Source organism: Pararhodobacter zhoushanensis, from assembly GCF_003990445.1.
Lineage (GTDB): Bacteria > Pseudomonadota > Alphaproteobacteria > Rhodobacterales > Rhodobacteraceae > Pararhodobacter > Pararhodobacter zhoushanensis.
Genome location: NZ_REEZ01000014.1, coordinates 55107 through 109310, shown reverse-complemented (window position 1 = coordinate 109310; position 54204 = coordinate 55107). Strand labels below are relative to the sequence as shown.

Here is a 54204-nt window from a genome sequence, read left to right as displayed (position 1 = left end):
CTTGTCGAAATCATGCACCTCAAGCACGCCCTTGGACCAGGTGGCGATCTTTTGTTGGCGCAGTTCGGCCAGCGTCTTGTTGGTGTGGACCAGCGACAGACCCAGCGCATCCGCCATGTCTTGCTGTCGGAACGGCAGTGGCACTGACTTGCGCGTCCCCAGCCCGACAGCGCGCAGCCGCATGAAAAGGCGTGTCAACGCCCAGGAAACGCGCTGTAACCCGTCGCGCTGGCCCAGCGTCGCAATCGTCTCACCCAGAAAATGCTCCTCGACCGCGCTGATCCAGGTCAGGTCAAAGGCGCGCGAGGGATGGGAGCGAAACACGTCCCACAACGCCTCGCGACGGAAGACACACAATGTCATATCTGAAGCCGCTTCGACGCTGTGCTGCATCTCACCCATGACGCCCGCCTGAAGCCCGAGAAAGTCGCCGGGCATGGCGAAATTGATCACTTGACGACTGCCGTCCTCAAGCAATTTATACCGGATTGCCATACCTTTCAGAATGGTGAAAAGCTGTCCGCTATTCGAGCCTTCCATCAAGATTGTTGTGCCTTTGGTGACCGTCAGCTCGCCACTTTTGAAGTGAGCCATGAAGTCGAGCTCGTCATCACTGAAGGGAGTAAAGAGGTCGCACTGGCGTAAAGGGCACGCTGCACAATCGGTCATGTCCATCCGCAGATCTTCCTCTGTATGTCGCAGTTTAATGCACGACCCGGTGAAAAGTTCCATTGTCCCGCCTTCAACTGTGAAAGAGAGACATGACCACTTCCCCCTCGCGACGCCCCCGGACCCTTTGTCTGCTGGTTTTGACTGACTGGATGATGATGGAAGACGTGGCCGAGGGGTTGGCCGAAATCGCCCCGAACACAGATATCCAGCGCGCCACGTCCCCGGACGCGGCTCTTGAGTTGTTGGCGACCTTGCCGAGAGTGGATTACGCCATCATCGACGCGCCGGGCGAATCCACGGGTGGGCAACGGCTGTGTGCGCAGCTGGTCGAACAGGGCACCAGTCTTGCCCTGGTTGCGCATGACGGCGTGAGCGTGTCCCGCGCGCATTTCCCGGTGCTGGATCGGCCTTTTGGGTATTCGGAGCTGCAAAGCTTTCTGATCGAAATGCTCAAGAAGCGCCAACCGGTTAGACCACCCCAGCACGACTGCGCCTTGCAACGGCCCAGCGAACCGCCTGAATCCTGACACCCGCTTGAGGCCGCTCAGTCGCGCTCGATCAGGCCAAGACCGCGCAGATAGATGCCGATCCCGGCTTCGAGCAATTCCTCGGGCGTGAACGGGGCGCGGCCGCCGGGTTTTCCGCGGGTGTAAAGCTCGACAATGCCATGGCTCATCGCGGTGATATGCGCCGCGAACATTGCCGATGGCGGGCGTCGATCGGCCGGAATGCGCGCCGAGAGCGCGTCGGCAGCGCGGGTCAGCACCTTGTTGGCGCGCTCGGAGGCGCGCGACAATTCCGGCGTCTGTCCGGGTGATACACCTGATTCGAACATCGCTACATAGTGGCCGGGATATTTGCGCGCGAAGGCCAGATAGGCCCGGCCCACCGCCTCGAAGGACGCAAGCGGCGAGGGTTTTCCGCCGTTATAGGCGAAATCCAGTACATCCGCGAACAGCTCGAACCCCTGCGTCGCGATCTCGGCAATGAGATCATCGCGGCCCGAGAAATGCCGGTAGGGCGCTGCCGCCGAAACCTCGGCGCGCTTGGCCGCTTCGGCCATGGTGAAGCCGGTCGGTCCCTTCTCGGTGATCAGGTCCAGCGCTGCCTCAACCAAGGCCTGCCGCAGATTGCCGTGATGATAGCCGCGTTTGCTCATGATGCTCTGTTCGGACGGATCAGCGCGCAGTATCGCAGATCGCGCCCCGCTGGCAACTCAGGCCCCGCGCGCCGACAATGCACCCTTGCAATAGCGTCAGCGCTTGAATATGTGATCCGCGAGAGATCGGCGCGGGCAGGCGTTTCGCCAACCCGGTCAGGTCCGGAAGGAAGCAGCCGCAACGAATCCCGCTTGGGTCGTGTCCGGTCTCTCACCCTGCGCCTTAGCGCTTGCCTTTTCCGCCCTTGCCCGCCGGTTTGCCACCGCTGCCCATCGAGCGCGCCGCTTCAGCGGCCGACCGCAGTTCTTCGGCGATTTCATCGGCTTCATCGGGATCGAAATCGAGCGGCAGATCGATACCACCACCTTCGACATAGATGCGCACCATGCCCAGCGTGGTCGGGCCGATTTGCAGATTGGCGGCGAGATCGCTCTCTTTGTTAATGCTCATGACAGCCTCGTGTTTTGCGTTTGGTGTGCGTACCCCGCCGGTCTGCGCAGCGCAAGCGCCGGGCACTTGACGCAGCCCGTGCCCACCTTGACACTCTCACGATGGAAATATCCCTGCACCCTGTCGCGGCAAGTGATGCCGCTTGGCTGATCGAGCGGCATGATACGCTCTATGCGCAGGATGAAGGCTTTGATGGCAGCTTCGCCGCGCTGGTCACGCAGATCGTCACCGAGTTTCTTGCAACCCGAATCGACGGGCGCGAACAGGGCTGGATCGCGTGGCGCGACGGGCGGCGGCTGGGGTCGATTTTTGTGGTGCAGCGTGACGCACAGGTGGCCAAGTTGCGGCTGTTCCTGCTGGAGCCCGAGGCGCGCGGCACAGGGCTTGCCCAGCGGATGCTGGAACACGCTCTCAGCTTCGCGCGTGCAGCGGGTTATACGGAAATCGTGCTGTGGACGCATGAAAGCCACCGCGCCGCCGGGCGGCTCTACGCGCGCAATGGATTCGCTTTGGTCGAATCGGAAGCCCAGCAGTCGTTCGGCCAAGATGTCGTTGCACAGACATGGCATCGAAATCTCTGACCGATTGCCCCCTTGCAATTGGTTCAGAGCAGGGCTAAACGCCCACCGTGTGCCGCCTTAGCTCAGTTGGTTAGAGCGCTAGATTGTGGATCTAGAGGTCTCCCGTTCAAGCCGGGAAGGCGGTACCACCTCCCCCCTTTTGTGATCAGGCGTATCGGTGCTGCGTCTTGCCAAGGCGCAGGGTGATCCCCACGATACGCACAGCGCGGGAGACGAACATGGCAGGCCCAGAACGCAAACACGATGACGCGGCGCGGGCGGCCTGGCTGGCCTATATCGGCGGCTGCAAGCAGGATGAGATCGCGCAAATCCTTGGAATTTCGCGCCAATCCGCGCAACGACTCGTCTCGCAAGCGCTGGCAGCCGGGCTGGTGAAGGTCCGCATCGACCACCCCATCGCCCGCTGCATGGAACTGGCCCGCGCCTTGCAGGACCGCTTCGGGCTGGAAATCTGCGAGGTCGTGCCCTCGCTCGATTCGGTGCAGAACTCGGGTCAGGCTGTGGCACAGGCGACCGGCGATCTGCTGGAGCGGTGGCTGGTGCGTGAAGAGCCGCTGGTTGTCGGGCTGGGCACCGGGCGCACCCTGCGCGCGGCGGTCGAGCATCTGCCGCATCTCGACTGCGCCCAGCACAAGATCGTCTCGCTGACCGGGAACATTTCCCCTGATGGCTCGACCGCGTATTACAACGTGCTGTTTACCATCGCCGACAAGATCAGCGCGCGGACCTTTCCCGTGCCGCTGCCGGTGATCACTGCCTCGGCCGAGGAACGCACGGCGCTGTTGGGCCAGAAGACCCTGATCGGCACCCGCGCGCTGTCAGCGCGGACGAATGTGCGGTTTCTGGGTGTCGGCACGATGCATGAGCGCGCGCCGCTGGTCATTGACGGGTTCATCACGCTGGCCGATCAGCAGCGGCTGCGTGACAAGGGCGCCGTGGGCGAGATCATCGGCTATGTTTTTGACGCCGAGGGGCAGTTGCTGGACGATGAGATCAACAGCCGGGTCAGCTCGGCCCTGTTGTCCCCTGCCCCTCCGGGGCCGACGATTGCCGCCGCCCACGGACCCGACAAAGTCCCCGCGATTCGAGCGGCACTGTTAGGTAAACTGGTGAACGGGCTGGTCACCGACGAAAACACGGCGATTGCGCTAACAGCGTAAACACCCGCTGACCCCTCATTTTTTCTGAACAGTCTCAGTGCCTTGCTGCGTCCCAACCGGGCGCGGCCAAGAATTCTGTTGACCTGTGACAAATTGTCGTGAGAAATTGCCCATGAGCTTAGCATTTGCTCACCTTGGGAGGATACCATGACAAAGACCCTGCGCGCCCTGATGGGTGCGACGGCGCTGACGGCTGCGGGTTTCGGCCTTGCAGCACAGGCCGAAACGATCACCATCGCAACCGTGAACAACGGCGACATGATCCGCATGCAGCGTCTGGCCAGCCATTTCACCGAGATGCACCCCGACGTCACCGTCGAGTGGGTCACGCTTGAAGAGAACGTGCTGCGTCAGAACGTGACGACCGACATCGCCACCGGCGGCGGTCAGTATGACGTCATCACCATCGGCACCTATGAAGTCCCGATCTGGGGCGAGCTGGGCTGGCTGCAATCGCTCAATGATCTGGGCGACGATTACAATATCGACGACCTGCTGCCCGCTGTGCGCGGCGGTCTGACGGTGGACGGCAATCTCTATGCCTCGCCCTTCTACGGCGAAAGCTCGATGGTGATGTACCGCACCGACCTGATGGAAGCGGCCGGGCTGGAAATGCCCGAGGCCCCGACCTGGGACTTCATCCGTGACGCGGCAGCGGCGATGACCGACCGCGACAACGAGATCTACGGCATCTGCCTGCGCGGCAAGGCAGGCTGGGGCGAGAACATGGCGTTCCTGACCGCCATGGGCAACTCGTTCGGCGCGCGTTGGTTCGACATGGACTGGCGTCCGCAGTTCGATACCGAAGCCTGGTCGAACACGCTGAACTTCTACATCGACATGATGACCCAGTCGGGCCCTCCGGGTGCGTCGAACAACGGCTTCAACGAGAACCTCGCGCTGTTCCAGACCGGCCATTGCGGCATGTGGATCGACGCGACGGTTGCCGCCTCCTTCGTGACCAACCCGACCGACAGCCAGGTGGCCGACAGCGTCGGGTTCGCGCTGGCACCGGACAATGGTCTGGGCAAGCGCGGCAACTGGCTCTGGGCCTGGTCGCTGGCGATCCCGTCCTCGTCTGATGCGCCTGAGGCTGCGCGCCAGTTCATCGCTTGGGCAACCGGCCCGGATTATGCCGCGCTGGTCGCCAGTGAAGAGGGCTGGGCCAACGTCCCGCCGGGCACCCGCACCTCGCTTTACGAGAACCAGGAGTACCTCGACGCGGCGCCGTTCGCAGCGATGACCCTGCGCTCGATGGAAGCAGCGGATCCCACCAACCCGACCGTGGACCCGGTGCCCTATACCGGCGTGCAGTTCGTCGCGATCCCCGAGTTCGCAGGCCTTGCAACCGAGGTCGGTCAGTTCTTCTCGGCAGCGCTTGCCGGGCAGACCACGGCGGCCGCAGCGCTTGAGCAAGCGCAAGAGTTGGCCACCGAAGAGATGGAGGCCGCGGGGTACTGATCCCCACGGCACCCATAGGGCGAGGCGCGCCCAACCCGCGCTTCGCCCTGCTTTTCCCTCCTCCTTGATGACATCGCGCGCGGCCTTCGGGCCGCGTGCCCCCTCTCCCCCCTTTTTTCCTGACGAGGGTCCGACATGGCCACCCAGCATTCTCGTTCCGCTGCCCGCGTGATGATGGCACCGGCGGTGTTCCTGCTCCTCGTCTGGATGCTGGTGCCGCTGATCCTGACGCTCTGGTTCTCGACCCTCGACTACCGCCCGATGCGCGGCACGTTCGATTGCTGCGAGGGCTTGGGCAACTACACCCGTTTCGTCACCTCGTCGGCCTTCCTGTCCAGCGTTGTCACCACGTTGCAACTGGTCGGCGGTGTGCTCTTGATCACCGTGATCGGGGGCATCCTGCTGGCCAATCTGCTGGATCAGCCGATCTGGGGTCAGGGCGTTGTGCGCATTCTGGTCATAGCCCCCTTCTTCGTGATGCCCACGGTGTCGGCGCTGGTCTGGAAGAACATGTTCATGAACCCGGTGAACGGGCTTTTCGCGCATCTGTTCAAGGCTTTGGGGCTGCAACCGATTGACTGGCTCAGCCAGGCGCCGCTGTTTTCCATCATCCTGATCGTGTCCTGGCAGTGGCTGCCCTTCGCCACGCTGATCCTGCTGACCGCGATCCAGTCGCTCGACAGCGAGCAGATGGAAGCCGCCGAGATGGACGGTGCCGGGCCGATCTCGCGCTTTTACCACATGACGCTGCCGCATCTGGCCCGCTCGATCACCGTAGTCGTGCTGATCCAGACGATTTTCCTGCTGTCGATCTTCGCCGAGATCTACGTCACCACCGGCGGAGCCTTTGGCACCAGAACGCTGACCTACCTCGTCTATCAGCGCGTGATTGAAAGCCAGAACGTCGGCCTCGGCTCGGCCGGTGGCATCATCGCCGTGATCCTCGCCAATATCGTCGCCCTCGTGCTGATGCGCGTCGTCGGCAAGAACCTCGACGCGTAAGGAGACCGCCATGGCCCGCGCCGTCACCACCCGCCGCAAGATCGCCTATACCGCTTTGGCCTGGATCATTGGCCTGACGATCTTTTTCCCGATCCTCTGGACCATCCTGACCAGCTTCAAGACCGAAGCCGCCGCCATCGCCGACCCGCCCGTGTTCTTCAACTTTGACTGGACGCTGGAGAATTACGCGGTCGTGCAGGAGCGCTCCGACTACATGCGATACCTGTGGAATTCGGTCGCGCTGGCGGTTGGCTCTACCGTCTTTGGCATCATCATCGCCGTGCCCGCCGCGTGGTCGATGGCCTTTGTGCCCGCCAAACGGACCAAGGACATCCTGATGTGGATGCTGTCGACCAAGATGCTGCCTGCGGTAGGCGTGCTGTACCCGATCCGGCTGATCCTGATCGAGACCGGGCTTCTGGACAGCAAGGCGGCACTCATCTTCATCCTGATGATGATCAACCTGCCGATCATCATCTGGATGCTCTACACCTATTTCCGCGAAATCCCGGGCGAGATTCTGGAAGCCGCGCGGATGGACGGTGCCGGGCTCAAGGCCGAGATCCTCTACGTGCTCACGCCCATGGCGATCCCCGGCATCGCGTCGACGGTCCTTTTGAACATCATTCTGGCCTGGAACGAGGCCTTCTGGACCCTCACCCTGACCACCATCGACGCCGCCCCCCTGACCGCCTTCATCGCCAGCTATTCCAGCCCTGAGGGTCTGTTTTACGCCAAGCTCAGCGCCGCCTCGACCATGGCGATCGCGCCGATCCTGATCATGGGCTGGTTCAGCCAGAAACAACTCGTGCGCGGCCTCACCTTCGGCGCCGTCAAGTAAGGAAGAACGACATGGGACGCATCACGCTGGACAAGGTTCGCAAGGCTTTCGGCGATGTCGAGGTCATTCCCCCGCTGGATCTGCGGATCGAGGATGGAGAGTTCGTGGTTTTCGTCGGCCCCTCGGGCTGCGGGAAATCCACCCTGCTGCGGCTGATCGCCGGGCTTGAGGATGTCACCGACGGCGAAATCCGCATCGACGGCACCGACGCGACGCGGCTGTCGCCGTCCAAGCGCGGGCTGGCGATGGTGTTTCAAAGCTATGCGCTCTACCCGCATATGTCGGTGCGCAAGAACATCGCCTTTCCGCTGAAAATGGCAGGCCTGTCGCAGGACCAGATCGACGCCAAGGTCGACGGCGCGGCCAAGGTGCTCAACCTTGACAGCTATCTGGACCGTCGCCCCGGCCAGCTGTCCGGCGGTCAGCGCCAGCGGGTGGCCATTGGCCGCGCGATTGTGCGCGAGCCCTCGGCGTTTCTGTTCGACGAGCCGCTCTCCAACCTCGATGCCGCGCTGCGCGTCGGCATGCGGCTGGAAATCAGCGAGCTGCACAAGCGGCTGGCGACGACGATGATCTACGTGACCCACGATCAGGTCGAGGCGATGACGATGGCCGACAAGATCGTCGTCCTCAACGCCGGTCGCATCGAGCAGGTCGGCAGCCCGCTGGACCTGTACCGCGCTCCGCGCAACGTCTTCGTCGCGGGCTTCATCGGCTCGCCCAAGATGAACCTGATCACCGGTCCTGAAGCCGCCAAGCACAATGCCCAGACCATCGGCATCCGGCCCGAGCATCTGGCCGTCACCGACGGCTCGGGCACCTGGACCGGCAAGGTGGGGGTATCGGAACACCTCGGCTCGGACACGTTCTTTCATGTCACGGTCGAGGGCTTCGAGACCCCGCTGACCGTGCGCGCCGGGGGTGAGGTCTCGTTGCACTATGGCGACACGATCCACCTGACGCCCGATCCCGCGCAGCTGCACCGCTTTGACGCACAGGGGCTGCGGATCGCATGACACGGCTGAGTGGAAAGACCGCGCTGATCACCGGCGCAGCCCGGGGCATCGGGCTGGCCTTCGCGCGCGCCTATGTCGCCGAGGGCGCGCAGGTGATGATCGCCGACATCGATCTGCCCCGCGCGCAGGCCGCCGCCGACGGGATCGGCGCGCAGGCGGTGCATCTGGACGTGACGCGGCAAGACAGCATCGACACGGCGGTGGCCGATACGGTGGCGCGGCTGGGGCGCATCGACATCCTGATCAACAACGCCGCCCTCTTCACCGCCGCCCCCATCGTCGAGATCACACGGGCCGACTATGACCGCCTGTTCTCGGTCAATGTGGCGGGGACGCTGTTCACCTTGCAAGCCGTGGCCAAGCACATGATCGCGCGCGGTGGCGGCGGCAAGATCATCAATATGGCCAGTCAGGCCGGTCGGCGTGGTGAGGGTCTGGTCGCCGTCTATTGCGCCACCAAGGCCGCCACCATCAGCCTGACGCAAAGCGCCGGTCTGGATCTGATCAAGCACGGCATCAACGTCAACGCCATCGCGCCGGGTGTGGTGGATGGCGAGCATTGGGACGGGGTGGATGCGTTCTTCGCCAAGCACGAAGGCAAGGCGCCGGGCCAGAAAAAGGCCGAAGTCGGCGCCGCTGTCCCCGTTGGCCGCATGGGCCGTGCCGAGGATCTGACCGGCATGGCCGTCTTTCTGGCCTCGCCCGAGGCCGACTACATCGTCGCCCAGACGTATAACGTCGACGGCGGGAACTGGATGAGCTGACATGACCGTCCCCCTCTCACAAGCCAACCTGACCGCCCTGCCCGAGAGCGTCGCCGCACCCGGCTATGACCGCGCGGCCCTCACGCCCGGCATCCTGCATTTCGGCGTCGGCAATTTTCACCGCGCGCATCAGGCGATGTATCTGGACCGGCTGTTTGCGCAGGGCCAGTCGCTGGACTGGGCGCTGGTCGGCGCCGGTGTGTTCGAAGGCGAGAAAAAGGGCCGTGCCGTGCTGCAGGCGCAGGACTGGCTGACCACGCTGGTCGAGCAAGAGGCCGATCACTCGACCGCCCGCGTGCTGGGCTCGATGATCGACTACCTCGAACCCGCCGACGCCCCGGCAATCATCGCCCGCATGACGCAGGCCGATATCCGCATCGTCTCGCTGACGATCACCGAGGGCGGGTATTTTCTGGATTCGAAAGACCGCTTCGATCCGACCCACCCCGCGATTGTCGCGGATGCCGTCAGCCCCGCATCCCCCAAGACCGCCTTCGGCATGATGATTGCCGCGCTCAAGGCCCGGCGCGCGGCGGGCACGCCTCCGTTTACCGTCATGTGCTGCGATAACATCCCGCATAACGGCGTGGTGACGCGCAACGCGCTTTGCGGGCTGGCCCGGCTCAGCGATCCGGGTTTCGCGGACTGGATCGCCGCCAATGTCGCCTTCCCCAACGCCATGGTTGATCGCATCACCCCCGCCACCGGCGATCGCGAGCGGGCCATTCTGGCGCAGGACTTCGGTGTCCAAGACGGCTGGCCGGTCTTCTGCGAGGGCTTCACGCAATGGGTGCTCGAGGACAACTTCCCCCTCGGCCGCCCCCAGCTGGAAGCCGTCGGCGCGCAATTCGTCGACGACGTTGCCCCGTTTGAGCTGATGAAGTTGCGCATCCTGAACGGCGGGCACGCGGTCATCGCCTATCCCGCCGGGCTGATGGACATACACTTTGTCCACGAGGCCATGGAACACCCCCTGATCCGCGCCTTCCTGCATAAGATCGAGCAAACCGAGATCGTCCCGCAGGTGCCCCCGGTCCCCGACACCAACCTGCCCGCCTATGTCTCGCTGATCGAACGGCGGTTCTCGAACCCCAAGATCGGCGATACGGTGCGCCGCTTGTGTCTGGACGGCTCGAACCGGCAGCCGAAATTCATCATCCCCACCCTGCGCGACGCGCTCAAGAACGGCGGCGCGTATAGCGGTCTGGCGCTGGAATGCGCGCTCTGGGCGCGCTACTGTGCCGGGGTGACGGATTCAGGTGCCACCATCGACCCCAATGACCCCAACTGGGACCGTCTGGTTCCGGTGGCGCAGCAGGCGCGCCGTCGCCCGCAGGCATGGCTGGAACAGGACGCGATCTATGGCGATCTGGCCGAACACGCGGGCTTTGCCGCACAGTTTGCCCATTGGCTGCATAGGCTCTGGCAGGATGGCACCGCGAAAACCCTGACCCGCTACGTCGAGTCCGGCTGAGATGCCCCCGGGGCTGGTGATCTTCGATTGCGACGGGGTTCTGGTCGACAGCGAGACGATCTCGCTGTCGGTGATGCTGTCTGTGCTGGCCGAAGCGGGGTGCATCCTGACCCCGCAGGAAGGCTACGCGCATTTTCTGGGCAAATCGCTGGGCAGCGTCGGCGAATGGCTCAAGCGCGAGCGCGGTGTAACGCTGACCGACACGCTGCTGGCCGAGATGCGCCACCGCCTGCTGTCGCGGTTCGAGGCCGAGCTGCAGCCGATCCCCGGCGTGGCTGAAGCAATCACGGCGCTGGACCTGCCCGTCTGCGTCGCCTCCAGCAGCCAGCCCGACCGCATCCGCCTGTCGCTGCGCGTGACCGGCCTGCTGCCGCTGTTCGAGCCGCAGATTTTCAGCGCGACCATGGTCGCCAACGGTAAACCTGCGCCCGATCTGTTCCTGCTCGCCGCCCGCACCCTGGGCGTCGATCCTGCCGATTGCGTGGTGATCGAGGACAGCCCTGCCGGCCTGACCGCCGCCCGCGCTGCCGGCATGCGCGCGGTCGGTTTTGTCGGGGGCGCGCATGCGGAACCCGCAAACCTGCGACTTGAGGTTGAAAAACTCGCGCCAGAGTCCATCATCAGCACCATGGCCGACCTGCCCGCGGTGATCCGGGGATTCGGCTAAGGGTGGAGACAATGACAGCCTATCTGTGCGCCGTGGATGTCGGGACGCTGAGCGCCCGCGCGGGTGTTTTTGACACCGCGGGACGGATGCTGTCGCGCGCGGTGGCCGAGATCATCGTCCACGACGCGCCGGGCCAGCGGGCCGAGTATGCCTCGGACCAGATCTGGCAAGCGGTCTGCGCGGCGACCCGCGACGCGGTGGCCCAAGCGGGCGTGGACCCGACAACGATTCGCGCGCTGGGGTTTGATGCGACCTGTTCGCTGGTGCTGCGCGACCGTGACGGCGCGCCGCTGGCGCTGGGGCCGGACGGGCGCGACACGATCGCATGGTACGACCACCGCGCTCATGACGAAGCGCTGATCTGCACCGCAACCGGCCACCGGCTCATCGACCATCTTGGCGGCGCGATGTCGCCCGAAATGCAGACGCCCAAGCTGCTCTGGCTCAAACGCCACCGGCCCGATCTGTGGTCGCAGCTTGGGTCCGCCCGCGATCTGGCGGATCATCTGACCAGCCGCGCGACGGGCAGTCCGGCGGCCTCGGCCTGCTCCTTGGCGACGAAATGGCCGTATCTGCCTGAGCACGGCGGCTGGCAGCGCGATTTTCTGGCGCAGATCGGGCTTGACGACCTGACCGACCGCGCCGCCCTGCCCGACCATGCCATCGCCGTTGGCCAAGCCATCGGCGGGCTGACCGCTCAAGCCGCCGCCGATCTGGGCCTTGCCCCCGGCACGCCCGTCGCCGCCGGGATGATCGACGCCTATGCCGGCGCGCTGGGTACACTGGGCCTGAAGCCTGACACCGCGCCCGAACAGCGCCTGACCCTGATCGCCGGCACCTCGAACTGCATCATGGCGATCACCACCCGCCCGCTCTTTGCGCGCGGCATCTGGGGGCCGTCGCTGGGCACCGTCCTGCCCGGCCACTGGACCAGCGAAGGCGGGCAATCGGCGGCGGGGGCTGCGCTGGACTATGTGCTCGACAGCTGGCCTTTGACGGAACTGGATGCCCGCCCCGACCACAACGAGGTGCTCGGGCGGATCGGGGTCCTGCTCGCTGAGCACGGCCCCGCTCTGGGCCGCGAGATCGACGTTCTGCCCGATTTCAACGGCAACCGCTCGCCGCTTTCAGATGCCACCGCGCGCGCGGTGATCAGCGGGCTGGGGCTGGAGCGCAGCTTTGACGCGCTGTGCACGCTTTACTGGCGCACCGCTGTGGCGCTGGCCTTGGGCGTGCGTCAGATCATCGAGCACCTGAACGGCCCCGACCCGGCGGGCAATCGCCCGGCCGAAACGCTGGCCATCGCGGGCGGGCTGGCGCGCACGACGATCCTGAAGCAACTTTTCGCCGATGTGACCGGCCTGAAAATCCTGCGGTCCGAAGCCGAGGATACCGTCCTGCTGGGCACCGCCATCGCAGCCAGCGTCGCGGGCGGGGTACAGCCGGACCTTGCCAGCGCAGCGCGCGCGATGACCGAACTGGCCACCGTGCTCAGCCCCGACCCCGCGCGGCGCGCAGCCTTTGACCGCGATTATGCGGTGATGCTGCGTCTGCAAGCGCAGCGGGCCGAGCTGGCCGCGCTCAAGGCACAGCGCTGACCCTTGCCCGCACTGCCCGGCGTGGCTAAATTGCCCCCTTGGACCCCGCAGGAGGCCGCCGAATGCCCAGCCAGCGCAAAACCCGCGGCCCCGGCCGCACCACGCGCGACGACTGGATGCAGGCGGCGCTGGCGCTGCTGATTGCCGAGGGTGTCGAAAGCGTCAAGGTTCTGAGACTGGCAGACCAGCTCGACTGCGCGCGCTCCAGTTTTTACTGGTTTTTCAAGGACCGGGGCGAGCTGCTTGAGGCGCTTCTGGAGTATTGGGAAGCCACCAACACCAGCGCCCTGATCGCCGCCACACGCCGCCCCTCGGACACCATCACCCAGGCGCTGGGGCATCTTTATGCGACATGGGAAGCCCCCGGCGGGTTCGATAGCCGCCTCGATTTCGCCATCCGGGGCTGGGCCAGTCGCGATCCTGACGTGCGCGCGCGCCTGTCAGCCTGCGACGATGCGCGGATCGCGGCGCTGGCAGGCATGTTCGAGCGTCACGGCTTTGCAGCCACCGAAGCCGATGTGCGGGGCCGGATCGTGTATTTCACCCAGATCGGCTATGCGACTGTCGATCAACACGAAAGTGCCGCGCTGCGCGCCTCGCGCGGGCGCGACTACGTGACCTGTCTGACGGGGCACGAGCCGCGCGAGGGTGATCTGGCGCTGGCCTATGCCGCAATCCGCGACGCCCCCAAGGCCTGAAACGAATAGGGCGGGCCCGAAGGCCCGCCAGCGTCGACCATTGGGCATCGACAATCAGAAGTGGAAGGAAACGCGCAGGCGGACCGACTGGTCATCCACCGAGAGCTGGTCACCGATGCCGACACTGCCGCCGTCCAGATTGCGCACGACATATTCAAGGCCGAGCACAACCGAGTCGGTCGCCGCATAGTCAACGCCGAGTCCGTAGGTAACGCCCGTCAGGTCATAGGAAGCGCCGCTGTAGGTCTGCGATGCGTAGCCCAGCGATGCCGAGACCAACACACGGTCAAACGCATAGCCGACACGGGCGCGCGCTTCGGCGATATTGCCGATGAAAAAGCCGGGGAAATTGACGAACTCGCCGTCAAAGCGGGTGTAGCCCAGCTCGCCGCCAAATACCAAGCCGCCATGCTGCCACTGATAGCCACCAAAGACGCCAAAGCCGGACGATGAATCGAACGGGTCATCATTGGCCGAACCGGCCGTGGATGAGCCGCGCGGCGACATTGAGCCGACCTGAAGGCCTACATACGCGCCCGACCAGTCATAGGCCGCTGGTGCCGTGTAAACGGTGACCGGGGGCGGCGGCGTGTAGGGCACCGGTCCGGTGGCCAGCGCGGCGCCCGCCGACAGAGCGAGAATTGCAAACGGGGCCGTGAACTGGATGAGACGCATGTGATATCTCCTTGAGCTTGGACGGTCAGCAAGAAATGAAGAAAATTGAGGGATTGTATCGTCAGAGTGTGCCTCTGAGTCGTCCCCGGCTCAAATCACGTTCAATTAGTCGCCAAAATTAGCGTATCTTCCGCCCTGCTGTCGGCAAAAATGCCGCAGCCCTTTCTCAGGGTGCTCACATTCCCGAGCAACCTCTGGCGATCGACCTTGCCGCTAAAGGTTTCTCTCCGCTGAATTTCCCGGCTTGCTGTCTGTGGTCAGCATCGTAGTCTTTGCCCATCCGCGCGGCTCAGTCAGGAGACCTCATGACCCATCTTGCCCCCCGCCCCTGGGTTCCCGCCCTTGCTGAAACCCGCGTACAAGCGCTTGCCACCACCACGGCAACCTCGGAAAGCGGGACAATCGATGCGCGGATCGAAGCGCTGATTCAGCGAAACCAGCAGATCCACGAACGCGATTGCTTCAACTTGAACCCCGCCACCAACGTGATGAACCCGCGCGCCGAGGCGGCGCTGGCGCGGGGTCTGGGATCGCGCCCGTCGCTGGGCTATCCGGGCGACAAATACGAGATGGGCTTGCAGGCCATCGAGGAAATCGAGGTGATCGCCGCCGAACTGGCCGCCGAGATCTTCAACGCCAGCCATGTCGAAATCCGCGTCGCGTCGGGCGCGCTGGCCAACCTCTATGGCTTCATGGCGCTGGCCAAACCGGGCGATGCGATCATCGCCCCGCCGGGCAGCATCGGCGGGCATGTCACCCATCACGCCGACGGTTGCGCAGGGCTTTACGGGCTGATCACCCACCCCGCCCCGGTCAACGCCGACGGCTATACCGTCGATCTGGACGCCCTGCGCGATCTGGCACTGCGGGTGCGGCCCAAGATCATCACCATTGGCGGCTCGCTGAACCTGTTCGCGCATCCCGTGGCCGAGATCCGCGCGATTGCAGATGAGGTGGGCGCGAAAGTCCTGTTCGACGCCGCCCACCAATGCGGAATCATCGCCGGCGGGGCCTGGGCCAACCCGTTGGATCAGGGCGCGCATCTGATGACGATGAGCACCTATAAATCGCTGGGTGGCCCCGCAGGCGGATTGATCGTCACCCGCGACGCCGCAATTGCCGAGCGGCTGGATGCCATCGCCTTCCCCGGCCTGACCGCCAATTTTGACGCCGGAAAATCAGCGGCGCTGGCGATCTCGCTTCTGGACTGGCGGGACCATGGCCGGGCCTATGCGCAGAGGATGATCGACACGGCGCAGGCCTTCGCAACGGCGCTGGCAAAGGCCGGGCTGCCGGTCTTCGCCGCCGAGCGGGGCTTCACCACCTCGCACCAGTTCGCGGTCGAGGCGGCAGCGTTTGGCGGCGGTCAGGCGGCCTCCAAAACGTTGGAAAAGGCCGGGTTTCTGGCCTGCGGCATCGGTCTGCCAATTGATCCGGTGGCGGGCGACATGAACGGGCTTCGCATCGGCACGCCCGAGCTGGTGCGCTGGGGCGTAACGGTGGATGACATCCCCGAAATCGCGGCGCTGGTCGCCGAGGCGCTGCGCTCGAACGATCCGGCATCGCTGGCCCCCCGGACGAAGGCGCTGCGCGCGCGCTTCGACCGGCTGCACTTTATCCGCTGATCACGGGTTGGCGGGCGCCTCCTGCCTGCCACCCAGCAGCCGCAACAACCCGTCACGCGCCTGATCGCGGAGCGCATCTTCCGGCGTCTGCGCCTCGCCCTCGGGCGTGGTGCCACCGCCCAGACGGTCGGCCAGTTCCTGCTCGACGCGCGACCGGGCCTGATCCTGCAGACGCTGAATCTCTTCCTGCGCGCGGGCCTCCAGACGGGCACGCTCTTCGGCCAGACGCTGCTCGGCCAGCCCCTCAAGATCGAGCCGGTAGCGCGGGGCCGACCACGGGCCGGTGATCAACAGCGGGACACGCAGCGCCTCGCCGGTCTCGGCGTTGCGCATCGCTTCGGGGGTGACGCGGTAGTTCAGCGTCTGGTTGCCCAGATCGACCGTGCCATTGCCGCCAACGCCCAGAAGCGGCGCTTCCAGCCGCAGGTCATTGTTGGTCAGCACGCCATTGGCCATGGTGAAGCTGGCGCCGATGCTCTCATAGATCGTCGAATTGCCCGCCCCCAGAGCCGAGGCATCGAGGTTACGCAGCATCGCCGACAGATCAAACCCAAGGATCTCGCCCGCGCCGAAGGCAATCGTGCCCTGCCCTTCAAGCGAGCGCATGATCGCGTCCACTGACTGCCCGGACCCGAGGAACCGCAGATCCGCCGACGCGGTGCCGCTCAGCCGCTCGAACCCGACAGCCTGATGCAACGCCGCCAGCAGGCTCACCCCGCGCAACGCGACCGTGCCGCCAACAGACAAGCCGTTGCGGTTGTTGGCGACCAGGTCGCCCGACAGGGTGCCGTCAAAGGCGCGGATCTCGTTGATGCCCAGCACCGCGCGGGCGCGGTCGATGGTCAGCGACCCACGGGTCGAATCGATCATGCCGAACCCGGTGTTCACCGGCCCCAGCGTCAGGCCGATCTGCGCGTTGGCCAGCGCCAGCGCCGAGGCGTCGATGCGCGACGTCGGCCAGCCCGCAGCGCCGCCGCTGCCGCCCGAACCGCCGCTCTCGCCGCCGGTGAAACCGGTCAGATCCAGCGTATCGGCGCTGATCTGCCCCGCGATATTCGGGCGGTCCCCGTCAAACGTCGTGTCCAGCGCCAGCCGCAGCCGGTTCGAGCCGATGCCGAGCACGCCTTCGCGCAGATGCAGGCTGCCCGCCGGGGCCAGCGTCAGCTGACCGCCCAGCGTCAGCGGCCGCGCGGCGCCGGGAATCGGCTCGCCGCCCTCGGCCCCTGCCAGTTGCAGCGCCGGTCCCAGACGGCTGATGTCGATGCTCAGACGCCCCTCGGCCGCGACAGGTTCCAGCCCCAGACGCCCCTCGAACGAGCCCTGCGCGCCATCGGCGGAAATCGAGGCGCTGACCGCGACCACATCGCCCGCCAGCAGCGCCGAAACCGAGCCGAGGCGCGCGTTGATCTCTCCCTCTTGCCCGTTGCGGTCCACCGAAATGCGCAGCGTCGCGGCACCGCCGCTTTCGGGCATGGTCAGGTCGATGCTGACGCCCTGCACCGTCACATCCGTGCCCGCCGCGCGGTCGATATAGCGCAGCGATGCCCCCTCGATCTGCGCGCGGTCCAAGGAGATCGGGGGCAACGAGGCGCGGGTGCCGGTCTCTGTCGTAGCGGCGGACTGGTCGCCGATTCCGGCAAACATCCAGTTGCCAACGCCCGAAGCATCACGTTCCAGCACGATCTGCGGTGAGCGGGCCTCGAACCGACGCACGACCAGATTGCCCTGAATCAGTGCCGACAGGTCAACGCCCAGATCGACCGAGTCCGCCACCAGCATCGGCCCTGCATCCGAGCCCGCGATATTGGCCAGCGTCACACCCTCAACCCGCGCGCCCAGCACCGGCCAGAAGGTTGGCGTCACGTCACCCGAGATGGTCAGCGAGCGGCCCGTCGCCGCCTCGAACTGCCGCGCCGCAAGGTTGGCGATGCGCTCGGCGGGCAGCAGAAACAGTGCCGCCACGGCCATCACGACCAGCACAACCACAACCCCCAGAAGCCTGATGATCAAGCGCATTTTTACTCTCCGGGCAAACATGTACAGGGCCATGATAGCAGCCGCTGTTCGCGGCACAAGCCGCGCTGTCTCACAGGTGCGGGACTTTGCCAGCCCCCTTTCCAGCGGCGCAAAGCCGTCGCATGATGGGGCATGACGTCAACCCATCCCCTGCGCCGCTTTGCCGCCCGCGTGACCGGGCAAGCCATCGTGCTTTTCGCCCGCGCGATCACCGCCGTTCATGCCGACTGGCGGGGCGTCGGCCCCTCGCCCCGCCAGCGGGTCTATTTCGCCAACCATGTATCCAACGCCGATATGCCGATGATCTGGTCGGTCCTGCCGCATCACATGCGCCTGCAGACCCGCCCGGTCGCGGCGGCGGATTACTGGCTCAAGAGCAAGCTGCGCGCCTTTGCCGGGGGTGACGTGTTCCGCGCCGTGCTGATCGACCGGCGGCCCGATCAGCGCACCGATGACCCGATGGCGGCGATCAATCAGGCGCTGAGCGACGGCGACTCGCTGATCATCTTCCCCGAAGGCCTGCGCAACCAGACGGCCGAGCCCCTGCTGCCGTTCAAATCCGGCCTCTATAACATGGCCAAAGCGCATCCCGGCGTCGAACTGGTGCCGACGTGGATCGCCAATCTCAATTCAGTCATGCCCAAGGGCGAGGTGATCCCCCTCCCCCTGATGTGCAAGGTGATCTTCGGTGAGCCGGTCGCGCTGGCCGCCGATGAGGAACGGGCAGCCTTTTTGAGCCGCGCTGCCGCCGCCCTGCTGGCGCTGAAACCCGAGGAGCGCGCATGAGCCCGATCCTGCGCGATATTTTCCTGCTCGGCCTTTGTGTGGGGCTGGTTCTACTGGCGCTGACCATCATCGGCGAGCGCATGCGCGCCCGCTTCCCCAAACCCGACCCGGCGGTCGAGGTCTTCATGACCCGCATCGACAGCTGGTGGGCGATGGTGGTGCTGTTCACGCTGACCATGCTTGCCGGACGCTGGGCGATGGTCCTTCTGTTCGCCGTCGCCTCGTTTGCCGCGCTGCGCGAGTTCTACACGTACTCGTCGCGCACACGCGCCGATCACCTGTCGCTGGCCCTGGCCTTCTACCTTATCCTGCCCGCGCAATTCCTCTTTGTTTTCTTTGACATACAGCGCCTTTTTGCGGTGTTTATCCCGGTCTACATCTTCCTGTTGCTGCCCTTCGTGTCGGTCCTGCGCGGTTCGACCGAAAGGTTCCTCAGCCGGGTTTCCGAAACCCAATGGGGCCTGATGATCGCGGTCTATTGCCTCAGCCACATCCCGGCGCTGATGTGGCTGGAGCTGCCGGGTTACGACGGGCGCGGCATGCTGCTGATCGCCTTTCTGGTGCTGGTGGTGCAGACCGGCGATCTGGTCGATTTCTATATGGGCCGGCGCTCGGGCTGGCGGCGGATCGTGCCGGATCTGTCACCCAAGACCTGGGGCGGCGCGATCTGGGGGATCGTGGCGGCGGCGGTTCTGGGGCTGGCGCTGTTCTGGATCACCCCCTTTGGTCCGTTGGCCGCCGCTGCCATGGCCGCGCTCGCCTCGGCCTCGGGTCAGGTCGGCAATCTGGTGCTGCGCGCCATCAAGCGCGACCGGGGCCTGCGCGACTGGTCGCATCTGATCCCCGGTCAGGGCGGGTTTCTTGATCAGCTCGACAGCGTGATCTTTGCCGCGCCCGCGTTCTTCCACCTGACGCGGCTGTGGTGGCTGGCGACGTGACCCGCCTGCCGCCACGTTGCGCTTGCCCTGCGCGCACGGCCCTGCCAGCCTGAGCCCGCATGAGGGAGGAAACCATGTCCGAAGACCGCGTTACCATCGCCATCGAGGACGGCATCGCCGAAGTCACCCTGAACCGCCCCGACAAGCTGAACGCTTTCGATGCGGCGATGTTCGCGGCGGTCAGTGCGGCGGGCGACCGGCTGATGACAGAGCCGGGCCTGCGCGCGGTGATCCTGACCGGCGCGGGCCGCGGGTTCTGCGCCGGGATCGACACCTCGATGCTGATGGAGTTCGCCCAGGATCTCGACGCGCTCAGGGCCGAGATCGTCTCGCCCCCCGGTGGCCGCGCCGCCAACCGTTTCCAGCACCCCTGCACGGTCTGGGCTGATCTGCCCGTCCCGGTGATCGCCGCGCTGCACGGTGTGACTTACGGCGCGGGGATGCAGCTGGCACTGGGGGCCGACATCCGCATCGCCGCGCCCGACACCCAGCTGAGCATCATGGAAACCCGCTGGGGCCTGATCCCCGACATGGGCCTGACCAAGCTGCTGCCCGGCCTGATGCGCGCCGATCAGGCGCTGGAACTGATCCTGAGCGCCCGCGTCGTTGTGGCCTCCGAGGCACAGGCGCTGGGACTGATCACGCGTCTGGCCGACGACCCGCTCGCCGCCGCCCGCGACGCCGCCCGCGCCATCGCCGCCCGCAGTCCTGAAGCCACGCGCGGTGCCAAGGCACTGGTCCGCGCCTCTTGGCCCGGCAGCGACGAGCAACTGGCGCTGGAAGCGCGCCTGCAAGCGGCGATCATCGGCTCGCCCAACCAGATGGAAGCCGTGATGGCCGGCATGCAAAAACGTGCCGCGAAATTTACCTGATCGACACCAAAGCCGCGATAGACATCGGATCAGCAGACGCGGGGTGGTCGGTTTAGCAAGATCTGCTAGGCTGGCCCTCCCACTCCCTAATGCCAGAGGACCGGCATGATCTCGTCGTTGATGCGGTATTCGACCTTCATTCTGTGCGCCGTGCTGACCGTTGTGTCGGCGCTGCTGTTGATCTGGTCCTGGTGGTTCGCAATTCCGCTGGCGATCTTCGGGGCGCTGACCGCCATCGGCGTGCAGGACATGATGCAGGTCCACCACGCCATTCTGCGCAACTACCCGGTGCTCGGGCACATGCGCTACCTGTTCGAGATGATCCGCCCCGAGATCCGCCAGTACCTGCTGGAAGACGACGATGCCGAGGTTCCCTTCTCGCGCGAAGACCGCAACATCGTCTACCAGCGCGCCAAGAACGTCGAAGACAAACGCCCCTTCGGCACCAAGGAAAAGGTGTATGGCGCGGGCTATCAGTGGCTGACGCACTCGATCCGCCCAAAGAAGATCACCAACCACGATTTTCGCGTGCATGTTGGCGGGCCGGACTGCAAGCAACCTTATGATTTGTCGCTGTATAACATCTCGGCGATGAGCTTTGGCGCGCTCAGCGCCAACGCGATCCTGGCACTGAACAAAGGCGCCAAGATACAGGGATTCGCCCATGACACCGGCGAAGGCGGCATCAGCCGCTATCACCGTGAAGGCGGCGGCGACCTGATTTATGAGATTGGCACCGGCTATTTCGGTTGCCGCTCGGCCGAGGGACGCTTTGACCCGGAAAAATTCCGTCAGGTCGCGGCGGATCCGCAGGTAAAGATGATCGAAATCAAGATGAGTCAGGGTGCCAAGCCCGGTCAGGGCGGCATCCTGCCCGCCGCCAAGATCACCGCCGAAATCGCCGAGGCGCGCGGCGTGCCGATGGGCGTCGACTGCCACTCGCCCGACGCCCATTCGGCGTTTGAGACCCCGATCGAGATGATGGAGTTCATCGCCCGCCTGCGCGACCTGAGCGGCGGCAAGCCGATCGGCTTCAAGTTGTGCCTTGGCCACCGGCGCGAATTCATGTGCATTGTCAAAGCCATGCTGAAAACTGGCGTCACCCCGGACTTTATCGTGGTGGATGGGAAGGAAGGCGGCACCGGCGCGGCTCCGCTGGAATTCGCCAACCACATGGGCATGCCGCTGGTTGAGGGGCTGACCTTTGTCCACAACGCCCTGCGCGGCGCGGGACTGCGCGAGAAGGTCAAGATCGGGGCGTCGGCCAAGCTGATCCACGCTTTCGATATTGCCAAGGCACTGGCGCTGGGGGCCGACTGGGCCAACTCGGCGCGCGGCTTCATGTTCTCGATTGGGTGCATTCAGGCGCAAGCCTGTCACACCAACCACTGCCCCACCGGCGTCGCCACCCAGGACCCGGCCCGCCAACGCGCGCTGGTGGTTGTCGACAAGGCCGAGCGGGTGGCGAATTTCCACCGCAACACGATGAAGGCGCTGGGGGATATGGCCGGTGCGGCGGGGCTGTCGCACCCGTCCGACTTTCTGCCCTGGCACCTGCTGATGCGCGAAAACGACCGTGACATGGTCACGGGTGAAGACGTCTATCCCTATATGCCCGTTGGCTTTTTGCTGCGCGAGGATGACGAGCGTTTCGGCTATATGAAGCGCTGGCGCCGCGCCAGCGCCGACAGTTTCGAGCCGTTTGACGAAGGCGTCTGAGCCTCAGAACCTCTCGCCCGGGACCACGACCTTTTGGAGCAACGTGACCAAAAGGTCGCGTTCATCTGGTGCCAACGGCGCAAGAAGCCGCGCGTTAACCGCCTGACCGACCCCGCGCAACGCGGATGCCAGTGCGCGCGCAGCGTCCGTCGGCACGATACGGTGCGTCCGGCGCGAGGCTGGGTCGGGCTGCCTGATCACCAGTCCCGACGCTTCCAGCCCATCCAGATGACGGCTGATCTTCCACGCAGGCATGGCAAAGATCGTCCCCAGCTCGGTTTGCGTCAGGCCTTCAGCCTCAAGCGTGGCCATCAGCAAGGCGAATTGTCCCAGCGTCACACCATGCGATGCCAGATCCGCCTCCATCTCGGCCTCGAACCGGCGAGACAAGCGCTGGATAAGCCAGCCGGGGCTGGCGTGACGGACGGCTTTGGAGGCGTTTTCATTCATGCCGACGATCTACGTCAAATCGTTTGCTTGCGCAACATTTGCAATTGCAAATGTTGCGTAATTGAGTCATCCTGATCTGACCCCAGATCTGGAGAACCTTATGCCCGCCCGTTATCATCCTGTCCTCGTCACCCTGCATTGGCTGATTGCCCTGCTGCTCCTGATGGCCCTGATCGCTGGCACGCTGGTGCTGGACGACATGCCCAATACGGCACCCGGCAAAACGGACGCACTGCGCATCCACGCGATCATGGGTGTCGGCATCGGCGTCCTGATGCTGATCCGTCTGGCCGTCCGCCTGACCACCCGCCACCCGGCCCCTGCAAAGTCCGGCATCGCGCTGGCCGACCGGCTCGCCCCGCTGGCGCATTGGGCGCTTTATGCGCTGGTGCTCGGGATGGTTGGCTCGGGTATTGCCATGGCGGTTCAGTCGGGTTTGGGCGACGCGCTGTTTGGCGATGGCACCCTGCCCGAGACGTTTCACACGCTCTTTGCGCGCGGCGTGCATGGTCTGCTGGCAACGCTGCTGATCCTCACCATCGCCCTTCATATTCTGGCGGCGCTCTACCACGTGAGCGTGCGCCGCGACGGGCTGCTACGCCGGATGTGGTTCGGCGCGCGCTAAGAGGCGGGGGGCCAGCCCCCCGCGCCCCCCGCCTAAGGGGGGAGCACGCTCCCCCCTTAGGAAACCCCCCGTGGATACTTAGCGACAGATGATGGGGGCTTTGCGGCGCGCGGTCGGCGGCGTATAGGGCGTTTATGAGTCAGAACCCGCCCAGCCTCCGCCCCGACCTTGCCCCGCGTGCCCTGATCAAGGACGCGCCGCGCGCAGGCCAGCCCACCATCGGCATGGTCAGCCTTGGCTGCCCCAAGGCGCTGGTCGATTCCGAGCGCATCCTGACCCGGCTGCGGGCCGAAGGCTATGCGATCAGCCCCGATTATCAGGGCGCGGATGCGGTCATCGTCAACACCTGCGGTTTTCTGGACAGCGCCAAGGCCGAGAGCCTTGATGCCATCGGCGAGGCCCTGCGCGAGAACGGCAAGGTGATCGTCACCGGCTGTCTGGGCGCCGAGCCCGAGTACATCACCGGCGCGCATCCCAAGGTGATGGCCGTCACCGGCCCGCATCAATACGAGCAGGTTTTGGACGCCGTGCACGATGCCGTGCCGCCGTCGCCCGATCCGTTCATCGACCTGCTGCCGGCCAGCGGGGTCAGTCTGACTCCAAGACATTTCAGCTATCTTAAGATTTCCGAGGGCTGTAACCACAAGTGCAAGTTCTGCATCATCCCCGACATGCGTGGCCGTCTGGTCAGCCGTCCGGCGCATGCGGTGATCCGTGAGGCGGAAAAGCTGGTGGCAGCAGGCGTCAAGGAACTGCTGGTGATCAGTCAGGACACCTCGGCTTACGGCGTCGATATCAAGCACGCCGAAGATCGCGGACACCGGGCGCATATCACCGATCTGGCGCGTGATCTGGGATCGCTGGGCGCCTGGGTCCGTTTGCATTACGTCTATCCCTATCCGCATGTGCGCGACCTGATCCCGCTGATGGCCGAAGGCTTGGTGCTGCCCTATCTGGACATCCCGTTCCAGCACGCCCACCCCGAGACCCTGAAGCGCATGGCGCGACCGGCGGCGGCGGCCAAGACGCTGGACGAGATCGCCCGCTGGCGTGCCGATTGCCCGGACATCACCCTGCGCTCGACCTTCATCGTCGGCTATCCCGGTGAAACGGAAGAAGAATTCCAGACACTGCTTGACTGGATGGACGAAGCGCAGCTCGACCGGGTAGGCTGCTTTCAGTACGAGGACGTCAAGGGCGCGCGCTCGAACGCGCTGCCCGATCACGTGCCCGCCGAGGTCAAGCAGGAACGCTGGGACCGCTTCATGGAGAAAGCTCAGGCGATTTCCGAGGCCAAGCTGGAGGCCAAGGTCGGCCGGGTGCTGCCTGTGATCGTGGACGAGGTCGACGACGAGGGCGCGACCTGCCGCACACAGGCCGATGCGCCCGAGATCGACGGCAACCTCTTCATTGACGAAGGGTTCGAAGGCCTCGCCCCCGGCGATATCGTCAATGTGGAAGTGGAAGAGGCATCGGACTATGATCTCTGGGGCCGGATTGTTGAGTAAGTGACAAAACGCGGGAGATCCGCCCAAATGTCTGGCCATTAACCGCTCCATCCATGGCGTCAGACCGGAGACACCCATGATCCACGCCGCAACGCCAGAAGACCTCGACCGCCTTTTGCCGATGGTTCACGCGCTCTCGGCGCATCACGGTGACCCTGAGGCCTGCACCCGCGAGGCGCTGGAGCGCGATCTGTTCGGGCCGGACGCCTTTGTGACCGTGCTGCTGGCCGAGGCGGGTTACACCGCCCTCTACCCCACCGCGCAACTGCATTGGGGCGTGCGCGGCATGGAGATGCATCATCTCTTCGTCCAGCCCCATCAGCGCGGCACCGGTTTGGGCAAGGCACTGGTGCAGGCTGCTGTCGACCACGCCAAGGCGCACGGCGCGCGCTATCTCAGTCTGGGCACCCACCCCGACAACGCAAAAGCGCGGGACTTTTACGCAGCACTGAGGTTCGAGAGCATTGATCCCGGTCCAAGGCTGCGCCTCAAGTTCTGACTTGCACCTCCGCCGTGACAAAGCCAGTCTGCCGCAAAATCACGGAGGACTCCCATGCCCAAGGCCTATTGGATCGCCCATGTCGATGTCACCGACCCCGACATCTATGCCAAATACCGCGAGGCCAATGCCGTGGCCTTCGCGAAATACGGCGCGCGCTTCATCGTGCGGGGTGCGCCGCAGATCGTGCGTGAAGGGCAGAGCCGCGCGCGGACCGTGGTGATCGAGTTCGCGGATCTGGCCACGGCAACGGCCTGTTTCGACTCGCCCGAGTATCAAGCGGCCAAGGCGATCCGCGATCCGATTTCAACGGCGGATCTGGTGATCGTTGAGGGGTATGAGGGCTAGCCAAGCCCCGCGCCCCGGCCTATACCGGCGCCGTTCCAGCGACGGATAAAGCCCATGCGCAGCGCGACCATTTCCCGCAAGACCGCCGAGACCGAAATCAAGGTCACGCTCACTCTGGATGGCTCTGGCCAGTACGACAACCAGACGGGGGTGGGCTTTTTCGACCATATGCTCGACCAGTTGGCGCGCCACGCGCTGTTTGACATGACTGTGCAGGCCGATGGCGATCTGCACATCGACGACCACCACACGGTCGAGGATACCGGCATCGCCATCGGTCAGGCACTGGCCAAGGCGCTGGCCGACAAGCGCGGCATCCGGCGCTATGGTGAATGCAGTCTGGCGATGGACGACGCGCAGGTACGCTGTGCGCTGGACCTGTCGGGCCGCCCGTTTCTGGTGTGGAACGTCGACATCCCGACGCAGAAGATCGGCACTTTCGATACAGAGCTGGTGCGCGAGTTCTTTCAGGCGCTCAGCACCCATGGCGGCATCACGCTGCATCTGGATCAGGTGCACGGCTTCAACAGCCACCACATCGCCGAGGCCACCTTCAAAGCCGTCGCCCGCGCCCTGCGCGACGCCTGCGAGATCGACCCGCGCAAGGCCGACGCCGTGCCTTCGACCAAGGGCACGCTGTAACCCATGCTGACGGTTCTGGTGGATTATGAGAGCGGCAACCTGCACTCGGCGCAAAAGGCGTTCGAGCGGATGGCGCGTGAGGTGGATGGCGGCGAGGTGATCGTCACCGCGCGGCCCGAGGACGTGCTGCGCGCTGACCGCATTGTGCTGCCCGGTGACGGCGCGTTCCCGGCCTGTCGGCGCGAACTGGATGCCGTCACAGGTATGACCGAGGCGCTGACCGAGGCTGTGATCACAAAAGGACGCCCATTTCTGGGCATATGCGTCGGCATGCAACTGCTGGCGACGCGAGGCCTGGAATATTCCGAGACACCGGGGCTGGACTGGATCGGCGGCGACGTGGTGCGTATCACGCCCGATAAGCCCGGCATGAAAGTGCCGCATATGGGCTGGAACGATATGGTGCTGGACCGCCCGCATGCGGTGCTCGACGGCATCGCCACCGGCGATCACGCCTATTTCGTGCACTCCTACCGCTTTGCGGTCGCCGATCCGGCGCATCTGCTGGCGCATGTCGACTATGGCGGGCAGGTCACCGCGATTGTCGGGCGCGACAACATTCTGGGCACGCAGTTCCACCCTGAGAAGAGCCAGTCGGCGGGGCTTCGCCTGATTGGCAATTTCCTGCGCTGGAAGCCCTGAGGCTCACCGGAAAGTCGGTTTCCGTGAGCGCCCGGATTTGCTAGGTCTGGGGCAAAACACGAGGGCATAGGCAGCATGGCACAGGCACAACCGCACGAGCGCATCCAGTATATCGTCGAAGGCGGCCACCGGCTGTCGGGCACGATCGAGCCCTCGGGCAACAAGAACGCAGCGCTGCCCATCGTGGCGGCAGCGTTGTTGACCGATCAGCGGGTGGAGCTGACCAACGTCCCGCGTATCCGCGACATCGAGGTGCTGGTCGAGTTGATCCAGTCCGTCGGGGCCGAGGCGACATGGCTGGGCCGCAACCATCTGGAAATCCGCGCGGCCAACCTGCGCCCCGCCGATCTGGACCCCGATCTGTGCGCCCGCGTGCGTGCCTCGATCCTGCTGGCCGGGCCGATGCTGGCGCGCTGTGGCGAGGTCATTTTGCCACCGCCGGGCGGCGACGTGATCGGCCGCCGCCGCGTGGACACGCATTTTCTGGCGCTCGAACAGCTGGGTGCCGAGATCAAGACGAATGGGCATTATTCCTTCAAAGCCAAGCAGTTGCGCGGCGCGGATGTGTTTCTGGACGAACCGTCCGTCACCGCGACCGAAAACGCGCTCTGTGCCGCTGTCTATGCCGAGGGCACGACCTATCTGCGCAACTGCGCCTCGGAACCGCATGTGCAGGATCTGGCGCTGTTCCTGAACGCCATGGGCGCGCAGATCGAGGGCATCGGCACCAACACGATGACCATCCACGGCGGCAAAAAGCTGAGTGGCTGCACGCATCGCATCGGCCCCGACCATATCGAAGTCGGCTCGCTGATCGGCCTCGCCGCGGTGACCAAATCGGAAATGACCATCAAGAACGCTGGTGTCGAGCATCTGCGCTCGACGCTGATGGGATTCGAGCGGCTGGGCATCCGCTGTCAGGTGCAAGGGGACGATCTGTTCATCCCCGCCGATCAGGAAATGCGCGTGCAGGCCGATTTCGGCGGACATATCCCGACGATCTCGGACCAGCCCTGGCCCGCCTTCCCCGCCGATACGATGTCGATTGCCATCGTCACCGCCACGCAATGCGAAGGCGTGGTGATGATGTTCGAGAAGATGTTTGAAAGCCGGATGTTCTTTGTCGACAAGCTGATCGCCATGGGCGCGCGGATTGTTTTGTGCGACCCGCACCGCGCGATTGTCGCCGGTCCGTCGAACATGCGCGGTTCGCGGCTGGAAAGCCCGGACATTCGCGCGGGCATGGCGATGCTGATCGCGGCGATGTGCGCCGAGGGCACCTCGACCATCAACAACGCCCAGCAGATCGAGCGCGGCTATGAGCGTATCGACGAGCGGCTCAATGCGATGGGTGCCAGGATCACGCGGGTGCCAGCGCGGGCCTGAGGCAACGCGACAGGTAACGTCAGACATAAAAAAAGCGGGGGGCCAACCACCCCCCGCTTTTCCTCTTTCGCACAGGATCAGGCGCTTACAGGCCGATCTGTGCGTGAACCCAACCCAAGAACGCGCTGGTCCGCACCGAGACTTGCGCATCCGCCCCGACCGGGGCGGTAAGCGGCGCGTCCGGCATGACCTCGATCCGGGCATAGCGCTCGGCAGCGAAAACCGTGGCAGGAAGACCGGCATAGCCGGGCCATTGCGCATCGGGACTGATCCGGGTGACAGAGCCGTTCATGGTTGTGTCATCGCCCAGACGAAGGGTCGCCCGGTCGCCCAGATCCACGTCACGCGCAGTGGTCGCAAGGATCAACGCATGAACCGTGGGGGCCTCGTTGCCAACCAGCAACGCCAGTTGATCCCCCGGCTCGATCCACGCGCCGTTTTGCTGCGAGACCTGCTGCACGACGCAGTCGCAAGGCGACACGATCGCCTGCCCCGGATCAGCGCGCGCGGCCAGATCGCTCGGCGGCAATTCCGGCAGCGCGTTTGTTGCCGCTGCGCCATCATCACCCGCCAACGCGCTGGCGACGGCAGCATCAGTGCCAAACAGCTCTGAGGACAGGGTAATCAGGCGCGTCGGCTCGGCCTCGACATAGCTGCGGGGCCGGACGTAGCCCAGAATCTCACCCGTGGTGACCGCCTGCCCCTCACGCAGGGTCAGTTGCGCGAGCGTTCCGGCGGAGGGTACGCTCAGCTCCGTCGCGGTGCTCGTCACGGCACCGTAGCGTGACGTGATCGTGGACTGGCTGTCCCAATAAAGCGCCCCACCCCCGCCAAGGATCGCCAAGGCAAAGAGCAACCGCAGGCTGGGTCGATAACCGCGCTCGCGCGGTGGTGCGGCGACCGCCCCGGCGGCCGGAGGCTGCGCGGCAGCCGGTTGGGCGGCTTGGGGCGCTTGGGGCGCTTTGGGTGCGGATTTCGGGAGTTCGGCGTAAGACCGCTCGGGTTCGGCCAGCATCAGTGCCAGACTGGGTCCCTCATGCGCACTGATGCGTTGCAGCAACTGCACATGCGCGCGGCTCAGGCCGACAAAGGTGAACAGCGTCGGCTCTACCGGATCGCACATCGCCTGAACGGACATCGACAGCCGGGCAATGCCCTGCCCGATCAACAGCGTCACTGCGACGGTGCGACCGGGATCGACCGAATAGGGAAAGGGCGTGACCAGCACGAAACCGTTGGCATTCCAGTCCCAGGCCTCAACCTCGTAGCCTTGCCACTGCACCGCCATCGGTTCACGCTGCAGCGGGCGTACCGGCTCTTGCGGTGCTCGCTGCGGCGCATCGGTCATCTGCCGTGGATTCGGCGCGCTTTGGGCATCGGCAAATGCCTCATCGTCCCAAGCCTGCGCTTCGGGGGTTTCGTCGGACTGTACGTAAGGCGGGACATGCTCGGCGGCTTGCCAGCCGGATGCAACAGCCGCCAGACGCGGCGCGGGCTGCGCACCATCGGCGTAGTGCGGCTCATCCCGATAACTTTGCGCGGTTGCCTGCTGATACTGCTGAGCGACCTGGGCCGAGCTGTGACGAAACAGCGGCTCGACCGTCCCCGTCTGTTGCGGCAGCGATGCTGTCAGGCGCGGCTCGCCCGACACCCGGCGCAAAGGGGCCTGCCGGGCGGCAGCCTGCGGCTCTTCGCGCAAGGGGGCCTGTTCCGGCTGATAGGGCGATTCGGGCGCACGGGACTGCTGGGCGATCAAAGCGCGGCGCAGAGACTCGGGTACGCGCACATCGGGGTCTGTGGCTGCGGGCGCCTGCGGGGCGGCAGGCGCTTGCGGTGCCCGCGTCTGGCCTGCCGCGATCACCGGCGCCGCCCCGCGCGTGCGCGCATAGACCGGCGGTTGCACCAGCGGCGGCATCGCGGCGGCTTTCTTGCGCGCGCCGCCGTTAGCCTCGGCGGCCAACGACAGATGCATCTCGGGATCGAAGGAATCGTCGTTCATGGCGCCCTTCCCCGCACGCGACGGCTGGCAGGCGCCCGCTCACCGCAGACGATTCTGGCCTTTGCCCGTTGCGCGCTGGCAACTTTCTTCTGTCACGGCGACCGGAACACCGGCCCCCAAATTGTTAATGGTTAATAGGTCGCCTGAGAACGCGGCCAAATTGCGTCAAAGTGGCGACATAGGCGCGGAATGGGCCGCTCAGAGGGCCAGAGTGTTCACAGAAGCGCGAGATAGGCGCCGTGACCGCCCGGATTGCCCCGGATCTGGCACCGAAAATGCGGCACAAGTGTCCCGACGGACGGACCGATTCCAAGCCGTCTTTCAGCTTCCTTCGGCGGTGTGCCGTGCCAGAACCCGGTGGCGCGCCGCCGCGCTGTCGTGGTCTGACACCGCGATCAGCGGCGGCAGCCGACGCAGCAGCGCATCCTCATTCGGGTCGCGTTGGTGATCGACCAGAACCACGCTCCACAGCGCCTCGATCAGCTGGATGCGCTGGTCTTCTTCCAGTGCGAATTTGATCACACGGGTGAAGCGCACGATATCGGGCGCATCACCCTGCGCGACCTCGCCTTGAGCCCGCAGCGCGCGGGCCTCGGCCGGGGTCAGCGAAAAGATCGCCGCCAGCAGCGCAGCGACGGCGTCGCTCTCGTCGGGGGCATAGACCCCATCGGCGCGCGCGGCATCAACAAGCAGAGCAGCCACAGCGATCTGCGGCGACACCTCGGTGCGGGGGGTCGCGTCGGGACGAAAGAGGGATTTGAACACGTCGATCATGGGTTTCTATGTGCCTCCTCGCCCGGCGCAGGGCAACCCGTTGCGCAACAAGCGCGCGTGATTTGCGTTTACCGGGCCTCGGCAGTGGCCAGTGCCAGACCGTCGACGACCGCCGTGAAGGCCTCAGACCGCCGCAAGGCAGCGCCCGGACACAGCGCGCGGGCCTCATCGGCGACCAGCTGCATCAGGCTGGAACCGCCGACCAGCACCACCGCGCCGATCTGATCCGCCTGCACGCCTGCCTCGACCAAGGTTTCCTGCATCGCGACGCGCAGACGTTTGCGGGCGTCGCTGAGGGCCGCGTCCAGCGAGGCAGCAGAGATCGGCGCGGTCAGGCGCGGCTCGATAAAGCCCATCTTGATACCCGCATCGCTGCCGCCGTTCGCGGCGATCTTGCCCGCCTCGACGGCGAAGGCCAGCTCGTGGCCCAGCTGCTCGTCGATCACCGTCTCAAGCCGCGCCATCACCTTGGGTTCGACCGCGTGGCGCACCATGTCCTTGACCGCGCGGCGGGTGTCTTGGGTGTAAACGAAGGGGATCTGCGCCCAGGTGGACAGATCGCCGTAGATCGCGTTGGGCACCGGCAGCAGCCCTTCGCCAAAGGTGCGGGTCAGCTGACCGCCACGCCCCAGCAGCGGCATCGCGTGGGACATCGACACCGCCTGGTCGAAATCGGTGCCGCCCAGCCGGATACCGTGGCTGGCAAGGATGCGCATTTGTCCCGCATCCCCCTGAAAAACCGAGAAATCCGACGTACCGCCGCCAATGTCGACGATCAGGCCCAGCTCGCCCTCGGCCCCCTGTCCCAGACTGGCGCGGGCGGCGGCTTCGGGTTCGAACAGGAAGTCGATTTGTTCGAACCCGGCGGCACGGTAACAGCCGCGCAGATCGGCCTCGGCGCGGGCGTCGCGCGCGGGATCGGCCGAGTGGAAATGCACCGGGCGGCCCGACAGAACAGCGGTGAAGGGGCACCCCGCTGCCGCCTCGGCCCGCTCTTTCACCACGACCAGAAATGCCGTGACGATGTCGGCAAGGGTCTGGCGTTTGCCGCCGATCAGGCGCGGCTCGTGCAGCAGATCTGTGCCCAGCACGCTTTTCAGCGCCCGCATATAGCGTCCCTCGTCGCCTGCGATCAGCGCCTCGCCCGCCGCCGTGCCAATGCGCATCGCGCCCGAACCGGCGGGGAAAAACACCGCCGTTGGCAGGGTCTCGTTGCCCGGCTCGATCGGCAGGCGGCGCAGCTGTCCGGCGTCCAGAAACGCGGCAGCCGAGTTCGAGGTGCCGAAGTCGACGGCGAGGGTGGCAGCGGGCATTGGCTCGTCCTTGGGGGGCAAAGAGGGGCCGGGCCTATCCGCTTCCCGCCCGGCCTGCAAGCCAAGAGCCGCGCCCTTTCTCAGAACCCGAAGAGCGAGGGCAGGAACAAGGTCACAATCGGGGCATAGGTCACGATGATCAGGCAGATCACCAGCGCGATCAGGAACGGCCACAGGTAACGCACCGTCTCGCCGATGCCCGTCTCGGACAGCCCGCCCAGCACGAACAGCAGCAAGCCAAAGGGCGGCGTGACCAGCCCGATCATGATGTTGATGGTGATCATCACCCCGAAATGCACGGGGTCGATGCCCAGCGCCACCACGGTCGGGAACAGCATCGGCACGACGACAAGGATCAGCGTGCCGGTGTCGAAAAAGCAGCCCAGCAGCAGGAAGATCACGTTGATCAGCGCCAGAAACGCCCAGCGAGACAGGCCCGCGTTGTTGACCAGCGCGGCGAGGCTCTGGTCCAGACGCTCGGCGGTCACGGCGTAGTTGATCAGGAAGGCCCCGGCGATCAGCAGCATGACGATCACCGAATCCTGCATCGAGCGGCGCAGCACCTCCCAGATGCCGCGCAGATTGAGCGCGCGGTAAACGGTGACGCCCAGAAACACAGCCCAAAGCGCAGCAACTGCCGCCGCCTCGGTCGGGGTGAAGACACCCGACCAGATCCCGCCCAGCAGCACGGCAGGCAAGGTCATCGGCAAGATCGCCCCGGCCAGCGCCTTCATCGTCGCGGCGCGCGATTGGCCGGGGGACGCGGGCAGGTTCATCCGTGGCGCGATGATCGCGATTGTCGCCATCAGAGCCAGCCCCATCAGGATCCCCGGCACCACCCCACCCAGAAACAGCGCCCCGACCGAGGTGTTGGTGTTGAGCGCATAAAGCACCATCGGGATCGACGGCGGAATGATCGGCGCGATGACGGCTGAGGCCGCGGTGATCGCCACCGCCAGCCCGCCCGGATAGCCGCCAACCTGCCGCATCATGCGGATCGACATCATCCCCGGCCCGGCGGCATCGGCCACCGCACTGCCCGACATCGAGGCAAAGATCATGCTGACCGTGACGTTCACATGCCCCAGCCCGCCGCGCGTGCGTCCCACGACCGCATCGGCGGCCCGCCACAGGCGTTCCGAAATCGTCCCTGCGTTCATCACATTGGCGGCCAGAATGAACATCGGCACGGCCAGCAGCACGTAGGAATTGAACAGCGAGTTCATGATCTGGTCGGACACCAGCCCCAGATCGCGGTCCCCGGCAAACAGATAGGCAAACCCGGCGCAGATCATCGACACGGCGATCGGCACGCGCAGTAGGGACAGGACGACCAGAACGGCCAGCAGGATCAGAAACGGCGTGGTCATGTCGGGCGTTCCGTGGATTGGGAAGGATCGGAGGATTGGGAAGGATCGGGCTGCACGAAGGGCAGCAGGGCCTCAAGGATCAGGCGCAGGCCCATCATCCCCTGAAAAAGTCCAAAGATCAGATAGACGCGGCTGAGTGGCCAGCGCATCGCCGGGGTGCGTTCGCGCCACAGAAAGCCGATGTAGTCCAGCGTCACCGGCAAGGCCGCCAGCAGGATCAGCCCGGCCGTGATCCCGCCCAGCGCCACCAGCCACCGGCCAAGACGCGGCGAGAGGTTGTCGACGACCAGCCCGACCGCGATGTGCTCGCGTACCGGCACCACCAGCGCCGAGGCGCCGAACACCACCCACAGAAACAGGATGACGATCAGCTCGTCCGACCAGCGCGAGGGCGTGCCCACGCCATAGCGCATGATGATCGTATAGGCGAAAAGCAACGCCATCACGCCGAAGGCCAGTGTGGCCACCGTCTCGAAGAGACGATGGCCGAGGGTGATCGCACGGCGCAACCAGAGAGGGGCAACCCCGCGACGCATGGGCTCAGTGCCCCATGATCTGGGACATCAGATCCTGGTTCCATTCCTGCGCCAGATCCGAGGCGGCATAGACCTCATCGGCACGGGCATAGAATGGGGCAAGGTCGATGTGATCGACGCGCAGACCATTCTCGGACACCAGACGCTCGGCCACGGACATCTCATCCGCCAGACGGTGCTCGTTGTTCCAGCTGGCCCCGGCCTGCGCCGCGTCGCGCAGAACCTGCTGCTGCTCTTCGGTCAGCGCGGTGAAGAACGGGCGCGAGATCGCGTAGAACACCGGCTGCACCATATGCGAGGTCAGCACGACTTGCTCGGTCACCTCATAGAACCGCGCGGCGTTCATGATGGTCAGCGGGTTTTCCTGCCCGTCGATCCCGCCGGTCTGCAACGCCACGTAAACCTCGGGCATCGCCATCGGCGTCGGTTCGACGCCAAGGCTCTCGCCCAGCAGCAGCCATTCGGGCGTGGCGGGCATGCGCAGCTTCACCCCGGCCAGATCGTCCGGCCCGGTCACATCGCGCGCCGTGGCAAGGTTGACCTGACGCGTGCCCAGATAGGCGACGGCAAGGATCTCGATGTCCATCTGCTCGGCCACATCGGCGATCATCTGCTGGCCGATCGGACCGCTCATGACTTCCATCATGTGGTCATAGTCGCGAAACAGGAACGCGCGCGACAGAAAGCCCCAGGCCGGGATCTGCGCCGAAATCTCGGGCGCGGCCATGGTGCTCATTTCAAGGTTGCCGCGCTGGATGGCGGGAACCTCGGTGCCCTGCCGGAACAGCGAGCTGCCGGGATAGGTTTCGACAGTCAGGCCGACGTTGGCGTCGGCCACCTGTTGCGCGAAAAGCTCCATGCCGCGGTGCAGGAAGTCAGGGGCAGGACCGGCGGTCGAGAAACGCACCGTCTGGGCTCCGGCGGGCAGCGCGAAGGCCAGCGCCAGCGCAGAGGCGGCAAGAAGGGACTTGATCGTCATAAGGAATACTCCTGTTGGATGAGGGGGATGGCCGCTTCAGGCGGCGCTTGTTTTGGGGGGTTGGATGGTGTTGATCAGCGTGCCGATGCCCTCGATGCTGGCCTCGACCCGGTCACCGATGGACAGGAAGGTCTGCTTGGCCGCGCCGACCCCAGCCGGTGTGCCGGTCAGCAGCACGTCGCCCGGGTCCAGCGTCATGATCTTCGAGGCCGTGGCGATCTGCTCGGCGATGGTGAAGATCATGTCGGCGGTGGTGTCGTCCTGCTTGGCCACATCGTTGACCGACAGGCGCAGGCGGGTGTCTTGCGCATTGGGCAGCGCATCGGCGGGCACAAAGCGCGGGCCCAGCGGGCAGCAGCTTTCCTGCGCTTTGCCCGCCACCCAGTCGAGCTTGTAGAACTGCTCGGGTGCCTTGTTCAGATCGCGGGCGCAGAAATCGACGCCGACGGTATAACCCGCGATATGCGACAGCGCCTGTTCGGGCGTGACGTTGCGCGCGGTCTTGCCGATGACGATGGCCAGCTCGACCTCCCAGTCGAAGGCTTTGGTGTCGAGGGGCATATGGACCGTGGGCCCCTCGCCCACCACCGCGTTGCGCGACGGTTTGAAGAAGAAGAACAGGCGCTGGCTTTCCTTGGAGTCGACGGGAAAGCCCATCTCGGCCATGTGGCGGTAATAATTCGCCCCGGCGCAGAGCACCTTGCCTGGGTAAAGCAGCGGCGACAGGCGGGTTGCGTCGGCGGGCACCAAATCGGCCGGATCGAGCGTGGCCACGGCCGAGTCGATCTCACCCCGGGCTGCGTCCCAATCGTCGAACAGGTCGATCACGCGGCTCACCCCGGCGCGTCCGGCGCGGGCAAGGCTGGGTTCCAGCCGGTAGAGGCCGTCATTGGTTTCAAGGCAGGCAACCGGGCCGCTGTCGCCCGCAACGGTCGCCAGGGCCCAGGAATGAATCGGCGAAGAGGTCATGGTTGTATCCGTGCTCTGGTTAGAAAGGGATTCGCCGGGATTGACGGCTTGTTTTGCATGAAATAGGTTAGATTTTATAAAATATGTAAGTCAACATAAAATATGCTCACCACAGAACCCGACCTCACCTCAGCCTATGACCGCCTACGCCATGAGATCCTGCAGGGTGATCTGCAGCCTGGAGAGCGTTTGCGAGTCGCCGATCTGCACGCGCGCTATGCGTTCGGGCTGACCCCGTTGCGCGAAGCCCTGATGCGGCTGACCAGCGAAGGGCTGGTCATCACCGAGGCCAATCGCGGCGCCCGCGTGCGCGAGGCGACGCTGGATGAATTCCGCGACCTGATGCACACCCGCCGCGAGATCGAGGCGCTGTGCCTGCGCGCCTCCATCGCCAAGGGCACCTCGGAATGGGAGGCACAGGTGCTGTCGGCCATGCACCTGCTGGCCCGCGCCGATCTGCCCTCGTCGCCCGAAGACCGCGCGACGGCCTCGGCCTGGGAGCGCAAGCACCGCCGGTTCCATCACGCGCTGGTCTCGGCGTGTGATTCCGCGTGGATGCTGCGGATCTGGGGTGATCTGGCCGATCATTCCGAACGGTATCGCAAGCTTCGCCTGCTCAATTACCGCAATCTGGCCGCCGATGTCCGCGATGTGAACGCCGAGCACAGCGACATCATGGAGGCCGCGCTCAACCGCGACCCCGAGCGCTCCATTGCCCTGATGCACAACCATCTCGCGCGCACCGAAGCCGCCGTGGCCCGCCTGTTGACCGACGATCCAACCTTGGGGAAACCATCATGATCATCCGCTCTGCCCTGCTGATCGGCACCGTTGCGCCGGACAAGGAAACCGCATTTGACGCCTGCATGCGCGGCGCGGTGATGGAGGCGATCCGCCAGTATCCCGGCCTTGTGGACGTGACGCTGCGCAAGACCGCCACGGTGGACGAAGGCTCGCCGGCGATCTACATGCAGTTTGACCTGCGCTTCGAGAGCATGGCGGCGATGGACGTCGCACTGGCCAGCCCTGCCCGCGCCGCCGTGCGGTCGCAGATCATGGCCGGGATGGCCGATTTCCAAGGCAAGACCATCCACGTGGTGTCCGAAACCCTCGACTGACCCCGACAACGGAGCAATCCCCATGACCAAACGCACCGCTTTCGTGACGGGCGCGGGCCAGGGCATCGGCCTTGCCAGCGCGCGCGCTCTGGCCGTTGACGGCTGCCGCGTCGTTCTGATGGACCGCAATGCGGCCCAGCTTGACGCCTCGGTTGCGCGGTTACGCGAACAGGGACTGGATGTGACCGGCCATGCTGGCGATGTCTGCGACCGCGCCAGCGTCTGCGCGGCGATGGAGGCCGAGGGGCGTGTGGATGTGGTGGTCACGGCGGCGGGTGTGTACTGGGATCGCGCGCTGGCCGATCTGACCGAAGACGATTTCCGCACCATGATGGAGGTCAACCTGATCGGCACCTTCATCATTGCCCAAGAGGGCATCGCGCGCATGTCCGGCTCGGGTCGGGTGGTGACCGTCTCCTCTCGCGGCGCTCTGGGCGGCACGCGGTTCGCGCATTACGTCGCCTCAAAAGCTGCCGTGGTCGGGCTGACCCGCGCCATGGCGATGGAAACGCGCGGCACCGGGATCACCGTGAACTCGGTCGCGCCCGGCTTTACCGACACGCCGATGACCCGCTCGGCCCCCGACGAGATGTTCACCGCCTGGAGCAAACTGGAACCCGCCGGACGCGCCGCCGATCCGTCCGAGATCGCCGCTTCCATCGTCTGGCTGGCCAGCGACGCCGCGCGGTTCGTCACCGGGCAGACGCTGTTCGTTGACGGCGGCAAGTCTCTGGGCGGGCTGGGCATTTGAGCGCCGCGACCGGCCCCGTCCTGATCAACGGCGCCGGGCTGATCGGCAGCCAGACGGCGCGGCTGTTGTCGGCGCGCGGGCAGCCCTGCACCCTGTTCGACACCCGCCCCCCGGCCCCGGACATCCGCGCCCTGCCCGCAGCGACCAGAGCGCAGCACAGCGCGAGGTTGGCTTCACGGCGCGGCACAGACTTGACGACACCTTGCGCCATTGGTGGCCCCAGACGAAAAGAGACACGCTATGACGGCAAGCAGCATCACCCGCTCGGTCCACGTTCCCCTCTCACCCGAGGCCGCGTTTGACCTGTTCACCACCGGCTTTGCCCAATGGTGGCCGCGCGAGCATTGCTTTTGCGGCGAAGCGGCGCTCGACCGGGTGTTCGTCGACCTGGAGGCGGGGAACTGGGGCGAAGTCACGCGAGCGGGCGAGACCCTGCTGTGGGGCGAAGTATTGCGGGCGGAGCGTCCCTCACACCTGTCCCTCAGCTGGCAGATGGACGCCCGCGTCAGCCCTTGGGTGCCTGAACCGGACCCGGCCCGCGCCAGCCTGATCGACCTGCGCATCGTAGCAGATGAGGACGGCGCGACCCTCACCCTGACCCACCACGGCTTTGACCGCCACGGCGACGGGGCCGAAATCATGGCCTCGGTGATGATCGGCATGGACCGCTGGGCGGATTGGCTGGCGGATTTCGCCGCCGTGTCCAAGCGCTGAGCCCGCTCAGTCCAGCAGCAGCGCCGTGACCCACAGGCCCAGCGCAAAGAGCGTGTGAGCCTCCAGATCAAGGGCGCGCTGCGACACCCTTATGACGAGGCCGCGTTAAGCATTTTCAGATCCTCGGGCGTCAGCGTCAGGGTTGCAGCCGCTACCAGATCCTTAAGCTGCTCCACCGACGTAGCGGAAGCGATCGGCGCAGTCAGGCCCGGTTGCGCAGCGACCCAGGCGAGGGCCACTTGCGCCGGGTTCGCGCCATGTTGCGAGGCGACCGCGTCCAGCGCGTCGAGAATACGAAACCCGCGCGGGGTCATGTAGCTTTCCAGCCGCCCCTTGCGCGTCTTGCCTTCTGCCGCTGCCGGCGTGCGATAGAGGCCTGACAGGAACCCCGAAGCCAAGCCATAGAACGGGATCACCCCCAGCCCCTGCGCCCGGCACAGGGTCAGGAGACGCCCTTCCAGCTTCGAGCGGTCATAGAGGTTGTACTCGGGCTGGATCGAACTGTAGCGCGGCAGGCCTTCACGGTCGGCCACCGTGAGCGCGGCGTCCAGCTGGTCGGCCGAAAAATTCGATGCCCCGATCGAGCGGATCTTGCCCGCCTTGATCAGCCGGTCATAGGCAGCCAGCGTTTCCTCATGCGGGGTGGCATCATCAGGCCGGTGCGAGAAATAGTGGTCGATGGTGTCCACACCCAGACGGCGCAGGCTGCCCTCGACCCCCTGCTCGATCCAGCGCGCCGACAGACCCACCGCAGGCTTGCCCGCCGGATCGGTGCCCATATCCATGCCGACCTTGGTGATCAGCACGATCTTTTCTCGCGCACCGGGCCGCGCCTTGAGCCAGCGGCCGATCATCGTCTCGCTTTCGCCCCCCGCATGGCCGGGCACCCAGCGCGAATAGACATCCGCCGTGTCGATGGCGTTCAACCCGGCATCGGCCGCGGCGTCGAGCACGGCGAAACTGGCGCTCTCGTCCGCCGACCAGCCGAACACGTTGCCGCCCAGAACCACCGGCGCGACGGAAAGGCCCGAGGCCCCAAGAGGACGATACTGCATAACGACTCCTGCTCAGCTGACCGGCGAAGGGCCAGTCTGGTGTCGGCAAGAAAGCGGATTTGACCGCTCGGGGCAATCCCGGTACGGCACTTTGGCGGGCCGCTCGGCAGACGGGTGCCTATCGAGCGGCGGATCGCCGAGATGATGCGCTCAGCGCGCCGTGCGCACCCAGCCCAACAGCGCGTCGAACCCCAGACCCGTACGCTCTTCTGCCAACAGCACGACTTCTGCCGCCGCCCGCGCATCTTCGCCCGCGTCGTGGTGGCGAAAGCTGAGGCCCAGACGCTGCTTGAGATGCGCCAGCCCGTGCCCGCCATTGCCCTTGAACTCGGGCCAGCCCACCCGCGCGATGCGCACGCTGTCGCCCCATTGCCACGGCGGCACTGCGCGACCAATAGCGGCGCAGGCACCATGGATCGCGCGGCGGTCGAAACTGCTGTGCTGGATGACCGGCTGGCCTGCAAGCAAAGGCTCCAGCAGCGCCACCGTCTCGGCGAATCCGGGCGCATGCCGCACATGCGCAGGCCCGATGCCGTGAAGCTGGGTATTGAACGGCGAAAAGGCGACCTGAGGGTTCACATAGGTGGTCCAGGTGCGAATGGAATTATCCATCCCGACGCAGGCAATACCGATCTGACAAATGCTGGCCGCGTCGCTGCACGCGGTCTCGACATCCAGCGCGACAAAGCGCAGCCCGGCGTCGAAGCTTGGCAGGTCCGGAGCAGTTTGGTGGTTCATCGGCCTCTCCCGTGCGCCGTGCACATGCCACATCGCTGCGCTGCAACGCAAGACACGCCACCGCCGCCAACCGGATCAGAGCGCCCGCCGCAATCTTTGGGCCTCACAGCGAACTCAGCCTGCCCCCCGACAGCTGCACAGAAGCCTGCTGTCAGTACACCGGCGCCTGCGCCTGTCCGACGCCGTGGATCGGCCCCGTCGGCAGGTTGGTCGGCGAGCCGCCCAGCGGCTCGTAGGTGATCTCGTAAAGCTGGTTGGCATGCGGCGGCGGGAAGCCGGGCAGCGACAGCGTGCGCGAGTTGCCTTCGGCAAGAAGACCCAGCGAGACCGGCGGGCCGTCATCGTCGGGCTTGGTCCAGACCTGCATCACCCGGTCATCGGGCACCTGCGCGCGTTCCAGCAGTGTGACCCGCGTGGTGTTGTCGACACTGCCCTCAACCAGCGCCACGGGTGCGCCGCCCGCGTCGAGCAGCACGGCGATGACCGAGGGTTGCGGCGTGGCCATCAGCACCCAGCCCAGCATCACCGCCAGCAGCAGTGCTGCGGCGACGCCGCTCAGGGCCGTCGCCCGCCAGCGCGTCGCCTGACGGCGGACGGTGGACAGATCGACGACATTTTCGCGCACGCGCGCAGCCGTCTCGACCGGCGCGTCCAACGCCCCCGCGATGCGGGTCCACAGCGTCGCCGGGATCTCCAGCGTGTCGGCGGTATCATCGAGCGCGCCATAGCGCAGCCGGGCACGCTCGACCCGCGCCGCCACGGCGGGATCGCGCGCGCACAGCGCCTCAAGCGCCTCCGTCTCGGCCTCATCGGCCAGACCCACAACCAGTTCGTCGATGCGTTCGTCGAGAGGGCGCTCGCTCATGACAGGCACTCCCGCAGTTTCAGCAACCCGCGCCGGACCCAGGCTTTGACTGACCCCAGCGGTGCCCCCATCCGTCCGGCGATTTCGCCGTGGCTGTAGCCCAGCACATATGAGGACAGGATTGCCATTCTTTTATCGGGCTCAAGCGTTTCAAGGCATTGGCGCAGATCGTTGGTCAGATCCAGCCGGTGATAGGCGGTTTCCAGCGTCGCGCTGTCCGAGGCGGTCTCAAGCGCGGCCGGGTCCAGCAGCTCCTCGCGGCCCGCGTTGCGTAGCAAAGTCAGGCAGCGGTTGCGCAAAATCGTGTAAATCCAGGCCCTTGCCGAGCCACGCTGCGGATCGTACTGGCCCGCGCGCCGCCAGATCAGCACAAAGCTTTCCTGCGTCGCATCCTCAGCCAGATCCTGCCGGCGCAGCATGCGCCGGGCAACGCCCAGCATGCGCCCGCCTTCGGCATCGAGCAGGGTTTTCAGCGCGGATCGGTCGCCCGAGGCACAGGCCTGAAGCAAGCTGGCATGGTCTGTCACAGTGTCGCACGTCCCCTTGCGGCAGGGCACATCGGCGTCTGCACTGGCAAGGTAAGTGATTGGCCCGGAGGCTGTCAAATGCTGGCTGGTCTCGCAGCTTCGGGCCACCGTCATCCTCACGCCTCCGGGCCGGGAACCGCTTACATCGCGGTCATGAAGGTGATGTCGCGCACGGTCACGCCGTCAGCGCCGGTCAGCGCCCAGTTGTCCACCACAGCGCCGGTTTCCAGCGACACGGTGTAGAGCATCGAGCCCGCAACCAGCCAGCCGGTGTTGGTGCCTTCGGCGTCGGTAGCGATGTCAAAGGCATAGGCGTCGGTGCCGTCGATGCCCAGACGACCGACAGCGGCCAGCGTGCCATCGTTGGGCGAGACCTGACGGATCAGCGCGACAATGGTGGCGTCGATGTCATACATCGCGGTCGATTCCGGGCGGCCATACGAGTTGATATAGGCAGCCGCAACAATCGCCGGGGCTTCGCCCGCGTGCATGTCGGCCTCGACATAGGCGAGGCTGCCGTCAACGGTTACTGCACCAGTGTCAACGTCAACGCGATGGTTGGTGACGCCCGACATGAAGCGCAGCTTGTCGGCCATCGGGTTGAAGTCAACGATGACAGCCGCGCCGTCTTCGATCGGCAGCGGGGTGTTCATGGTGGAAATCACCGTTGCCGCGCCGGTGGCGGGGTCGATCTCGACAACGTCGAAATCAGCGGTCACGCCGATCAGCTGGCCGGTGGCCGGGCGCAGGTCGATGCCCAGCAGGCGGTCGACGCCCTCAACCGGCATCGAGGCGGTCACGGTGGCGGTGCTGACATCGATCATGTGCAGCATGTTGTCGCCCGACAGGGCAACGGCGGTCATGCCCGATTGGGCCGAGGCAATCGAGGCAGTCGTGGCGAGGGCGGTTGCGGCCAGCGCAGTGGTCAGCTTGGTCATCGGGTGGCTCCTTGGGTTGCCTGCACCATGGACGATCCACGGTGCTGTACTTCCAAGACTCGCGCCGGGGCCGGTTTGGATGCAGCGCGCGTAAACTTTTTTTTCGGGCAGGCGGAAAAGCATCTGCCCGGTGGCCCGAGCGAGAGTGTCGCAGGGCCCGAACTGCCCTTGACCCCGCGCCGCGACGGGTGCTACCCAAAAGGTGTTCCGGTTCCCGCGCAGCTGTGTGCGGGACGCAAGAAGGGAACCCGGTGAGCCGCCAACAAGGGGGCGATTCCGGGGCTGCCCCCGCAACTGTGAGCGGTGAGTGCGGTCGGATATGCCACTGGAGCGCGACGCTCCGGGAAGGCCCGACCAAGCGTTGACCCGTGAGTCAGGAGACCTGCCGGTACACACCCTGTTCCGGGCGCGGAGGGCGCCAGGGCAACGGCTATGCCGTCGCGGTGACGTTCACCCGCGGCGGTCTTGTAAACCCCGCACATTGTTGTCCTGACGGCGCCCTTGCATGGCGCCTGCGCATCCGTTCGGGGGTATCATGCGCCGAATTCTGTCTTCCGTTTCCCTGTTGGCCCTTGGCCTCTCCACCCAGCCTGCCGTGGCGCAAGAGTATTACGATCTTGGCACGCTGATCCTCAGCGGCGGCCTGACGCCCATCGAGCAGGCCAATCTTGGCCGCGCCGTCACCGTCGTTACCGGCGACGAGATCGAAGAGCGCGGCCTGACCACCGTGCAAGAAGCCCTGCGCGCGTTGCCCGGGGTGGCGGTCAACGGCTCGGGTGACAGCTTTACCCAAGTGCGCATCCGTGGCGGCGAGGCCAATCACACGCTGATCCTGATCGACGGGATCGAGGCGGCAGGCGGCGACGGGGAATACATCCTCAGCGGTCTGGAAACCGCGATGATCGAGCGCATCGAGGTGCTGCGCGGCCCGCAATCGGTGGTCTATGGCTCGAATGCTTCGGCGGGGGTGATCAACATCGTCACCCGCCGTGCCACACCCGGCCTGACCCGTGACATCCAGATCGAGACCGGCGCGGCGCATCGGGCAAGCGGGTTCTTTGGCTGGCGCGGCACGCGGGGCGGCGTTTCGCTGGCGTTGTCGCATCTCGACGATCAGGGCTACGATAATTCCGGCGATGGCGGCGAACGGGACGGCATCCGCCGCTCGACGGCGATCCTGTCAGCCGACTACGCGCTGAGCGACACGCTGGTGCTGGATGTCACCTTGCGCCGCTCGCGCGAGCATTATGACTTTGACTCAACCAATTGGGCGGCGACCGATGCCGACGGCTATGTCGTCGACGATCCCACCCAGTACAGCGACCGCGACGAAATGACGGCGGGTCTGGGGTTGACCTATACCTCGCTCGGCGGTCGGCTGACGCACCGGGTGTCGCTGGCCACGACGCAGAACAGTCAGGCCAACAACGGCGCAGCCCCCACGGATACGCGCAGCGATGCTACGCATTACCGGCTGAGCTTCGGGCTGGACGGCGCGCCGGTCGAAACCTCGGCGCATCTGCTCAACGCGATGGTCGAATGGGAGCGCGATTCGAGCAGCTCGAACCCGCTCTATGACCGCACCAGCACCTCCTACGCGCTGGAATATCGCGGCGAGATCGGCGGCTGGTCGGTGCAGGCCGGGGCACGCTATGACGACAACAGCGTGTTTGCGAATGCCAGAACATGGACGCTGGCGGCAGCCTATGATTTCGGCGGCGGCTGGCGGTTGCATGGCTCGGCGGGCACCGGGGTGGTGAACCCCAGCTATTTCGAGCTTTACGCCAATGCCTTTGGCTATGTCGGCAATCCCAACCTTGCGCCCGAACGCAACCGGTCGATCGATCTGGGGCTGGAGATGCCCTTGGGCGACAGCGGCACACTGGATGTGACGGTGTTCCGCGAGGCTCTGACCGACGAGATCACCGCCGTCTCGACGGGACCGGGCAGCTTTACCTACATCAACCAGACCGGCGACAGCCTGCGCCACGGGGCAGAGATCAGCGCACGCACGCAGGTGTCGGACACGCTGTCGCTGCGCGCGGCCTACACCTATCTTCAGGCCGAAAACCCCGATGGCAGCGTCGAGATCCGCCGCCCGCAGCACGAACTGGCCCTCGGGGCGACCTGGGGCTTTGCGCAGGGGCGCGGCAGGCTGAGCGCCGACCTGCGCCATGTGCGCGGCAACTGGGACACGCAGTTCTGGGGCGCGAATGCCACGGTCGAGCTGCCCGCCTACACCACCGTCGATGTCGCTGCGCAGTATGACCTGAGCACGCGCGTGACACTGGTCGGGCGGGTGTCGAACCTGTTCGACGCCGATGTGGTCGATGTCTGGGGTTACGCAGGACGGGGGCGCGCCGCTTATGTCGGTCTTCAGGCACGTTTCTGAGGCGTTGGCGCTGGTGCTGGCCCTTGCCGTTCCGGCCGGGGCGCAGCCGCCGGAGGCACCGCGCCGGGTGGTGTCGATGAATCTGTGCACCGACCAGCTGGCGCTGATGCTGGCGGCACCGGGGCAGCTGGTCTCGGTCAGCTATCTTGCGCATGACGGTGTCGTGGCCCCGCTGCAAGAGGCGGCGCGCGCCCTGCCCGCCAATCACGGGCTGGCCGAAGAGGTCTATCTGTTGCAACCGGACCTCGTGCTGGCCGGGCGCTATTCGACGGTCGCAACCGTCGCGATGCTGCAGCGCCTCGGCGTGCCGGTCATCCGGTTCGAGCCCGAGAACAGCCTTGATGACATCGAAGCCTCGCTCGCACAGATGGGGGCCGCGCTGGGGCGCGACGCCGAAGCCCGCGCGGCCATCGCCCGTTTCCGCCAGGACCGTGCACTGCTCGCCACCCATGCCGCGCAGGTCCGCGCCGGGGCCGAGGGGCCGCGCGCGGTGCTCTATTCCGCGCGGGGCTGGACCGGCGGGTCACAAACCCTGTCCGGTGACATCCTGCGCGCCGCCGGGCTGCGCAATCTGGCCGACGAGCTGGGCCTCGCGTGGGGTGGCATGGTTGCCCTCGAATCCCTGCTGATTGCCGATCCCGACCGGCTGATCCTTGGCCAGCCGGGCCACAGCCCCGAAGGCTGGTCCGAAGCGCGCGCGCTGCTTCACCATCCGGCCCTGCGCCACAGCCGCGCCTATGGCGCGGGCGTCGCCGCGAATGACCGGGACTGGGTCTGCGGTACGCCGTACGTTCTGGGCGCGATTGCCCGGCTGATCGACGGGACGGCGCCATGAACAGACTGCTGACCCCTGCCCTTGTGATCCTTGTCATCCTGCTGATGCTTGCCTCGATTCTGATCGGTCCCGCTGCCGTGCCGGTCGGTGACAGCCTTGCGGCGCTGATCCGGGGCGACGGCGGGCCGCTGACACTGGTGATGCGCGAGTTGCGACTGCCGCGCGCGGTGCTGGCCGCGACCATCGGTGCCGGGCTCGGCCTGTCGGGCGCGGTGATGCAGGGCTATCTGCGCAACCCGCTGGCCGAGCCGGGACTGCTGGGCGTCTCAGGCGCAGCGGCGCTGGGTGCGGTTCTGGCGCTGCAAACCGGGCTGGCGGCGGCAATGGCGCTGGCCCTGCCGCTCTCGGGCCTTGCCGGGGCGTTCACCGCCGTTCTGGTGCTGGCACTGTTGGCCGGACCGTCGGGCGGCGCGCTGACACTGATCCTTGCGGGGATCGGGGTTTCGGCCCTGTCCGGGGCCGGGCTGGCGCTGGTACTGAACCTGTCGCCCGATCCCTTCGCCGCGCAGGAGATCGTTTTCTGGTTGATGGGCTCACTGGCTGACCGGTCCTGGAGTCATGTGGCCCTTGCCCTTCCCTTTATCGTCGTGGGCTGTGCGTTGCTTCTGACACAAGCCAAAGCCCTGTCAGCCCTGACGCTGGGCGAAGACGCGGCGGCATCGATGGGGGTGAACCTTGGTCGCCTGCGGGTGGTGGTGCTGCTGGGCACCGCCGCCGTGGTCGGCGCGTCCACGGCGGTCGCCGGGTCCATCGGCTTCATCGGCCTGATGGTGCCGCATATCCTGCGCCGTGCCACACAGGGCAATCCCGCGCGTCTGCTGCCTGTTTCGGCCCTTGGCGGCGCGGCACTGCTGCTGGCCGCCGACATCGCCGTGCGCCTGATCCTTCCCGGTCGCGACCTGAAACTGGGGGTGCTGCTGGCCATCCTCGGCGCGCCGTTTTTCCTGATGCTCATCCTGCGCACCCGTTTCGCGCAAAACGCCTGAGGTCCGTCATGAACCTGACTGCAACCCTTTCCCTGCTCGACCGCCATCTCGCCGATCCCGCCACTGGCTGGTCGATGGGCTCTTTTGGGGCCATCGCCGAGTTCCGCCACGATCCGGGCGAACGCGCCCAGACCGGCCCGCTGATGCGGGTGACGGCCCGCGGCGGCGTCCAGCTGTCGCTGCCGCCCGAGTTGCAACCGGTCGCCTGCGAAACTCTCTCGCCGCGCGCCGGGCTTTGGGGACAGGCGCTGATGCTGTGCCTGCCGACCGACCTTTCAGCGATGAGCCGCCGCGCGGGTCTGACCGAACTTGGCCCCGACCGCGCCGCCCTGCGCCCGCAGGACCGTGACGCCGTGCTCTTTGACATGGGTCTGGCACAGCCGCAGGTGGATTTCTGTATCCGTACCGCTGATCCTGCCCTGCTCACAACGCTGCGCGCCGCGGCCGGGCACTCGCTGATGACGCCGGGAAATCCGGCGATGGCCGCGATCCTTGCCGCGCATCCCCATCGCATCGCGCTGACGCGGCTGGGCCGGGTCGAGGTCTTCCAGAAGATCGGCGGCCCCGATACCGGCGGCGTCTCGCCCGCCGGGCCGCACACCCATGTGCTGCCGCAACTGCTGCGCGCCGGGCGCACGCATTCGGCCAATCAGGCGATCCCGGCAGGGCTGGTGCCCTGCGCCGGGCTCTATCCTGCCGGCCCCTTCACTACCGGTGAAGGGCGCGAAAAGCCCTATGATCCCGAAGCCGCCCGCGCCTGGGCGTGGCTCTATGAGCGGTTCGGCCCCGCCGATCTGGTTCTGCTCAAGGCGGAACTGATGCAGCATCTGCGCGCCGGGGTCAGCCCGGATGTTCTGATCCTTCCTGACGGGCGCGAGCAGCGCCGCGCGTTGCGGGTGGGTCTGCGCCAGGCTGCGCGGGACGCGGAGCTGGACGAGGCACTGGTGCGCGCCTGGGCGCTGGCCCATGACGGCGGCGTCGAAGCGATCGAGGACACCCCCGAAAGGCTGGGCCATTGACGGCGCCGCTTCTCGACCTTGCGGGTCTCAGCGTCGCGCGGCGCGGGCGCGCCACGCTGTCCGGGGTCAGCCTGTCTGTCGGGCCCGGCGAATGCGTCGGGCTGATCGGCCCGAATGGCGCGGGCAAGACCACGCTTCTGCACGCCGCGCTGGGGTTGATCCGTCATCAAGGCCGCTCGTCGCTGAGCGCCCTGCCCCCGTCGCAACGCGCCCTGCACGCGGCGTTCCTGCCGCAAACGCGCACCGTGGCCTGGCCGATGCCGGTGCGCGATCTCGTCGCGCTGGGTCTGCTCCCGCACCGGTCGCGCAGCGCCACCCTGCCCGGCGACACCGCCCGCCTGGTCGACGATGTGCTGGCCGCGCTGGATCTGGGCGAATTTGCGGATCGAATCGCGACAGAACTCTCGGGCGGCGAGCTTGCCCGCGTCTTGCTGGCCCGGGTTCTGGTTCAGCGCACGCCATTGATTCTGGCCGATGAACCGGGCGCCGGGCTGGACCTTGCCCAGCAGATCGCGCTGATGGGGCGGCTGAGACAGCTGGCCAGCGCCGGGCGCGGTATTCTTGTATCCTTGCATGATCTTGGACTGGCCGCGCGCTTTTGTACCCGGCTTGTCTTGATGCAGGAGGGCCAGATCGTCGCCGACGACATACCCCACCGCGTGCTGACGCCCGAGCGCATGGCCTCGGTCTTCGGGCTGGCGGCGACATATGTCGACACACCGGAAGGCCCGTTTCTGGTGCCCCTCGCGCTCTCGGATCGTGCGGCATGACACGGTTCGAAACCCTTCAGGACCTCCTTCACCGGGGCGGGCCGGTCATGGCGCTTCTGGCATTGCTGTCCGTGCTCACACTGACAGTCATCTTGTGGAAGGTCCTGTCGCTCTGGCGGCACGGCGCGTTCTCTCACCGCGCGGCGCGGGTGGCCGCCGACAGCTACGCCCGCGGTCAGCGTCCCGAACTTGGCGGCACGGGCGCAGCGCTGGACGTGGTGCGGGCCAGCATTGAGCTGGCGGCTCGCCTGCCCGACGCCGTGGCGCGCGAAGACTGCGAACGCATCGCGAAAGAGACGCTCGCCCGGCTGGGTTCCGGCCTGCGGCTTCTGGATCTGATCGGAACGCTGGCACCGCTGCTGGGATTGCTGGGCACAGTGCTGGGCATGATCGACGCCTTTCAAACTCTGGCCGATGCGGGGAGCCGCGCCGACCCGGCCCTGCTTGCCGGTGGCATCTGGCAAGCCCTGCTGACCACCGCCGCCGGGATGATCGTGGCCATCCCGGCGCTGGCGGCGCATGCATGGTTTGAGGGCATTCTCGACCGCCTTGCCGAGACGATGGAAAGCACGACGAGCCGGGTCTTTACGACAAAACACGCCGCGCCATGACCCCGCTGCGCGCGCCCCGTCAACGCCGCCGATCCAGCATGGTCGCCATGATCGACGTGGTGTTTCTGCTCATCGTTTTCTTCATGGTCTCGGCCCGGCTCGATCAGCCGGATGCCCTGCCGCTGAATGCCAGCGCCGGGGGCAGCGGCCAATGGCAGGGCCCACCGCGGTTGATCGAACTCGGCACGGGTGGCGCGCTCTGGCTGAACGGCGTCCCGGTGGCGCAGGAGAGGCTGATCGCGTCCCTTATGCCGCTCATGCCCAGCCCTGACGCCTCGGTGATTCTGGCGCTGCGCGACGGCGCCACGGTGGCCGAGCTCGCGCCCGTGCTATCTCAGCTCCAACACGACAGCAGGTTTCGCGTCATACTCATGGCAACGCCATGACCCTGCGGCGACGCCAGCCAGCCCCGATCCGCGAGCCGCTGTTGCCGATGATCAATGTCGCCGTGCTCTTGCTGATCCTTCTCGCCGTCTCAGCCCGGCTTGAGCCTGCTGATCCCCTTCCCGTCTCGCTTCCGTCAGCCGAGGGCGAAAGGCCGCCGGACGGGTTGCGCCTTTTTGTCGCCGCCGATGGTACGCTGGCACTGGGCGAGGCGCGCGGCGAGGACGTGTTCAGCGCGCTCGAGCCCGACGGCAATGCCTTGCGCCTGCATGTCGACAGTGCCCTGCCCGGATCCAGCCTTGTCGCCCTCCTCAATCGCCTGAACGCTGCCGGTTTCGAACAGACGCAACTGGTGGTTCTGCGCCCATGAGCGAAACTGCGCGCTTCCTTGGCTGCCTTGGCCTTGCTGTCGGCCTGCACCTGCTGGTGTTCCCCGCACCCTCCGGCGACGCGGCCGGTGCGGCGGGCGCGCAAGGCGCGAACAGCGCGACCGTCGCCCGCGCAGACGGTACGCTTGCGGCACTGGTCGCCGAATGGCAGCGCCCCGTCGCCGACGCGCCGCCCGTCGCCACACTGCCTGAACCGCCGCAAGCAGAGGCCCCGTCACCTGACCTTCCCGCCCCTTCCCCGGCTGCATCCCCAAGTCCGCCGCGAACCGCCACGGCTCTCGCTCCGCCTCTCCTGACGCAGCAAGACACCGACCTTGACGCGCTCGGACAACTCGCGCCGCACCGCACCCCCAGACCCCCGGCGCGCCGCCTCGCCGAGCCGGTCACCGCAAGGCCAGCGCCGCCCCCGACAGCGCCGTCAGCGCAGCCTGCGCTTCGCGCTCTGGGCGACGGCGACGGCGCACAATCTGGCGCTAACGCGCGCGCCGCTGACGCTGGCGGCACGGGCAGCGATCGGCGCGCACTGGCCGCCTGGGGCGCTCAGATCCGCGCCCGGATCGAGCGTCACGCGCGACGAGGAGCCGGGCACGGCACGGTGGTGCTGGGGCTTGAGGTGGCAGCGAACGGAGCCTTGCTGGCCGTAACTCTGGTCGAAAGCTCGGGCATCCCGGCGCTGGATGCCGCCACCCTCACCGCAGCGCATAACGCCTCCCCCTTCACGCCCGCACCAGCCGCGCTCGGCCCCGGTGCGCGACGTTTCAGGATCGGACTGACCTTCCGGCGTTAGCTTTCGAACAGCAAGCCAACACCCAGACCAGCGGTGCCACCGCTATGATCTTGTGGACAAATACGGGATCCCGGCCATGATCCGTCCAAGCCCGCATCAGCTTGATGAGGGCGACCAACAAGGCGTGCGCCTTCTCCACACAGCACAGCCGCTGAGTTCAAAGAACCCAAACGCGCTGCCAACAAAGCGGGAATTTTGCGGGAAATACTGGTCGGAGTGAGAGGATTCGAACCTCCGGCCCCTGCCTCCCGAAAACAGTTCCAAGACATTTGTTCATGTTAAATACCTTGCATGTTCTCTTTTTGGACCGTAAAAACCGCTGCAAATACCTCCAAGCATGGGCGAAGCATGGGCGAAAACGCCCAGCTTTCATGCAGCGCCAGGAGCCGTCACATAGTTCCCTATTCCGCCGTGGCGCGGTTAGTGACTCAGTTGTCGCGTCATCGTGAAGGGCGGAAGCCGGACCTTCGCTACGCCCGGCACGAATGGCCGTAACGCGCAGGCGATTGGCGTCTCGTTCCCGGCATTATAGAGGAACTTCATTCGTAGACCGTGGCATGCGCAAAAATAGGCGGGGAGAGCCGAGCCTGTTTGACACTTTGAACCGGCGAGCTCCCTACATCCACAGCCTAGAGTGAGGGGAGACCGTAGGGCTGGCTTACATCACATTTCGCAGCTTTCTCCCTCCGGCACCCGAGGGCTTGCAGCCCCGGCCGCCGGTATGCATAGCTAGCGCGGCGAAGAGTTCGCCGCTTTTGGGAGTAAACATTGCCATGAATCTAAGATTTACCAGCGCAGCGCTTATCGCGCTCGCGGTTCTCGCTGGGTGCGGACAGAGTGCTCAGTCTATGAATGATTTGTCGCTCGGCATGACCAGGCAGAATGTTGTCGGCATCTTGGGGACACCTCAGAGCGTTCAGGCAGCTGGCAACCAAGAGGTTCTAACTTACACGCTCTCTAACAGCTGGAATAGCCAGTTCTGGAATTCAGAGTATCGCGTGGTCTTACAAAATGGCCGGGTGGTAGCGTACGGCTGAGGGGCGGGTCGCACCGACCCCAAAGACACGTAGGCGGTTATTCTGCGCGAATAGCTCGAAACTCCGCTGTGGGCCGTTAGTCACCGCCGGGTCGTGTCGAAACGTGCGACCTTCTCATGATCTGCTCCAGAGGTCACGGAAAGCCTCCCCCAACTATCATCATGCGTTTCTCTCACACTCTTCTCGAATAGCTCCCGATATACGGCGGGTGCATTTCACCAGCGGTCCAGGACCGGGTTACGCTCGCAGGCCGACCCCGGCGACCGCACGCGGTACACCGCAGCCGGTCGAAAGCCATGAACCTTCCTGCGTCACAGCCAAGCTGTTCCGCTTCCAAGGTAGCAGAATGCCCACAAACGCAGGCCAGGCGGATGACGATTGATCCTTCCATGGACGGAACATAGAGCGAACACTTGAGCGAAGGAAGTGCTCACAGATCCCCTACCCCCTTCGACCCATGCGCCGCGAGCACGCCCGTCCAGTGATCGAACGGCGCGAGCGCTTCGTTGAAATCCGCGATTCCTCGGCGACTAGGTCGAAGAACACCGGCGGTATGCTCGCGCCCCGCCAAGCATCCGCCTTGCACGTCATATCAACTGATCACTGGTTTCCCACAGATGACGATGTGCCCATTCCCATTCGGATGGCCGTCAGTAACAAGTGCTGAGACCGTAATGTGGCCACAATGCAAACGTCCAGGCCGTTGCCGCTCGGCGATCTGCACCATCTTTGCTGCGGTGATGTCTCCTTTTCCTTCCGGAAATTTTATGTCCACATGCACGATAAACGAACCGCCGTCATCATACGTCAGCGTACCCGGACCCCTAAGAGCACTCATCTTACCCCTCCTGAGTCTGCTTTAGAAACATCAGTTTAACACGATCATTCTCCCTAGAGTGGAATTTCCAAACACCCCCCTCCACGCGTCGGAAAAAATGCGCTGCTGCATGCGAAGTATCAGCGACCTAAGCCTGCGGCGACGGGAAGGCTCTGGTCAAAGGTGATCACCTCGCCTCCACTCTCAGCGCCAGCACCCCCATTATGCTGTCGAAACGTGCCAGCAGCCGCTAAATCTCCGGGTCCGGTACAAACTGGAGGCCCTGCCCGTCAAGGATTGCCCCGGCGTTCCACACGGTCTGCATCGGCCCTGCCACAGAAAACACGCTCATGCTCTGCGCGGCAGCGATCGCGCTGCCCTCGGTGATGCCCGGCGTTTCGCCCCAGTTGACCTGCGGCATGGCATCGCCAGCCGCCATCAGCCGCCACATGGCTTCCAGCTCTGCCGTGGCGCTCATGTCCTGCATGAGGCGATGCGTCGGCGCGGTTTCAGGCGTTGCGCCAGGATCTTTCGCGCAGACCTTTCGGCCCTGTGTGAAGCTGTCCGGCCCTCGGCCCATCGCCTGAAAAACGATGGACAGCTTCTCGGCTTGAGCCTCGGGGACGATGATGATGCAAGGGACTTGGCCCATTTTAGGCGCTCCAATGGTTGTGAAGTTTGAGAATTTCGGCAGGGGTCGCTGCGCGGTCGATGACGAGAGCGTCGGAAATTTGGCCGGACCAGAAGCCGGTAGCCGTGCCTCCCGAGTTGAGGGCGCCGATTGCCATGTCAACGGTGGTGTTTACCGATCCAACCTGTGCATCGGAGTACACCTCTGACCCGTCGAGATAGAGTTTAACGGTGGTGCCGTCCCAACTCACCGCACCTGCATGCCATGCGTTGCGGAGGTCAGGCCCGGCTGAGAGGACACTAGCGCTTTGCAAGCCAACCCCCGCCGCCAACCTGCCCGACGAGTCCAGAACCAGCCGCGCATGTCCGTTCGGCCCGAGGGTGCATCCGAGTAAGGCCCTGTTTGGCGCGTCTCCATTGAACCGCGACATAATCGTGCCACTCAGACCCGGCTTGAACGTCGTCATCAGCCGGTCGTCGCTGCCGTCGAAGGAAAGGCCGGTGCTCTGGTATGTCGGGCGAGCGCCTGCCGTCGGCTGCGCGCCGTGAAAGCCGACGACATCCCGCAAAGACACACTGTCGATGGTGAACTCAGCCGACCCACCACCAAAGACGTCGCGGGCGAA

The 54204-nt window shown here is 65.6% G+C and carries 58 protein-coding genes, 1 tRNA gene, 1 other RNA gene and 1 riboswitch (2 of these 61 running past the window's edge); of the genes, 39 read left to right on the top strand and 21 right to left on the bottom strand.

Features of this window, described 5'->3' with window-relative positions:
* Window positions 1-675, bottom strand: the 5' portion of a protein-coding gene (locus EAE28_RS21305) for a Crp/Fnr family transcriptional regulator (RefSeq protein ID WP_127110077.1). It extends 57 nt beyond the left edge of the window; only the first 675 of its 732 coding nucleotides appear in the window; the start codon lies at window positions 673-675; the stop codon falls past the left edge of the window.
* An 86-nt stretch (window positions 676-761) separates the two neighbouring features.
* Here EAE28_RS21305 and EAE28_RS21300 point away from each other — a divergent pair, with 86 nt between their 5' ends.
* A complete protein-coding gene (locus EAE28_RS21300; RefSeq protein WP_127110075.1) occupies window positions 762-1199 on the top strand; it encodes a hypothetical protein in 438 nt (145 codons plus the stop codon).
* Window positions 1200-1216: 17 nt separating this feature from the next.
* On the opposite strand, the gene EAE28_RS21295 is transcribed toward EAE28_RS21300, so the two are convergent.
* Entirely contained in the window at window positions 1217-1831 is a 615-nt protein-coding gene (locus EAE28_RS21295) for a TetR/AcrR family transcriptional regulator (protein ID WP_127110073.1), read from the bottom strand.
* Window positions 1832-1950: 119 nt separating this feature from the next.
* On the opposite strand from EAE28_RS21295, the gene ffs reads away from it, so the two are divergent.
* Window positions 1951-2048, top strand: an RNA gene (gene ffs, locus EAE28_RS21290) — signal recognition particle sRNA small type.
* Between the two features lie 6 nt (window positions 2049-2054).
* On the opposite strand, the gene EAE28_RS21285 is transcribed toward ffs, so the two are convergent.
* Window positions 2055-2282, bottom strand: a complete 228-nt coding sequence (locus EAE28_RS21285) for a DUF6324 family protein (RefSeq protein WP_127110071.1) — start codon at window positions 2280-2282, stop codon at window positions 2055-2057.
* A gap of 101 nt (window positions 2283-2383) precedes the next feature.
* On the opposite strand from EAE28_RS21285, the gene EAE28_RS21280 reads away from it, so the two are divergent.
* The 12 genes from EAE28_RS21280 (at window position 2384) to EAE28_RS21225 (ending at window position 13544) form a co-directional block, all read left to right on the top strand.
* A complete protein-coding gene (locus EAE28_RS21280) occupies window positions 2384-2863 on the top strand; it encodes a GNAT family N-acetyltransferase (RefSeq protein ID WP_127110069.1) in 480 nt (159 codons plus the stop codon).
* A gap of 51 nt (window positions 2864-2914) precedes the next feature.
* Window positions 2915-2991 (top strand) — tRNA-His (locus EAE28_RS21275).
* Between the two features lie 90 nt (window positions 2992-3081).
* Window positions 3082-4023, top strand: a complete 942-nt coding sequence (locus EAE28_RS21270; RefSeq protein WP_127110067.1) for a sugar-binding transcriptional regulator — start codon at window positions 3082-3084, stop codon at window positions 4021-4023.
* A 147-nt stretch (window positions 4024-4170) separates the two neighbouring features.
* The gene (locus EAE28_RS21265) at window positions 4171-5484 is read left to right on the top strand and encodes an ABC transporter substrate-binding protein (RefSeq protein ID WP_127110065.1); all 1314 of its coding nucleotides are present in this window, start codon (window positions 4171-4173) and stop codon (window positions 5482-5484) included.
* Window positions 5485-5619: 135 nt separating this feature from the next.
* Window positions 5620-6486 carry a carbohydrate ABC transporter permease gene (locus EAE28_RS21260; RefSeq protein ID WP_127110063.1) on the top strand — a complete coding sequence of 289 codons (867 nt, stop codon included), beginning with the start codon at window positions 5620-5622 and terminating at the stop codon, window positions 6484-6486.
* Between the two features lie 10 nt (window positions 6487-6496).
* Window positions 6497-7327: a carbohydrate ABC transporter permease gene (locus EAE28_RS21255; protein ID WP_127110061.1), complete on the top strand. Its 831-nt coding sequence runs from the start codon at window positions 6497-6499 to the stop codon at window positions 7325-7327.
* An 11-nt stretch (window positions 7328-7338) separates the two neighbouring features.
* Window positions 7339-8343: an ABC transporter ATP-binding protein gene (locus EAE28_RS21250; protein ID WP_127110059.1), complete on the top strand. Its 1005-nt coding sequence runs from the start codon at window positions 7339-7341 to the stop codon at window positions 8341-8343.
* Window positions 8340-9107, top strand: a complete 768-nt coding sequence (locus EAE28_RS21245; RefSeq protein WP_127110057.1) for an L-iditol 2-dehydrogenase — start codon at window positions 8340-8342, stop codon at window positions 9105-9107. Before EAE28_RS21250 ends, EAE28_RS21245 begins: the two co-directional genes overlap by 4 nt.
* Before the next feature lies 1 nt (window position 9108).
* Complete coding sequence (locus EAE28_RS21240) at window positions 9109-10581, top strand: mannitol dehydrogenase family protein (protein ID WP_127110055.1); 1473 nt, start codon at window positions 9109-9111, stop codon at window positions 10579-10581.
* Window position 10582: 1 nt separating this feature from the next.
* Window positions 10583-11248, top strand: coding sequence for an HAD family hydrolase (locus EAE28_RS21235; protein ID WP_127110053.1), 666 nt, complete (start codon window positions 10583-10585; stop codon window positions 11246-11248).
* An 11-nt stretch (window positions 11249-11259) separates the two neighbouring features.
* Window positions 11260-12846: an FGGY-family carbohydrate kinase gene (locus EAE28_RS21230; RefSeq protein WP_127110051.1), complete on the top strand. Its 1587-nt coding sequence runs from the start codon at window positions 11260-11262 to the stop codon at window positions 12844-12846.
* 62 nt (window positions 12847-12908) lie between these two features.
* The gene (locus EAE28_RS21225; protein ID WP_127110049.1) at window positions 12909-13544 is read left to right on the top strand and encodes a TetR/AcrR family transcriptional regulator; all 636 of its coding nucleotides are present in this window, start codon (window positions 12909-12911) and stop codon (window positions 13542-13544) included.
* A gap of 54 nt (window positions 13545-13598) precedes the next feature.
* Here EAE28_RS21225 and EAE28_RS21220 read toward each other — a convergent pair whose 3' ends face one another.
* Window positions 13599-14219 carry an outer membrane protein gene (locus EAE28_RS21220; RefSeq protein ID WP_127110047.1) on the bottom strand — a complete coding sequence of 207 codons (621 nt, stop codon included), beginning with the start codon at window positions 14217-14219 and terminating at the stop codon, window positions 13599-13601.
* A gap of 305 nt (window positions 14220-14524) precedes the next feature.
* On the opposite strand from EAE28_RS21220, the gene EAE28_RS21215 reads away from it, so the two are divergent.
* On the top strand, window positions 14525-15844 hold the full coding sequence (locus EAE28_RS21215; RefSeq protein ID WP_127110045.1) for a serine hydroxymethyltransferase: 1320 nt from the start codon (window positions 14525-14527) through the stop codon (window positions 15842-15844).
* Here the strand turns inward: EAE28_RS21215 and EAE28_RS21210 are convergent, their stop codons facing one another.
* Window positions 15845-17860 carry an AsmA family protein gene (locus EAE28_RS21210; RefSeq protein WP_164736731.1) on the bottom strand — a complete coding sequence of 672 codons (2016 nt, stop codon included), beginning with the start codon at window positions 17858-17860 and terminating at the stop codon, window positions 15845-15847. It abuts the gene before it with no gap.
* A gap of 132 nt (window positions 17861-17992) precedes the next feature.
* Between EAE28_RS21210 and EAE28_RS21205 the strand changes: the two genes are divergently transcribed.
* From EAE28_RS21205 to EAE28_RS21190, 4 genes are all read left to right on the top strand, one after another.
* On the top strand, window positions 17993-18646 hold the full coding sequence (locus EAE28_RS21205) for a lysophospholipid acyltransferase family protein (protein WP_127110041.1): 654 nt from the start codon (window positions 17993-17995) through the stop codon (window positions 18644-18646).
* On the top strand, window positions 18643-19584 hold the full coding sequence (locus tag EAE28_RS21200) for a phosphatidate cytidylyltransferase (RefSeq protein ID WP_127110039.1): 942 nt from the start codon (window positions 18643-18645) through the stop codon (window positions 19582-19584). The genes EAE28_RS21205 and EAE28_RS21200 overlap by 4 nt, the downstream gene beginning before the upstream one ends.
* 74 nt (window positions 19585-19658) lie before the next feature.
* Window positions 19659-20456, top strand: a complete 798-nt coding sequence (locus EAE28_RS21195) for a crotonase/enoyl-CoA hydratase family protein (RefSeq protein WP_127110037.1) — start codon at window positions 19659-19661, stop codon at window positions 20454-20456.
* Window positions 20457-20561: 105 nt separating this feature from the next.
* Entirely contained in the window at window positions 20562-22175 is a 1614-nt protein-coding gene (locus EAE28_RS21190; RefSeq protein WP_127110035.1) for an FMN-binding glutamate synthase family protein, read from the top strand.
* A 3-nt stretch (window positions 22176-22178) separates the two neighbouring features.
* Here EAE28_RS21190 and EAE28_RS21185 read toward each other — a convergent pair whose 3' ends face one another.
* Window positions 22179-22625 (bottom strand): MarR family winged helix-turn-helix transcriptional regulator, encoded by a 447-nt coding sequence (locus tag EAE28_RS21185; protein ID WP_127110033.1) that lies wholly within the window; start codon window positions 22623-22625, stop codon window positions 22179-22181.
* Between the two features lie 100 nt (window positions 22626-22725).
* Between EAE28_RS21185 and EAE28_RS21180 the strand changes: the two genes are divergently transcribed.
* The 7 genes from EAE28_RS21180 to murA all read left to right on the top strand — a co-directional run bounded on the left by EAE28_RS21180 (window position 22726) and on the right by murA (window position 28275).
* Complete coding sequence (locus EAE28_RS21180; RefSeq protein ID WP_127110031.1) at window positions 22726-23250, top strand: cytochrome b; 525 nt, start codon at window positions 22726-22728, stop codon at window positions 23248-23250.
* A gap of 134 nt (window positions 23251-23384) precedes the next feature.
* Window positions 23385-24758, top strand: a complete 1374-nt coding sequence (gene rimO, locus EAE28_RS21175) for a 30S ribosomal protein S12 methylthiotransferase RimO (RefSeq protein ID WP_127110029.1) — start codon at window positions 23385-23387, stop codon at window positions 24756-24758.
* Between the two features lie 76 nt (window positions 24759-24834).
* A complete protein-coding gene (locus EAE28_RS21170; protein WP_127110027.1) occupies window positions 24835-25257 on the top strand; it encodes a GNAT family N-acetyltransferase in 423 nt (140 codons plus the stop codon).
* A gap of 54 nt (window positions 25258-25311) precedes the next feature.
* Complete coding sequence (locus tag EAE28_RS21165) at window positions 25312-25605, top strand: DUF1330 domain-containing protein (protein ID WP_127110025.1); 294 nt, start codon at window positions 25312-25314, stop codon at window positions 25603-25605.
* Window positions 25606-25659: 54 nt separating this feature from the next.
* A complete protein-coding gene (hisB, locus tag EAE28_RS21160; protein WP_127110023.1) occupies window positions 25660-26247 on the top strand; it encodes an imidazoleglycerol-phosphate dehydratase HisB in 588 nt (195 codons plus the stop codon).
* A 3-nt stretch (window positions 26248-26250) separates the two neighbouring features.
* The gene (gene hisH, locus EAE28_RS21155; RefSeq protein ID WP_127110021.1) at window positions 26251-26889 is read left to right on the top strand and encodes an imidazole glycerol phosphate synthase subunit HisH; all 639 of its coding nucleotides are present in this window, start codon (window positions 26251-26253) and stop codon (window positions 26887-26889) included.
* Between the two features lie 75 nt (window positions 26890-26964).
* On the top strand, window positions 26965-28275 hold the full coding sequence (murA, locus tag EAE28_RS21150) for a UDP-N-acetylglucosamine 1-carboxyvinyltransferase (RefSeq protein WP_127110019.1): 1311 nt from the start codon (window positions 26965-26967) through the stop codon (window positions 28273-28275).
* An 85-nt stretch (window positions 28276-28360) separates the two neighbouring features.
* Here the strand turns inward: murA and EAE28_RS21145 are convergent, their stop codons facing one another.
* The 7 genes from EAE28_RS21145 to EAE28_RS21115 all read right to left on the bottom strand — a co-directional run bounded on the left by EAE28_RS21145 (window position 28361) and on the right by EAE28_RS21115 (window position 36215).
* Complete coding sequence (locus tag EAE28_RS21145; RefSeq protein WP_127110017.1) at window positions 28361-30274, bottom strand: HlyD family secretion protein; 1914 nt, start codon at window positions 30272-30274, stop codon at window positions 28361-28363.
* A gap of 321 nt (window positions 30275-30595) precedes the next feature.
* A complete protein-coding gene (locus EAE28_RS21140) occupies window positions 30596-31048 on the bottom strand; it encodes a tellurite resistance TerB family protein (RefSeq protein WP_127110015.1) in 453 nt (150 codons plus the stop codon).
* 68 nt (window positions 31049-31116) lie between these two features.
* Entirely contained in the window at window positions 31117-32361 is a 1245-nt protein-coding gene (locus tag EAE28_RS21135) for an Hsp70 family protein (RefSeq protein ID WP_127110013.1), read from the bottom strand.
* Between the two features lie 80 nt (window positions 32362-32441).
* Entirely contained in the window at window positions 32442-33731 is a 1290-nt protein-coding gene (locus EAE28_RS21130; protein ID WP_127110011.1) for a TRAP transporter large permease, read from the bottom strand.
* Window positions 33728-34267, bottom strand: a complete 540-nt coding sequence (locus tag EAE28_RS21125; protein WP_127110009.1) for a TRAP transporter small permease — start codon at window positions 34265-34267, stop codon at window positions 33728-33730. Before EAE28_RS21125 ends, EAE28_RS21130 begins: the two co-directional genes overlap by 4 nt.
* 4 nt (window positions 34268-34271) lie before the next feature.
* On the bottom strand, window positions 34272-35246 hold the full coding sequence (dctP, locus tag EAE28_RS21120; RefSeq protein WP_127110007.1) for a TRAP transporter substrate-binding protein DctP: 975 nt from the start codon (window positions 35244-35246) through the stop codon (window positions 34272-34274).
* A 36-nt stretch (window positions 35247-35282) separates the two neighbouring features.
* The gene (locus EAE28_RS21115; protein WP_127110005.1) at window positions 35283-36215 is read right to left on the bottom strand and encodes a fumarylacetoacetate hydrolase family protein; all 933 of its coding nucleotides are present in this window, start codon (window positions 36213-36215) and stop codon (window positions 35283-35285) included.
* Between the two features lie 102 nt (window positions 36216-36317).
* Between EAE28_RS21115 and EAE28_RS21110 the strand changes: the two genes are divergently transcribed.
* The 4 genes from EAE28_RS21110 to EAE28_RS21095 all read left to right on the top strand — a co-directional run bounded on the left by EAE28_RS21110 (window position 36318) and on the right by EAE28_RS21095 (window position 38798).
* Window positions 36318-37016, top strand: a complete 699-nt coding sequence (locus tag EAE28_RS21110; protein ID WP_127110003.1) for a GntR family transcriptional regulator — start codon at window positions 36318-36320, stop codon at window positions 37014-37016.
* Window positions 37013-37333, top strand: a complete 321-nt coding sequence (locus tag EAE28_RS21105) for a putative quinol monooxygenase (RefSeq protein WP_127110001.1) — start codon at window positions 37013-37015, stop codon at window positions 37331-37333. The genes EAE28_RS21110 and EAE28_RS21105 overlap by 4 nt, the downstream gene beginning before the upstream one ends.
* 22 nt (window positions 37334-37355) lie before the next feature.
* Window positions 37356-38084, top strand: coding sequence for an SDR family NAD(P)-dependent oxidoreductase (locus tag EAE28_RS21100; RefSeq protein ID WP_127109999.1), 729 nt, complete (start codon window positions 37356-37358; stop codon window positions 38082-38084).
* Window positions 38085-38324: 240 nt separating this feature from the next.
* Window positions 38325-38798: an SRPBCC domain-containing protein gene (locus EAE28_RS21095; RefSeq protein WP_127109997.1), complete on the top strand. Its 474-nt coding sequence runs from the start codon at window positions 38325-38327 to the stop codon at window positions 38796-38798.
* Window positions 38799-38887: 89 nt separating this feature from the next.
* On the opposite strand, the gene EAE28_RS21090 is transcribed toward EAE28_RS21095, so the two are convergent.
* From EAE28_RS21090 to EAE28_RS21070, 5 genes are all read right to left on the bottom strand, one after another.
* Window positions 38888-39853, bottom strand: a complete 966-nt coding sequence (locus tag EAE28_RS21090; protein ID WP_127109995.1) for an aldo/keto reductase — start codon at window positions 39851-39853, stop codon at window positions 38888-38890.
* Window positions 39854-40003: 150 nt separating this feature from the next.
* Entirely contained in the window at window positions 40004-40591 is a 588-nt protein-coding gene (locus tag EAE28_RS21085; protein WP_127109993.1) for a 3'-5' exonuclease, read from the bottom strand.
* Between the two features lie 151 nt (window positions 40592-40742).
* The gene (locus tag EAE28_RS21080) at window positions 40743-41456 is read right to left on the bottom strand and encodes an anti-sigma factor (protein WP_127109991.1); all 714 of its coding nucleotides are present in this window, start codon (window positions 41454-41456) and stop codon (window positions 40743-40745) included.
* Window positions 41453-41983, bottom strand: a complete 531-nt coding sequence (locus EAE28_RS21075; protein WP_127109989.1) for a sigma-70 family RNA polymerase sigma factor — start codon at window positions 41981-41983, stop codon at window positions 41453-41455. Before EAE28_RS21075 ends, EAE28_RS21080 begins: the two co-directional genes overlap by 4 nt.
* A 140-nt stretch (window positions 41984-42123) precedes the next feature.
* Window positions 42124-42921 carry a DUF4394 domain-containing protein gene (locus EAE28_RS21070; RefSeq protein WP_127109987.1) on the bottom strand — a complete coding sequence of 266 codons (798 nt, stop codon included), beginning with the start codon at window positions 42919-42921 and terminating at the stop codon, window positions 42124-42126.
* A gap of 191 nt (window positions 42922-43112) precedes the next feature.
* Window positions 43113-43325: riboswitch (cobalamin riboswitch) on the top strand.
* A 131-nt stretch (window positions 43326-43456) separates the two neighbouring features.
* Between EAE28_RS21070 and EAE28_RS21065 the strand changes: the two genes are divergently transcribed.
* Genes EAE28_RS21065 through EAE28_RS21025 form a run of 9 tightly spaced genes read left to right on the top strand, consistent with a single transcriptional unit; the run spans window position 43457 to window position 51094 of the window.
* Entirely contained in the window at window positions 43457-45313 is a 1857-nt protein-coding gene (locus EAE28_RS21065) for a TonB-dependent receptor plug domain-containing protein (protein ID WP_127109985.1), read from the top strand.
* Entirely contained in the window at window positions 45288-46148 is an 861-nt protein-coding gene (locus EAE28_RS21060; RefSeq protein ID WP_127109983.1) for an ABC transporter substrate-binding protein, read from the top strand. The genes EAE28_RS21065 and EAE28_RS21060 overlap by 26 nt, the downstream gene beginning before the upstream one ends.
* Window positions 46145-47134: a FecCD family ABC transporter permease gene (locus EAE28_RS21055; protein ID WP_127109976.1), complete on the top strand. Its 990-nt coding sequence runs from the start codon at window positions 46145-46147 to the stop codon at window positions 47132-47134. Before EAE28_RS21060 ends, EAE28_RS21055 begins: the two co-directional genes overlap by 4 nt.
* A gap of 8 nt (window positions 47135-47142) precedes the next feature.
* Window positions 47143-48153: a DUF6925 family protein gene (locus EAE28_RS21050; protein ID WP_127109974.1), complete on the top strand. Its 1011-nt coding sequence runs from the start codon at window positions 47143-47145 to the stop codon at window positions 48151-48153.
* Window positions 48150-48923: an ABC transporter ATP-binding protein gene (locus EAE28_RS21045; RefSeq protein ID WP_181954508.1), complete on the top strand. Its 774-nt coding sequence runs from the start codon at window positions 48150-48152 to the stop codon at window positions 48921-48923. Before EAE28_RS21050 ends, EAE28_RS21045 begins: the two co-directional genes overlap by 4 nt.
* Window positions 48920-49534, top strand: coding sequence for a MotA/TolQ/ExbB proton channel family protein (locus EAE28_RS21040; protein ID WP_127109972.1), 615 nt, complete (start codon window positions 48920-48922; stop codon window positions 49532-49534). The genes EAE28_RS21045 and EAE28_RS21040 overlap by 4 nt, the downstream gene beginning before the upstream one ends.
* Entirely contained in the window at window positions 49531-49920 is a 390-nt protein-coding gene (locus tag EAE28_RS21035) for a biopolymer transporter ExbD (RefSeq protein ID WP_127109971.1), read from the top strand. The genes EAE28_RS21040 and EAE28_RS21035 overlap by 4 nt, the downstream gene beginning before the upstream one ends.
* Window positions 49917-50288: a biopolymer transporter ExbD gene (locus EAE28_RS21030; protein ID WP_127109969.1), complete on the top strand. Its 372-nt coding sequence runs from the start codon at window positions 49917-49919 to the stop codon at window positions 50286-50288. Before EAE28_RS21035 ends, EAE28_RS21030 begins: the two co-directional genes overlap by 4 nt.
* Window positions 50285-51094: a TonB family protein gene (locus EAE28_RS21025; RefSeq protein WP_127109967.1), complete on the top strand. Its 810-nt coding sequence runs from the start codon at window positions 50285-50287 to the stop codon at window positions 51092-51094. The genes EAE28_RS21030 and EAE28_RS21025 overlap by 4 nt, the downstream gene beginning before the upstream one ends.
* Window positions 51095-52723: 1629 nt before the next feature.
* On the opposite strand, the gene EAE28_RS21020 is transcribed toward EAE28_RS21025, so the two are convergent.
* The 3 genes from EAE28_RS21020 to EAE28_RS21010 form a co-directional block, all read right to left on the bottom strand.
* Window positions 52724-52969: a hypothetical protein gene (locus EAE28_RS21020; RefSeq protein ID WP_127109965.1), complete on the bottom strand. Its 246-nt coding sequence runs from the start codon at window positions 52967-52969 to the stop codon at window positions 52724-52726.
* A gap of 229 nt (window positions 52970-53198) precedes the next feature.
* On the bottom strand, window positions 53199-53600 hold the full coding sequence (locus EAE28_RS21015; protein ID WP_127109963.1) for a hypothetical protein: 402 nt from the start codon (window positions 53598-53600) through the stop codon (window positions 53199-53201).
* A gap of 1 nt (window position 53601) precedes the next feature.
* A protein-coding gene (locus EAE28_RS21010) for a LamG-like jellyroll fold domain-containing protein (protein WP_127109961.1) crosses the window boundary here: on the bottom strand, window positions 53602-54204 show its 3' portion. The gene runs 570 nt beyond the window's last position; only the last 603 of its 1173 coding nucleotides appear in the window; the start codon falls outside the window, past its right edge; its stop codon occupies window positions 53602-53604.

Bases quoted from the DNA above. Each gene is read 5' to 3' on its own strand.
- EAE28_RS21300 (WP_127110075.1), top strand. From the start codon at position 762: ATGACCACTTCCCCCTCGCGACGCCCCCGGACCCTTTGTCTGCTGGTT.
- EAE28_RS21295 (WP_127110073.1), bottom strand. From the start codon at position 1,831: ATGAGCAAACGCGGCTATCATCACGGCAATCTGCGGCAGGCCTTGGTT.
- EAE28_RS21285 (WP_127110071.1), bottom strand. From the start codon at position 2,282: ATGAGCATTAACAAAGAGAGCGATCTCGCCGCCAATCTGCAAATCGGC.
- EAE28_RS21280 (WP_127110069.1), top strand. From the start codon at position 2,384: ATGGAAATATCCCTGCACCCTGTCGCGGCAAGTGATGCCGCTTGGCTG.
- EAE28_RS21270 (WP_127110067.1), top strand. From the start codon at position 3,082: ATGGCAGGCCCAGAACGCAAACACGATGACGCGGCGCGGGCGGCCTGG.
- EAE28_RS21265 (WP_127110065.1), top strand. From the start codon at position 4,171: ATGACAAAGACCCTGCGCGCCCTGATGGGTGCGACGGCGCTGACGGCT.
- EAE28_RS21260 (WP_127110063.1), top strand. From the start codon at position 5,620: ATGGCCACCCAGCATTCTCGTTCCGCTGCCCGCGTGATGATGGCACCG.
- EAE28_RS21255 (WP_127110061.1), top strand. From the start codon at position 6,497: ATGGCCCGCGCCGTCACCACCCGCCGCAAGATCGCCTATACCGCTTTG.
- EAE28_RS21250 (WP_127110059.1), top strand. From the start codon at position 7,339: ATGGGACGCATCACGCTGGACAAGGTTCGCAAGGCTTTCGGCGATGTC.
- EAE28_RS21245 (WP_127110057.1), top strand. From the start codon at position 8,340: ATGACACGGCTGAGTGGAAAGACCGCGCTGATCACCGGCGCAGCCCGG.
- EAE28_RS21240 (WP_127110055.1), top strand. From the start codon at position 9,109: ATGACCGTCCCCCTCTCACAAGCCAACCTGACCGCCCTGCCCGAGAGC.
- EAE28_RS21235 (WP_127110053.1), top strand. From the start codon at position 10,583: ATGCCCCCGGGGCTGGTGATCTTCGATTGCGACGGGGTTCTGGTCGAC.
- EAE28_RS21230 (WP_127110051.1), top strand. From the start codon at position 11,260: ATGACAGCCTATCTGTGCGCCGTGGATGTCGGGACGCTGAGCGCCCGC.
- EAE28_RS21225 (WP_127110049.1), top strand. From the start codon at position 12,909: ATGCCCAGCCAGCGCAAAACCCGCGGCCCCGGCCGCACCACGCGCGAC.
- EAE28_RS21220 (WP_127110047.1), bottom strand. From the start codon at position 14,219: ATGCGTCTCATCCAGTTCACGGCCCCGTTTGCAATTCTCGCTCTGTCG.
- EAE28_RS21215 (WP_127110045.1), top strand. From the start codon at position 14,525: ATGACCCATCTTGCCCCCCGCCCCTGGGTTCCCGCCCTTGCTGAAACC.
- EAE28_RS21210 (WP_164736731.1), bottom strand. From the start codon at position 17,860: ATGCGCTTGATCATCAGGCTTCTGGGGGTTGTGGTTGTGCTGGTCGTG.
- EAE28_RS21205 (WP_127110041.1), top strand. From the start codon at position 17,993: ATGACGTCAACCCATCCCCTGCGCCGCTTTGCCGCCCGCGTGACCGGG.
- EAE28_RS21200 (WP_127110039.1), top strand. From the start codon at position 18,643: ATGAGCCCGATCCTGCGCGATATTTTCCTGCTCGGCCTTTGTGTGGGG.
- EAE28_RS21195 (WP_127110037.1), top strand. From the start codon at position 19,659: ATGTCCGAAGACCGCGTTACCATCGCCATCGAGGACGGCATCGCCGAA.
- EAE28_RS21190 (WP_127110035.1), top strand. From the start codon at position 20,562: ATGATCTCGTCGTTGATGCGGTATTCGACCTTCATTCTGTGCGCCGTG.
- EAE28_RS21185 (WP_127110033.1), bottom strand. From the start codon at position 22,625: ATGAATGAAAACGCCTCCAAAGCCGTCCGTCACGCCAGCCCCGGCTGG.
- EAE28_RS21180 (WP_127110031.1), top strand. From the start codon at position 22,726: ATGCCCGCCCGTTATCATCCTGTCCTCGTCACCCTGCATTGGCTGATT.
- rimO (WP_127110029.1), top strand. From the start codon at position 23,385: ATGAGTCAGAACCCGCCCAGCCTCCGCCCCGACCTTGCCCCGCGTGCC.
- EAE28_RS21170 (WP_127110027.1), top strand. From the start codon at position 24,835: ATGATCCACGCCGCAACGCCAGAAGACCTCGACCGCCTTTTGCCGATG.
- EAE28_RS21165 (WP_127110025.1), top strand. From the start codon at position 25,312: ATGCCCAAGGCCTATTGGATCGCCCATGTCGATGTCACCGACCCCGAC.
- hisB (WP_127110023.1), top strand. From the start codon at position 25,660: ATGCGCAGCGCGACCATTTCCCGCAAGACCGCCGAGACCGAAATCAAG.
- hisH (WP_127110021.1), top strand. From the start codon at position 26,251: ATGCTGACGGTTCTGGTGGATTATGAGAGCGGCAACCTGCACTCGGCG.
- murA (WP_127110019.1), top strand. From the start codon at position 26,965: ATGGCACAGGCACAACCGCACGAGCGCATCCAGTATATCGTCGAAGGC.
- EAE28_RS21145 (WP_127110017.1), bottom strand. From the start codon at position 30,274: ATGAACGACGATTCCTTCGATCCCGAGATGCATCTGTCGTTGGCCGCC.
- EAE28_RS21140 (WP_127110015.1), bottom strand. From the start codon at position 31,048: ATGATCGACGTGTTCAAATCCCTCTTTCGTCCCGACGCGACCCCCCGC.
- EAE28_RS21135 (WP_127110013.1), bottom strand. From the start codon at position 32,361: ATGCCCGCTGCCACCCTCGCCGTCGACTTCGGCACCTCGAACTCGGCT.
- EAE28_RS21130 (WP_127110011.1), bottom strand. From the start codon at position 33,731: ATGACCACGCCGTTTCTGATCCTGCTGGCCGTTCTGGTCGTCCTGTCC.
- EAE28_RS21125 (WP_127110009.1), bottom strand. From the start codon at position 34,267: ATGCGTCGCGGGGTTGCCCCTCTCTGGTTGCGCCGTGCGATCACCCTC.
- dctP (WP_127110007.1), bottom strand. From the start codon at position 35,246: ATGACGATCAAGTCCCTTCTTGCCGCCTCTGCGCTGGCGCTGGCCTTC.
- EAE28_RS21115 (WP_127110005.1), bottom strand. From the start codon at position 36,215: ATGACCTCTTCGCCGATTCATTCCTGGGCCCTGGCGACCGTTGCGGGC.
- EAE28_RS21110 (WP_127110003.1), top strand. From the start codon at position 36,318: ATGCTCACCACAGAACCCGACCTCACCTCAGCCTATGACCGCCTACGC.
- EAE28_RS21105 (WP_127110001.1), top strand. From the start codon at position 37,013: ATGATCATCCGCTCTGCCCTGCTGATCGGCACCGTTGCGCCGGACAAG.
- EAE28_RS21100 (WP_127109999.1), top strand. From the start codon at position 37,356: ATGACCAAACGCACCGCTTTCGTGACGGGCGCGGGCCAGGGCATCGGC.
- EAE28_RS21095 (WP_127109997.1), top strand. From the start codon at position 38,325: ATGACGGCAAGCAGCATCACCCGCTCGGTCCACGTTCCCCTCTCACCC.
- EAE28_RS21090 (WP_127109995.1), bottom strand. From the start codon at position 39,853: ATGCAGTATCGTCCTCTTGGGGCCTCGGGCCTTTCCGTCGCGCCGGTG.
- EAE28_RS21085 (WP_127109993.1), bottom strand. From the start codon at position 40,591: ATGAACCACCAAACTGCTCCGGACCTGCCAAGCTTCGACGCCGGGCTG.
- EAE28_RS21080 (WP_127109991.1), bottom strand. From the start codon at position 41,456: ATGAGCGAGCGCCCTCTCGACGAACGCATCGACGAACTGGTTGTGGGT.
- EAE28_RS21070 (WP_127109987.1), bottom strand. From the start codon at position 42,921: ATGACCAAGCTGACCACTGCGCTGGCCGCAACCGCCCTCGCCACGACT.
- EAE28_RS21065 (WP_127109985.1), top strand. From the start codon at position 43,457: ATGCGCCGAATTCTGTCTTCCGTTTCCCTGTTGGCCCTTGGCCTCTCC.
- EAE28_RS21060 (WP_127109983.1), top strand. From the start codon at position 45,288: ATGTCGGTCTTCAGGCACGTTTCTGAGGCGTTGGCGCTGGTGCTGGCC.
- EAE28_RS21055 (WP_127109976.1), top strand. From the start codon at position 46,145: ATGAACAGACTGCTGACCCCTGCCCTTGTGATCCTTGTCATCCTGCTG.
- EAE28_RS21050 (WP_127109974.1), top strand. From the start codon at position 47,143: ATGAACCTGACTGCAACCCTTTCCCTGCTCGACCGCCATCTCGCCGAT.
- EAE28_RS21040 (WP_127109972.1), top strand. From the start codon at position 48,920: ATGACACGGTTCGAAACCCTTCAGGACCTCCTTCACCGGGGCGGGCCG.
- EAE28_RS21035 (WP_127109971.1), top strand. From the start codon at position 49,531: ATGACCCCGCTGCGCGCGCCCCGTCAACGCCGCCGATCCAGCATGGTC.
- EAE28_RS21030 (WP_127109969.1), top strand. From the start codon at position 49,917: ATGACCCTGCGGCGACGCCAGCCAGCCCCGATCCGCGAGCCGCTGTTG.
- EAE28_RS21025 (WP_127109967.1), top strand. From the start codon at position 50,285: ATGAGCGAAACTGCGCGCTTCCTTGGCTGCCTTGGCCTTGCTGTCGGC.
- EAE28_RS21020 (WP_127109965.1), bottom strand. From the start codon at position 52,969: ATGAGTGCTCTTAGGGGTCCGGGTACGCTGACGTATGATGACGGCGGT.
- EAE28_RS21015 (WP_127109963.1), bottom strand. From the start codon at position 53,600: ATGGGCCAAGTCCCTTGCATCATCATCGTCCCCGAGGCTCAAGCCGAG.